Annotated in this window: 65 protein-coding genes and 3 tRNA genes (2 of these 68 cut by a window edge); 26 read left to right on the top strand and 42 right to left on the bottom strand. The window is 39.3% G+C overall.

Annotated elements, in window-relative coordinates; all coding sequences use genetic code 11:
- The 6 genes in view from gmhA to ACYQ3A_RS06725 are tightly spaced (at most 45 nt apart) and all read right to left on the bottom strand, a layout consistent with a single transcriptional unit that may run on beyond the window.
- Window positions 1-436 carry the 5' portion of a D-sedoheptulose 7-phosphate isomerase gene (gene gmhA, locus ACYQ3A_RS06750; RefSeq protein WP_459896415.1) on the bottom strand. Its footprint begins 176 nt before the window's first position, so 436 of the gene's 612 nt are visible here — the first part of the coding sequence; its start codon is at window positions 434-436; its stop codon lies off the left edge, out of view.
- On the bottom strand, window positions 433-1,704 hold the full coding sequence (gene rho / locus ACYQ3A_RS06745; protein WP_459896414.1) for a transcription termination factor Rho: 1,272 nt from the start codon (window positions 1,702-1,704) through the stop codon (window positions 433-435). Before rho ends, gmhA begins: the two co-directional genes overlap by 4 nt.
- 45 nt (window positions 1,705-1,749) lie before the next feature.
- Window positions 1,750-2,481, bottom strand: coding sequence for a twin-arginine translocase subunit TatC (gene tatC, locus ACYQ3A_RS06740; RefSeq protein ID WP_459896413.1), 732 nt, complete (start codon window positions 2,479-2,481; stop codon window positions 1,750-1,752).
- Window positions 2,482-2,491: 10 nt separating this feature from the next.
- Window positions 2,492-2,737 (bottom strand): twin-arginine translocase TatA/TatE family subunit, encoded by a 246-nt coding sequence (tatA, locus tag ACYQ3A_RS06735; protein WP_459896412.1) that lies wholly within the window; start codon window positions 2,735-2,737, stop codon window positions 2,492-2,494.
- 13 nt (window positions 2,738-2,750) lie between these two features.
- On the bottom strand, window positions 2,751-3,539 hold the full coding sequence (trpA, locus tag ACYQ3A_RS06730) for a tryptophan synthase subunit alpha (protein ID WP_459896411.1): 789 nt from the start codon (window positions 3,537-3,539) through the stop codon (window positions 2,751-2,753).
- Window positions 3,514-4,137 (bottom strand): DedA family protein, encoded by a 624-nt coding sequence (locus ACYQ3A_RS06725; protein WP_459896409.1) that lies wholly within the window; start codon window positions 4,135-4,137, stop codon window positions 3,514-3,516. The genes trpA and ACYQ3A_RS06725 overlap by 26 nt, the downstream gene beginning before the upstream one ends.
- Before the next feature lie 74 nt (window positions 4,138-4,211).
- On the opposite strand from ACYQ3A_RS06725, the gene rpmE reads away from it, so the two are divergent.
- Both rpmE and ACYQ3A_RS06715 read left to right on the top strand, forming a co-directional pair.
- Window positions 4,212-4,418 (top strand): 50S ribosomal protein L31, encoded by a 207-nt coding sequence (rpmE, locus tag ACYQ3A_RS06720; RefSeq protein WP_459896408.1) that lies wholly within the window; start codon window positions 4,212-4,214, stop codon window positions 4,416-4,418.
- A complete protein-coding gene (locus tag ACYQ3A_RS06715) occupies window positions 4,418-4,819 on the top strand; it encodes an FAD-dependent thymidylate synthase (RefSeq protein WP_459896407.1) in 402 nt (133 codons plus the stop codon). Before rpmE ends, ACYQ3A_RS06715 begins: the two co-directional genes overlap by 1 nt.
- Before the next feature lie 28 nt (window positions 4,820-4,847).
- On the opposite strand, the gene cysK is transcribed toward ACYQ3A_RS06715, so the two are convergent.
- Together cysK and ACYQ3A_RS06705 are read right to left on the bottom strand one after the other, a co-directional pair.
- A complete protein-coding gene (cysK, locus tag ACYQ3A_RS06710) occupies window positions 4,848-5,759 on the bottom strand; it encodes a cysteine synthase A (RefSeq protein ID WP_459896406.1) in 912 nt (303 codons plus the stop codon).
- The gene (locus ACYQ3A_RS06705; RefSeq protein WP_459896405.1) at window positions 5,731-6,819 is read right to left on the bottom strand and encodes a tRNA (guanine-N1)-methyltransferase; all 1,089 of its coding nucleotides are present in this window, start codon (window positions 6,817-6,819) and stop codon (window positions 5,731-5,733) included. The genes cysK and ACYQ3A_RS06705 overlap by 29 nt, the downstream gene beginning before the upstream one ends.
- Before the next feature lie 124 nt (window positions 6,820-6,943).
- Between ACYQ3A_RS06705 and argJ the strand changes: the two genes are divergently transcribed.
- Together argJ and ACYQ3A_RS06695 are read left to right on the top strand one after the other, a co-directional pair.
- Entirely contained in the window at window positions 6,944-8,119 is a 1,176-nt protein-coding gene (argJ, locus tag ACYQ3A_RS06700) for a bifunctional glutamate N-acetyltransferase/amino-acid acetyltransferase ArgJ (RefSeq protein ID WP_459896404.1), read from the top strand.
- A 1-nt stretch (window position 8,120) separates the two neighbouring features.
- Window positions 8,121-8,831, top strand: a complete 711-nt coding sequence (locus ACYQ3A_RS06695) for a type III pantothenate kinase (RefSeq protein WP_459896403.1) — start codon at window positions 8,121-8,123, stop codon at window positions 8,829-8,831.
- Between the two features lie 49 nt (window positions 8,832-8,880).
- Here the strand turns inward: ACYQ3A_RS06695 and ACYQ3A_RS06690 are convergent, their stop codons facing one another.
- The 10 genes from ACYQ3A_RS06690 to ACYQ3A_RS06645 form a co-directional block, all read right to left on the bottom strand.
- Window positions 8,881-9,135: a c-type cytochrome gene (locus tag ACYQ3A_RS06690; protein WP_459896402.1), complete on the bottom strand. Its 255-nt coding sequence runs from the start codon at window positions 9,133-9,135 to the stop codon at window positions 8,881-8,883.
- Window positions 9,136-9,153: 18 nt separating this feature from the next.
- Window positions 9,154-10,038: a 4Fe-4S binding protein gene (locus ACYQ3A_RS06685; protein WP_459896401.1), complete on the bottom strand. Its 885-nt coding sequence runs from the start codon at window positions 10,036-10,038 to the stop codon at window positions 9,154-9,156.
- 12 nt (window positions 10,039-10,050) lie between these two features.
- On the bottom strand, window positions 10,051-10,728 hold the full coding sequence (locus tag ACYQ3A_RS06680) for a 4Fe-4S dicluster domain-containing protein (RefSeq protein ID WP_459896399.1): 678 nt from the start codon (window positions 10,726-10,728) through the stop codon (window positions 10,051-10,053).
- A complete protein-coding gene (locus ACYQ3A_RS06675; RefSeq protein ID WP_459896398.1) occupies window positions 10,709-11,077 on the bottom strand; it encodes a chaperone NapD in 369 nt (122 codons plus the stop codon). Before ACYQ3A_RS06675 ends, ACYQ3A_RS06680 begins: the two co-directional genes overlap by 20 nt.
- A gap of 95 nt (window positions 11,078-11,172) precedes the next feature.
- Complete coding sequence (locus ACYQ3A_RS06670) at window positions 11,173-13,821, bottom strand: molybdopterin-dependent oxidoreductase (protein ID WP_459896397.1); 2,649 nt, start codon at window positions 13,819-13,821, stop codon at window positions 11,173-11,175.
- A gap of 27 nt (window positions 13,822-13,848) precedes the next feature.
- Window positions 13,849-14,259: a hypothetical protein gene (locus ACYQ3A_RS06665; protein ID WP_459896396.1), complete on the bottom strand. Its 411-nt coding sequence runs from the start codon at window positions 14,257-14,259 to the stop codon at window positions 13,849-13,851.
- A 24-nt stretch (window positions 14,260-14,283) separates the two neighbouring features.
- The gene (locus ACYQ3A_RS06660; RefSeq protein ID WP_459896395.1) at window positions 14,284-14,838 is read right to left on the bottom strand and encodes a cytochrome c3 family protein; all 555 of its coding nucleotides are present in this window, start codon (window positions 14,836-14,838) and stop codon (window positions 14,284-14,286) included.
- A 32-nt stretch (window positions 14,839-14,870) separates the two neighbouring features.
- A complete protein-coding gene (locus ACYQ3A_RS06655; protein ID WP_459896394.1) occupies window positions 14,871-15,359 on the bottom strand; it encodes a tetratricopeptide repeat protein in 489 nt (162 codons plus the stop codon).
- A gap of 4 nt (window positions 15,360-15,363) precedes the next feature.
- Window positions 15,364-16,131 carry a tetratricopeptide repeat protein gene (locus ACYQ3A_RS06650; protein ID WP_459896393.1) on the bottom strand — a complete coding sequence of 256 codons (768 nt, stop codon included), beginning with the start codon at window positions 16,129-16,131 and terminating at the stop codon, window positions 15,364-15,366.
- Window positions 16,132-16,190: 59 nt separating this feature from the next.
- Complete coding sequence (locus ACYQ3A_RS06645) at window positions 16,191-17,624, bottom strand: multiheme c-type cytochrome (protein WP_459896391.1); 1,434 nt, start codon at window positions 17,622-17,624, stop codon at window positions 16,191-16,193.
- A 315-nt stretch (window positions 17,625-17,939) separates the two neighbouring features.
- On the opposite strand from ACYQ3A_RS06645, the gene ACYQ3A_RS06640 reads away from it, so the two are divergent.
- The 7 genes from ACYQ3A_RS06640 (at window position 17,940) to ACYQ3A_RS06610 (ending at window position 23,413) form a co-directional block, all read left to right on the top strand.
- Window positions 17,940-18,872, top strand: coding sequence for a PSP1 domain-containing protein (locus ACYQ3A_RS06640; protein WP_459896390.1), 933 nt, complete (start codon window positions 17,940-17,942; stop codon window positions 18,870-18,872).
- Complete coding sequence (locus tag ACYQ3A_RS06635) at window positions 18,835-19,635, top strand: radical SAM protein (protein ID WP_459897438.1); 801 nt, start codon at window positions 18,835-18,837, stop codon at window positions 19,633-19,635. The genes ACYQ3A_RS06640 and ACYQ3A_RS06635 overlap by 38 nt, the downstream gene beginning before the upstream one ends.
- A 4-nt stretch (window positions 19,636-19,639) precedes the next feature.
- Window positions 19,640-20,245 (top strand): Tll0287-like domain-containing protein, encoded by a 606-nt coding sequence (locus tag ACYQ3A_RS06630; RefSeq protein ID WP_459896389.1) that lies wholly within the window; start codon window positions 19,640-19,642, stop codon window positions 20,243-20,245.
- Window positions 20,246-20,310: 65 nt separating this feature from the next.
- On the top strand, window positions 20,311-20,802 hold the full coding sequence (locus ACYQ3A_RS06625) for a cation:proton antiporter regulatory subunit (RefSeq protein ID WP_459896388.1): 492 nt from the start codon (window positions 20,311-20,313) through the stop codon (window positions 20,800-20,802).
- Window positions 20,803-21,978: a cation:proton antiporter gene (locus ACYQ3A_RS06620; protein ID WP_459896387.1), complete on the top strand. Its 1,176-nt coding sequence runs from the start codon at window positions 20,803-20,805 to the stop codon at window positions 21,976-21,978. It abuts the gene before it with no gap.
- A complete protein-coding gene (gene tmk / locus ACYQ3A_RS06615; protein ID WP_459896386.1) occupies window positions 21,979-22,593 on the top strand; it encodes a dTMP kinase in 615 nt (204 codons plus the stop codon).
- Window positions 22,583-23,413, top strand: a complete 831-nt coding sequence (locus tag ACYQ3A_RS06610; RefSeq protein ID WP_459896385.1) for a DNA polymerase III subunit delta' — start codon at window positions 22,583-22,585, stop codon at window positions 23,411-23,413. The genes tmk and ACYQ3A_RS06610 overlap by 11 nt, the downstream gene beginning before the upstream one ends.
- On the opposite strand, the gene ACYQ3A_RS06605 is transcribed toward ACYQ3A_RS06610, so the two are convergent.
- From ACYQ3A_RS06605 to ACYQ3A_RS06585, 5 genes are all read right to left on the bottom strand, one after another.
- Entirely contained in the window at window positions 23,388-24,029 is a 642-nt protein-coding gene (locus ACYQ3A_RS06605) for a carbonic anhydrase (protein ID WP_459896384.1), read from the bottom strand. The two genes, ACYQ3A_RS06610 and ACYQ3A_RS06605, sit on opposite strands and share 26 nt — an antisense overlap.
- Window positions 24,029-24,511 (bottom strand): metallophosphoesterase, encoded by a 483-nt coding sequence (locus ACYQ3A_RS06600; RefSeq protein WP_459896382.1) that lies wholly within the window; start codon window positions 24,509-24,511, stop codon window positions 24,029-24,031. The genes ACYQ3A_RS06605 and ACYQ3A_RS06600 overlap by 1 nt, the downstream gene beginning before the upstream one ends.
- The gene (topA, locus tag ACYQ3A_RS06595) at window positions 24,508-26,607 is read right to left on the bottom strand and encodes a type I DNA topoisomerase (RefSeq protein WP_459896381.1); all 2,100 of its coding nucleotides are present in this window, start codon (window positions 26,605-26,607) and stop codon (window positions 24,508-24,510) included. Before topA ends, ACYQ3A_RS06600 begins: the two co-directional genes overlap by 4 nt.
- 276 nt (window positions 26,608-26,883) lie before the next feature.
- Window positions 26,884-27,456: a DUF1847 domain-containing protein gene (locus ACYQ3A_RS06590; protein ID WP_459896379.1), complete on the bottom strand. Its 573-nt coding sequence runs from the start codon at window positions 27,454-27,456 to the stop codon at window positions 26,884-26,886.
- Window positions 27,453-27,824, bottom strand: coding sequence for a NifB/NifX family molybdenum-iron cluster-binding protein (locus ACYQ3A_RS06585; protein ID WP_459896378.1), 372 nt, complete (start codon window positions 27,822-27,824; stop codon window positions 27,453-27,455). The genes ACYQ3A_RS06590 and ACYQ3A_RS06585 overlap by 4 nt, the downstream gene beginning before the upstream one ends.
- 143 nt (window positions 27,825-27,967) lie before the next feature.
- Here ACYQ3A_RS06585 and cooS point away from each other — a divergent pair, with 143 nt between their 5' ends.
- Together cooS and ACYQ3A_RS06575 are read left to right on the top strand one after the other, a co-directional pair.
- Entirely contained in the window at window positions 27,968-29,929 is a 1,962-nt protein-coding gene (gene cooS, locus ACYQ3A_RS06580) for an anaerobic carbon-monoxide dehydrogenase catalytic subunit (RefSeq protein WP_459896377.1), read from the top strand.
- 79 nt (window positions 29,930-30,008) lie between these two features.
- A complete protein-coding gene (locus ACYQ3A_RS06575; protein ID WP_459896376.1) occupies window positions 30,009-30,332 on the top strand; it encodes a nitrous oxide-stimulated promoter family protein in 324 nt (107 codons plus the stop codon).
- On the opposite strand, the gene ACYQ3A_RS06570 is transcribed toward ACYQ3A_RS06575, so the two are convergent.
- Window positions 30,321-30,980 carry a Crp/Fnr family transcriptional regulator gene (locus ACYQ3A_RS06570; protein WP_459896375.1) on the bottom strand — a complete coding sequence of 220 codons (660 nt, stop codon included), beginning with the start codon at window positions 30,978-30,980 and terminating at the stop codon, window positions 30,321-30,323. The genes ACYQ3A_RS06575 and ACYQ3A_RS06570 overlap by 12 nt on opposite strands.
- Window positions 30,981-31,187: 207 nt before the next feature.
- Between ACYQ3A_RS06570 and ACYQ3A_RS06565 the strand changes: the two genes are divergently transcribed.
- The 3 genes from ACYQ3A_RS06565 to groL all read left to right on the top strand — a co-directional run bounded on the left by ACYQ3A_RS06565 (window position 31,188) and on the right by groL (window position 34,796).
- Window positions 31,188-32,597 carry a SagB/ThcOx family dehydrogenase gene (locus tag ACYQ3A_RS06565; RefSeq protein ID WP_459896374.1) on the top strand — a complete coding sequence of 470 codons (1,410 nt, stop codon included), beginning with the start codon at window positions 31,188-31,190 and terminating at the stop codon, window positions 32,595-32,597.
- Between the two features lie 236 nt (window positions 32,598-32,833).
- Window positions 32,834-33,124 carry a co-chaperone GroES gene (groES, locus tag ACYQ3A_RS06560; protein WP_459896373.1) on the top strand — a complete coding sequence of 97 codons (291 nt, stop codon included), beginning with the start codon at window positions 32,834-32,836 and terminating at the stop codon, window positions 33,122-33,124.
- Window positions 33,125-33,152: 28 nt separating this feature from the next.
- On the top strand, window positions 33,153-34,796 hold the full coding sequence (gene groL / locus ACYQ3A_RS06555) for a chaperonin GroEL (RefSeq protein WP_459896371.1): 1,644 nt from the start codon (window positions 33,153-33,155) through the stop codon (window positions 34,794-34,796).
- 282 nt (window positions 34,797-35,078) lie between these two features.
- Here groL and ACYQ3A_RS06550 read toward each other — a convergent pair whose 3' ends face one another.
- From ACYQ3A_RS06550 to ACYQ3A_RS06520, 7 genes are all read right to left on the bottom strand, one after another.
- Window positions 35,079-35,210, bottom strand: coding sequence for a hypothetical protein (locus ACYQ3A_RS06550; protein ID WP_459896370.1), 132 nt, complete (start codon window positions 35,208-35,210; stop codon window positions 35,079-35,081).
- A gap of 653 nt (window positions 35,211-35,863) precedes the next feature.
- Complete coding sequence (locus ACYQ3A_RS06545; protein WP_459896369.1) at window positions 35,864-36,181, bottom strand: hypothetical protein; 318 nt, start codon at window positions 36,179-36,181, stop codon at window positions 35,864-35,866.
- Between the two features lie 2,341 nt (window positions 36,182-38,522).
- Window positions 38,523-39,689, bottom strand: a complete 1,167-nt coding sequence (locus tag ACYQ3A_RS06540; protein ID WP_459896368.1) for an IS256 family transposase — start codon at window positions 39,687-39,689, stop codon at window positions 38,523-38,525.
- Entirely contained in the window at window positions 39,673-39,930 is a 258-nt protein-coding gene (locus tag ACYQ3A_RS06535) for a transposase (RefSeq protein ID WP_459896367.1), read from the bottom strand. The genes ACYQ3A_RS06540 and ACYQ3A_RS06535 overlap by 17 nt, the downstream gene beginning before the upstream one ends.
- Window positions 39,903-40,295, bottom strand: coding sequence for a transposase (locus tag ACYQ3A_RS06530; RefSeq protein ID WP_459896365.1), 393 nt, complete (start codon window positions 40,293-40,295; stop codon window positions 39,903-39,905). The genes ACYQ3A_RS06535 and ACYQ3A_RS06530 overlap by 28 nt, the downstream gene beginning before the upstream one ends.
- Window positions 40,296-40,475: 180 nt before the next feature.
- Window positions 40,476-40,724, bottom strand: coding sequence for a helix-turn-helix domain-containing protein (locus ACYQ3A_RS06525; protein ID WP_459896363.1), 249 nt, complete (start codon window positions 40,722-40,724; stop codon window positions 40,476-40,478).
- A 10-nt stretch (window positions 40,725-40,734) separates the two neighbouring features.
- Window positions 40,735-40,932 carry a hypothetical protein gene (locus tag ACYQ3A_RS06520; protein ID WP_459896361.1) on the bottom strand — a complete coding sequence of 66 codons (198 nt, stop codon included), beginning with the start codon at window positions 40,930-40,932 and terminating at the stop codon, window positions 40,735-40,737.
- Window positions 40,933-41,016: 84 nt separating this feature from the next.
- On the opposite strand from ACYQ3A_RS06520, the gene ACYQ3A_RS06515 reads away from it, so the two are divergent.
- Together ACYQ3A_RS06515 and ACYQ3A_RS06510 are read left to right on the top strand one after the other, a co-directional pair.
- Entirely contained in the window at window positions 41,017-42,669 is a 1,653-nt protein-coding gene (locus ACYQ3A_RS06515) for an oxygen-binding di-iron domain-containing protein (RefSeq protein WP_459896360.1), read from the top strand.
- A gap of 41 nt (window positions 42,670-42,710) precedes the next feature.
- Window positions 42,711-42,805: transfer RNA gene (locus tag ACYQ3A_RS06510), tRNA-Sec, on the top strand.
- 318 nt (window positions 42,806-43,123) lie between these two features.
- On the opposite strand, the gene gatA is transcribed toward ACYQ3A_RS06510, so the two are convergent.
- From gatA to ACYQ3A_RS06495, 3 genes are read right to left on the bottom strand one after another with little or no spacing between them, the layout of a single operon-like run.
- A complete protein-coding gene (gene gatA / locus ACYQ3A_RS06505) occupies window positions 43,124-44,587 on the bottom strand; it encodes an Asp-tRNA(Asn)/Glu-tRNA(Gln) amidotransferase subunit GatA (protein WP_459896358.1) in 1,464 nt (487 codons plus the stop codon).
- 10 nt (window positions 44,588-44,597) lie between these two features.
- On the bottom strand, window positions 44,598-44,888 hold the full coding sequence (gene gatC, locus ACYQ3A_RS06500) for an Asp-tRNA(Asn)/Glu-tRNA(Gln) amidotransferase subunit GatC (RefSeq protein WP_459896356.1): 291 nt from the start codon (window positions 44,886-44,888) through the stop codon (window positions 44,598-44,600).
- Window positions 44,885-45,205: a cyclic-phosphate processing receiver domain-containing protein gene (locus ACYQ3A_RS06495; protein ID WP_459896354.1), complete on the bottom strand. Its 321-nt coding sequence runs from the start codon at window positions 45,203-45,205 to the stop codon at window positions 44,885-44,887. The genes gatC and ACYQ3A_RS06495 overlap by 4 nt, the downstream gene beginning before the upstream one ends.
- Before the next feature lie 28 nt (window positions 45,206-45,233).
- Here ACYQ3A_RS06495 and ACYQ3A_RS06490 point away from each other — a divergent pair, with 28 nt between their 5' ends.
- From ACYQ3A_RS06490 to ACYQ3A_RS06455, 8 genes are all read left to right on the top strand, one after another.
- Window positions 45,234-45,440 carry a ubiquitin family protein gene (locus tag ACYQ3A_RS06490; RefSeq protein ID WP_459896353.1) on the top strand — a complete coding sequence of 69 codons (207 nt, stop codon included), beginning with the start codon at window positions 45,234-45,236 and terminating at the stop codon, window positions 45,438-45,440.
- Window positions 45,441-45,442: 2 nt separating this feature from the next.
- Entirely contained in the window at window positions 45,443-45,871 is a 429-nt protein-coding gene (ruvX, locus tag ACYQ3A_RS06485; protein WP_459896351.1) for a Holliday junction resolvase RuvX, read from the top strand.
- 38 nt (window positions 45,872-45,909) lie between these two features.
- A tRNA-Phe gene (locus ACYQ3A_RS06480) sits at window positions 45,910-45,985 on the top strand.
- 50 nt (window positions 45,986-46,035) lie between these two features.
- Window positions 46,036-46,122, top strand: a tRNA-Leu gene (locus ACYQ3A_RS06475).
- A gap of 85 nt (window positions 46,123-46,207) precedes the next feature.
- A complete protein-coding gene (locus ACYQ3A_RS06470) occupies window positions 46,208-46,456 on the top strand; it encodes a hypothetical protein (protein WP_459896350.1) in 249 nt (82 codons plus the stop codon).
- 8 nt (window positions 46,457-46,464) lie between these two features.
- Window positions 46,465-46,998: an ATP-dependent protease subunit HslV gene (gene hslV / locus ACYQ3A_RS06465; RefSeq protein ID WP_459896349.1), complete on the top strand. Its 534-nt coding sequence runs from the start codon at window positions 46,465-46,467 to the stop codon at window positions 46,996-46,998.
- A gap of 63 nt (window positions 46,999-47,061) precedes the next feature.
- On the top strand, window positions 47,062-48,498 hold the full coding sequence (gene hslU, locus ACYQ3A_RS06460) for an ATP-dependent protease ATPase subunit HslU (protein ID WP_459896348.1): 1,437 nt from the start codon (window positions 47,062-47,064) through the stop codon (window positions 48,496-48,498).
- Between the two features lie 66 nt (window positions 48,499-48,564).
- Window positions 48,565-49,599, top strand: a complete 1,035-nt coding sequence (locus tag ACYQ3A_RS06455) for a M24 family metallopeptidase (RefSeq protein ID WP_459896347.1) — start codon at window positions 48,565-48,567, stop codon at window positions 49,597-49,599.
- Window positions 49,600-49,604: 5 nt separating this feature from the next.
- Here ACYQ3A_RS06455 and ACYQ3A_RS06450 read toward each other — a convergent pair whose 3' ends face one another.
- The 8 genes in view from ACYQ3A_RS06450 to ACYQ3A_RS06415 are tightly spaced (at most 59 nt apart) and all read right to left on the bottom strand, a layout consistent with a single transcriptional unit that may run on beyond the window.
- Window positions 49,605-50,048, bottom strand: coding sequence for a hypothetical protein (locus ACYQ3A_RS06450; protein ID WP_459896346.1), 444 nt, complete (start codon window positions 50,046-50,048; stop codon window positions 49,605-49,607).
- The gene (locus ACYQ3A_RS06445) at window positions 50,045-50,314 is read right to left on the bottom strand and encodes a nucleotidyltransferase domain-containing protein (protein WP_459896345.1); all 270 of its coding nucleotides are present in this window, start codon (window positions 50,312-50,314) and stop codon (window positions 50,045-50,047) included. Before ACYQ3A_RS06445 ends, ACYQ3A_RS06450 begins: the two co-directional genes overlap by 4 nt.
- Complete coding sequence (locus ACYQ3A_RS06440; protein ID WP_459896344.1) at window positions 50,307-50,981, bottom strand: histidinol phosphate phosphatase domain-containing protein; 675 nt, start codon at window positions 50,979-50,981, stop codon at window positions 50,307-50,309. The genes ACYQ3A_RS06445 and ACYQ3A_RS06440 overlap by 8 nt, the downstream gene beginning before the upstream one ends.
- A 42-nt stretch (window positions 50,982-51,023) precedes the next feature.
- Window positions 51,024-51,887, bottom strand: a complete 864-nt coding sequence (locus ACYQ3A_RS06435; protein WP_459896343.1) for a hypothetical protein — start codon at window positions 51,885-51,887, stop codon at window positions 51,024-51,026.
- Entirely contained in the window at window positions 51,884-52,684 is an 801-nt protein-coding gene (locus tag ACYQ3A_RS06430) for an ABC transporter permease (RefSeq protein WP_459896342.1), read from the bottom strand. The genes ACYQ3A_RS06435 and ACYQ3A_RS06430 overlap by 4 nt, the downstream gene beginning before the upstream one ends.
- Entirely contained in the window at window positions 52,650-53,543 is an 894-nt protein-coding gene (locus ACYQ3A_RS06425) for an ABC transporter ATP-binding protein (RefSeq protein ID WP_459896341.1), read from the bottom strand. The genes ACYQ3A_RS06430 and ACYQ3A_RS06425 overlap by 35 nt, the downstream gene beginning before the upstream one ends.
- A gap of 47 nt (window positions 53,544-53,590) precedes the next feature.
- Window positions 53,591-54,127, bottom strand: a complete 537-nt coding sequence (locus tag ACYQ3A_RS06420) for a type IV pilin protein (RefSeq protein WP_459896340.1) — start codon at window positions 54,125-54,127, stop codon at window positions 53,591-53,593.
- Window positions 54,128-54,186: 59 nt separating this feature from the next.
- Window positions 54,187-54,278, bottom strand: the 3' portion of a protein-coding gene (locus ACYQ3A_RS06415; RefSeq protein WP_459896339.1) for a type IV pilin protein. 505 nt of this gene lie beyond the right edge of the window; only the last 92 of its 597 coding nucleotides appear in the window; the start codon falls outside the window, past its right edge — the gene reads right to left on this strand; the stop codon is at window positions 54,187-54,189.

The raw sequence follows: 54,278 nt of genomic DNA, 5'->3' as shown, positions 1-54,278 counted from the left end.
CTTTACCAGAAAAACCTACAGTCAGAAGTCCCAACTCTTTTGCTCTCTTTACAGCGTTAATCACGTTTTTTGAATTTCCGCTTGTGCTTATTCCTATAAGCACGTCTCCTTCCTTACTTAGCGCTTCTACTTGTCTTTCGAATATTTTATCAAATGAGTAATCATTTCCAACAGCCGTAAGAATAGAGGTGTCTGTTGTAAGAGCAATGGCAGGAAGAGCTCTCCTCTCCATTCCAAATCTGCCCACAAGTTCAGCAGCTATGTGTTGACAATCAGCAGCAGAACCACCATTACCACAGAGAAGTATCTTTTTCCCTTCTTTTATCCTCTTTGCAACTTCTAAGAAAACAGAGTAGATCTTTTCTCTGTTTTCCTCTACAAAAGCCCTCTTTAGGTCTGCACTTTCAAGGAAAGAGTAATATATGAGCTCCTTCATGCGTTCATCGCCTTCAGGAAGTCTTCATTTGTCTTATACTTTCTGAGTTTTTCAAGGAGAAACTCCATTGCCTCCACAGGGGACATAGATGTAAGAAGTCTCCTGAGTATCCAACTACGGTTAAGTTCCCACTCGGAGAGAAGAAGTTCCTCTTTTCTTGTTCCCGATTTCTGAATATTTATAGCAGGGAATATCCTTCTCTCAACAAGCTGTCTATCAAGGACAATCTCCATGTTACCAGTTCCCTTAAACTCTTCAAATATAACATCGTCCATACGGCTACCAGTTTCAACAAGAGCTGTTGCTATGATTGTAAGACTTCCTCCCTCTTCTATGTTCCTGGCAGCACCAAAGAACCTCTTAGGCTTGTGGAAAGCATGGGCATCAATACCACCTGAAAGAATCTTTCCACTTGGAGGAGTTAGAGTATTGTAAGCCCTTGCAAGCCTTGTCAAGGAGTCAAGGAGAATTACAACATCCTTCTTGTGCTCAACAAGCCTTTTTGCCTTTTCAATTACTATTTCTGCAACTTGGGCGTGCCTTTCTGGTGGCTCATCAAAGGTTGAACTTATAACCTCATCAGCTAAAGTGTTTCTTTTCATATCTGTAACTTCTTCAGGCCTCTCATCAATGAGAAGAATTATCAGATAAGTATCCGGATAATTGGTCTTTATAGCGTTCGCCATCTTCTGAAGGAGAACTGTCTTTCCAGCTCTCGGAGGAGCAACAACCAATCCCCTCTGTCCCTTTCCAACAGGAGTGATCAGATCAACAACCCTTGTAGAAAGCTCTGACGGATCGTGTTCAAGTCTGAACCTCTCGGTCGGATGAAGAGGTGTAAGTTGATCAAATTGAGGTCTTGTCTTTGCTATCTCAGGAGATTCCCAGTTTATTGCATCAACCTTTAGAAGGGCAAAGTACTTCTCACCTTCTTTTGGGAGTCTAACCTCACCTGCAATAGTATCCCCTGTTCTGAGACCAAACCTCCTTATTTGAGAAGGAGACACATAGACATCGTTAGAACTTGGAAGGTAGTTGTTTTCCGGTGAACGAAGAAAACCAAATCCATCCGGAAGAACTTCAAGAACTCCTACTCTGAAAATTGCCCCTCTTCTTTCTGCATCCTTTTCGAGAATTCTTCTTATAAATTCCTGTTTTTTTGCCGTTTTAACTTCAATCCCTAAGGATTTGGCAATCTTTCTCAGATCAAAAATGCTCATTTTCTGGAGTTGGTCAATAGTTAAGCCCTCCAGTGTATTTTCCGCCATTACAGGATTTCCTCCAGATTTGGTTTTCCACTGTTGGATTATTTACTACTCTTCCCTTCCCGTGATTTTTGCTATCCATATACTGAGTTCGTAAAGACCTAAAAGAGGTAAAGCCATCATAACCTGGGAAAATATATCGGGAGGAGTCAAAACTGCTGCTATTACGAATATAACCAGTATAGCATACTTTCTGTTATTTTCTAACATCCTGTAATTTATGACTCCAAGCTTTGAAAGCAACCATACAACAACTGGAAGGAGGAAAACAAAACCAAATGCAAGTATCATCTGGATAACAAAAGAGATATAGCTACCAACAGTAATTTGAGGCGTCAGAAGATCTCCCATAAATCCAAGGAGAAATTTCAAACCAAACGGCAGAATCACAAAGTAAGCGAAAAATGCTCCACCAAAGAAGAACAGCAGCGAGAAAAAGATAAAAGGAAGGATGAATTTCTTTTCATGTTCGTAAAGCCCAGGCTCTATAAACTTCCATGCCTGATAGAGAACAAAAGGAAGGGCAATTAGAATCCCCGCAAAGAAAGAAACCTTTAAAGCTGTAAAAAATGCCTCTGGAGGAGAAAGGAAGATTAGCTTACCTCTTAAATCTTCAGGAAGAGGTTTCTCTAAAAAGAGAAGAATATCTTTCTTAAAGGGCCAGGCAATCAAAAAGCCTACTACAAGTGCTATTACCGATTTAAAAATTCTCTGCCTGAGCTCTTCAATATGTTCAGTTACCGGTAATTCTTCTTCTGGAATGACTGTTCTTTTTGACATGTTCGAGACTTTATTCCTTAACCTTTATTTTTTCCACTTCCTCTTTTTTCTGGGCTTCAGCTACAACTGTCTTTTCCTTCTCTTGTTCTTTCTCCTTCTTTCCTTCTTCTTCATCTAAAAGACCAGAAGAGGCTTTTCTAAACTCGTTAATTGCTTTTCCTGTAGATCTGGCCAGCTCAGGCAATTTCTTTGGACCGAAAATGAGAAGAGCAATCACAAGAATTATAATAAGTTCCTGAGTACCAATACCAAACATTTTTCCTCCAACATTAAGAGAATTTTGTTGCTGCTTTAAGCTCTTCTAATAGAGATTCAAGACCTTTATAATCTTCTTGCTCTATCCTTTTAACTACAGCACTACCAACCACAAACCCATCAGGACTATTATACATTTCTCTTATGTGTTTTCCACGGGAGATACCAAAACCAACTACAGTTCTTTTACCAGTAATCCTTTTTACCCTTTCAATATCTCTTTCTATCTCTCTGTAGGCTAACTCTTCCCTTTCTCCTGTAATCCCTGTAACTGAGACGTAGTAGATAAATTCCCCTGTTACTTCTCCTATCCTTTTTACCCTATCATCTGTACTTGTAGGAGCTGCCAGAAAGATGGGAGAAAGCTTCATAGATTTAACCTTTCTGGCAAAATTCTCTCCTTCCTCTGGAGGAAGATCTGGAACTATGAATCCATCAACACCTGCCTGAAATGCATCCCTAATAAACTTATCCTCACCGTAAACAAATATCGGATTGTAGTAACCCATAAGAATTAAAGGTTTCTCACTCTCAAAATCTCTGATTTTCTTAACAAGCTCAAGGACTTTCTGTGTATTTGTTCCAGCAGCAAGTGCTCTTTCATGGGCTTTCTGGATTGTAGGCCCATCAGCTAAGGGATCTGAGAATGGCATGCCTATCTCTACCATATCTGCATACTTCAGTATCAGCCTGAAAACTTCCAAGGACTTAGAACAGTTTGGATCGCAGGCTGTAGCGTAAACGATTAACGGCTTCTCTCCCTTTGCTTCAAGCCTTTCAAAACAGTTTTTTATTCTTTCCATACTTTCTCCAGGCAAGGTAGAGTAAGAAGAGTACAACAGTTAGGGCAATGCCCGGTATTTTATGAGTAATGATAAATGATATCAGCTCACCAAGCAAGTTCCCCATCAGAACATAAGAAGAGATCCACAAAATAGCACCTAAAAAATTAAACAAGGTAAACTTCTTGAGTGGTGGTCTGAAAGCTCCTATAAGAAGAGGTAACAGCGGTCTAATAACAGGGATAAACCTTCCGAATACAAGAGATATCTCTCCTTTGGTCTCCACAAACTGCTTTGTCTTGATGAAATCCTCTCTGCTAAGCCTTAACCTTTGCAGGTTCTTCTCTAAAACCTCTTCTCCTATGTAGTAACCAATAAAATAGGTTGCTGTATAACCGAGAAAAGTTCCTAAGGTTCCACAGAAAAAGAAACTCAACGGGGAGATAACACCTTTTGAAACAAGAATACCGCCAACTATGAGTATTTTCTCAGCAGGCAAAATTAACCCTATGAGCAATCCTGTTTCTAAGAATGCCCATAGAAAGAGTGAAAAACAGGCAAGTTCCGGATGAGACTTTATGAATTGAATCGACACATCAAGAAGGTTAGCAAGTTCCACTTGACACCCTTGGCTCTCTAAACTAAACTTCACTAACGCAAAGCCGATTGGAATTATATCAGGAGGTTGTTCATATGAAAAAGGGAATTCATCCAGAATACAGAGAGACAAGAGTTATCTGCGCATGTGGTAACACATGGGTAACAAGATCAACAAGGTTTCCTGAAATCAAGGTCGAAGTTTGCAACCAGTGCCATCCTTTCTTCACAGGTAGCCAGAAGCAAAAGGTTGTAAGAGGTAGAGTAGAGAAGTTTATGGCTAAGTACGGAGACAAGTATTAATGGGAATAACCCTCCTATCCCATACAGAAAACATGCTTAAAACGGTTGCTACTGCAGCTCGGGTTTGCTATTCCGGGCTGCCTTTAGATGAGCTCCTCTGTAGGTATTCAGAAGAGGATGACAGAAGCTTGATCGAGCGTGTTGTCGGAATGGGTCATCTCTCTGTGGTTGAACATGGAGTAATGACTTTTAAGATTGGCAGCTCCTACAGAGAAGAGCTTTTTAAAATAATGGTAGACAAGCCGTTCCTCAAGATATCTGAAACAGACGATGGTTTCATTGTTTCACTGAACTTGAGAACAATGGTTGAGCTGATGGCAGAAAAGCCTGACCTGAAGTTTACTCAGGAGATATCAAGGTTTCTTCCAGACTTCCTCGCTAAGCTGAAAAGTCAACAATAGTTTCTAATCTTCCAACCTGCTAACCTTCTCAATCAAAAAGATCAGTACTAAGGTACCTCTCTCCCGTATCAGGAAGAACCGTAACTATCCTTCTCTTCTTTCCAGTCTCCTTTGCAACTCTCAGAGCCCCGGCAACGTTTGCTCCTGCCGATATACCTGAAAGAATTCCAAACTGTGATGCAAGAAGCTTTGAATATTTCTTCGCCTCTTCAAAGGAAATAGTTTCTACTCTGTCTATAAGCTCAACATCTAGGATCTTAGGTATAAATCCAGCTCCTATTCCCTGAATCTTGTGAGCTCCAGGAGGCTTCCCGGAAATAACGGCAGAAGTATCTGGCTCAACTGCGACAACAAGACATTCAGGATTTACCTCTTTAAATCTTTTACCAATTCCTGTGAGAGTTCCTCCTGTCCCAACCCCTGCAACAAAGACCTCTGGAAAAACTCCCATCTGCTCCAAGATTTCAGATGCAGTTGTTTCGTAGTGAACCTGTGGATTCACAGGATTTTCAAACTGTCTCGCTGGAAAGTACCTGTCAGGTTCTTTTTCAAGGAGCTCTTTAACCTTCCTGACAGCACCTGGTATTCCTTCCTCTGCTGGCGTGAGAATAAGCTCTGCACCGTAAGCCTTCAGTATTTTCTTTCTCTCATCACTCATATTCTCAGGCATGGCAATAATGCACCTGTAACCCTTTGCAGCACACACCAAAGCAAGCCCTATACCTGTATTTCCACTGGTTGCCTCAATAACTGCCTTTTCTGGAGTCAGTTTCCCTCTTTTCTCTCCATCCTCAATAATTGCAAGGGCAACTCTATCCTTAATCGAACCGCCAGGATTAAACATCTCAAGCTTCAGAAAGAGCTCCACACCTTCAATTTCCACCTTCAAAAGAGGTGTATTCCCTATGGTTTCAAGAATAGATCTTGACAACGTCCTCATCTCTTAACTCCCCTAAAAGAAATATCTCTTTTCCTCTCCTCTTTTCCTTACCTGTTACCCTATCAAAAATCGAATCTCTAAAAACCAAAAATCCTCCAATATGTTTGGCTCCTTTCTTAAAGTGAAAATCAGTCAGGTCAAACTCTTCTATCCACTGGTTGTAAAGTTTTTCAGAAATTCCCCTCAAGGTCTTCCCATCCACCACAAACCTAACAACAGACTCTTCAAGTGCTTTCCTGAGCCACTTCAGTTTTGCAGTTCTTGTAATGTTTTGTTTTACAACCTCAGATAGGGAAACATCCTCCGTCAGGTACTGGCAGATAATCTTAACGATATCATTTATCCTATCCGGAACAAGCTCTGTACTCCCTCTGTATGAAATCCTTCTGTGCTTTGCATCTGGAAATATCTCACCGGTAGACCCAGCCATTCTCTCACCACTATCAACAATACCCCCTACAACAATCAACGTATCCGGTGTAACCTCCTCGTGGGTAAACTCCTTATCCCCATGAGGATCAAGAACAATAATGTTTTTCTTCCCAGGCTTATTAAGGAGAAGAAAAGGCACATAAGGGGTGAAAAACTTTTCAAGATCCTTTCTTGCATCATCACCAACGGAAGTGATAACAAAGTTTTCAGGAGTAAAGAAGTCCTTTACCACACCATACGTTATCTCAATCTGATTCAAAAGGCTCTTCTTCTCTCTTGGCAGAAGCCTTTCGTAGAGAGAAAGGTCAACTGCGAAGGTAGGATACTCAAATCTAATATCGCTAAAGTCAACAACACCCTTTCTTCCCCTGACTATCGCCGAGTCAGGCTTTTCTTTTCCCATAAGAGCCAAAAGCTCTATTCCGCAACACTCATCTATCTTATGTCCTGGAAGTATCTTCTCTCCTATTTCTTTTTCGGTGAAAATTCCAAAGTTTCCTTTCACCAAACCATAAGCAATACGGTTAAAAATATCTCCTCTCTTTGGATGAAAAAGCAACTTCGGTTTTCTAAAACCTGCTTTCTTAAGCCTTTCAGCAACTAACTCTTCCGGTTTCTTAAATCGCATGCCTCTTAGTTCCTTAACCAATTTCACCAAATTGTGTTATATTGTACCCCAAGCAACAACTCTTTTTTACACTAACACCATCACTAACACTTTTTTATGCTAACACTTTTCACAGGAGAAGAGTATGAAGAAAGGAATAGCAGAGGTTCCGGGAATAACCTGTGGAACAGGCTTTGGAGGAATCAAAAAGACAGAAAAGAAGATCGATAGACCAGATACGCTTGTCATAGTTACAGATGAACCTTCAAACTTTGCCGCTGTGTTTACAACAAACGACATTCAGGCAGCTCCAATAAAGTTCTCAAAGTCCATAAAAGGCATGGTTTTCGGCATTGTAGCAAACAGCGGCAATGCCAACGCTTGTACCGGAGAACAGGGATTAAAAGATGCAGAAGAGATGGCAAAAATAGTATCTCAGCTCATAGGAAAAGAAGGACAGTTTCTGGTAGCATCTACTGGAGTAATCGGTGAACCACTTCCAATGGACAGAGTCAAAAAAGGAATAGAAGAGGCAGTTAAAAACCTTGGGAAAGCAAAGGAAGAAGAACCGGCAAGGGCAATAATGACTACAGACACATTTCCGAAGGTCTCTTTTAGAGAGGGTAACGGTTTTGTTGTAGGTGGAATTGCAAAAGGCGCGGGGATGATAGACCCTGCAATGGCAACAATGCTCTCATTTGTTGCAACAGATGCAAAAGTGGACAGTGAAACGCTTCAGAGAGCTCTAAAAGAAGCAGTTGACGTTTCCTTTAACGCAATTACAGTTGATGGAGATATGAGTACAAACGACTGCGTATTTCTCTTATCAACCGGAAAGTCCAAAAAAGTAATCGATGACTCAAATTACGAAGAGTTTAAAAAACTCCTGACAGAAGTCCTCAAAGAGCTCGCCTACCAGATAGTTAAAGACGGTGAAGGAGCAACAAAGACTATCAGAATAAATGTAACCGGTGCAAAGTCTAAGGAACAGGCAAGAAAGATTGCAAGGAAAATAGCTCTTTCTCCTCTTGTTAAAACCGCAATCTTTGGCTGCGACCCCAATTGGGGAAGGATAATTGCCGCAGCCGGAGCAGCATCAACGGGAATAGAAGAAGAAAAAGTTGAACTTTACATAGGAAACTATCTCCTGTTCAAAGGAAAAAGAACAGATTTCATTGAGGAAGAGGTCTTCAAATACCTGAAAGAAAATGACGAAATTGTTATCAAGCTCAACTTAAACCTTGGGAACGAAACATTTGAATATCTGACATGCGATTTGACATACGACTATGTGAAAATAAACGCAGAATATAGAACTTAACATGGCAGATTTACTGATAGATGTTGGAAATACGCTTACTAAGGTTGCCATTTGGGAGGGGGAAAAAGCTTGGCAACTTTTCAAACTTCCCACGCTAAGGTTTTTGAGCTATCCAGAAGTTCTAACTGAAAAACTAAAAAGTTTCGTCTGGAAAAGAGTAGGAATATCCTCTGTAGTTAGAGAGGCAACTGATACTTTGCGGAAAATTTTTCCCGATGCAACCTTTGTCTCGGCCGACTTAGATCTTCCGATAAAGATTGACTACAAAACACCAGAAACCTTAGGAGCAGACAGGATAGCCAATGCCTGTGGTGGTTTAGAGTTTGGAGAATCTTTTGCCGTTATAAGCGCTGGAACAGCAGTAGTTGTAGATCTTGTCAGAGATAGTGTTTTTCAGGGAGGAGTTATTTTTCCAGGACTGAAAACAATGGCAAAAGCTTTAAACCTTGAAACCTCTCAACTACCAGAAATAGAAATTTTGCAAAGATTTCAAATTCCCGGCAAATCCACAACAGAGTGTATAGAAAGCGGAATATTAGTAGCACTTATTGGAGGAATAAAAGAAACTCTGAAAACTTACAACATTAATACAATTTTGCTAACAGGAGGGGATTCAAAAATCTTGAGAAAATTCCTACGGGAGACTATTCTTGTTCCTGATTTAACATTAAGAGGCATTAGACAAATTTTGAATTACGTATCTTCCCTTTAACCCATCTTAATCCCCCCTTACCAAGGGGGGATAATCAAATCGAAAAAATTTACTTTCCGTAGATTTCTTTAGCAGCATCTTTGAGAGCTTGAACGTTGCTTTTGAATGCAGCCATCATTGGATTTGTTGATTCTTTTCCTGCTTTAACAAAAGCAGCTGGTGTCTTGTATTTAGCTTTAAGCTGCTGGACAGAAGGAGCCATTGCACCGTTGTGGCAACCTGCACACTGAGACTCCCACACACCAGCTACAGCAGGAGCTGACATAGCCGCAGCAACAACAAGAGCTACAAACATTTTCCTCATCGTTTTCACCTCCTCAATTTATTTTGTAGGTGTCAATTTATCAACAGTTCTCAAGTTTGTCAAATCATTATGAAGTTTTAATCTAATAATACCATCATCTCTCCAGACAAATTTCAAAGCTCCTGTCGGACAGGCATCAACGCACTCAGCACAGTTCCAACAGTAAACAGATTGACTTTCTCCCACACTTGGTTTGATTCCCATCGGACACTTTGTATCACAAACCTTACAACCAACGCACTTATCCGGTATGTACTTAATGACAAGCTGCCTCTTCTTTCCAATCAAGGAAAGTAAAGCTCCCAACGGACAGATATATCTGCAGAAAAACCGCCTTGTCATCAAGTTAAGCAGTAGAACAGCTACAATTATCCAGACTTCAACTGTTATGACCTTGTAAAAGGCATAAAACATTGTTTCTCTTCCAACAAGTCCCGGAGGAGACCACCAGACAAACATAGGATAACCAATAACCATAGTCAAGAGAAGTTCCGTCAGAAGAGAAAACCAAATAATATACTTAGGGATTCTCAACAAATCCTTTCTATATCTTAGTTTCTTAGAGAAAATACCGAGAATCCTATCTGTCAGGTTGGAGAGAAATTCTATTGGACACATCCAGCTACAGAAAACCCTTCCCATAAGCAACGCGAGGGTCACAGGTACTACCATACCGACAAGTGACGGCATGTAGAAGAACTTTGCAGTTAGAATAGACTCAAGACCTTCTAATGGAGAAACCACCCAGAGATTACCAACCCCAAGGGACTGGAACCATCCTTGGATAAAGTTTATATCCCACTTGTAGTTGACAAAAGGGTTACCAACTACAACGATGAAACAGACCATCAAAAAGAGAAAACGCCATGTATTTATCTTTTTGAACAGGCTTTTCTTTTTCACGGCAGGTACCTCTTAACTTTTCTTGATGTCTTCAAGCTTAATCTTTTTAATCTTTTTCCACTTAATTGGAGCAATAGTAATAGCTTTTTTACCGTTATTTTCTGGATACTGGTCAGCAATACAGGAGTAAGCACATATTCCACAACCTGTACAGTACTCCTCAACAATATAAGGTCTAAAATCATGATCAATTTTAATAGCTACACCTGAGAAGGGACAAACATTGAAACAGGTTTTACACATAAGCCCGGTTTTTTCCTGCTGCCAGGTAACGCAAATCTGTCTGTTTATAACAGCAACGCCCATTCTTACTTCTTCCTTCTCACAAGGAACAAGAGAACCGGTAGGACAGACATGGACACATTTCATACAGAGATAACAGGGAATTTCCATTACGTCAATATAAGGAGTACCTGAAAAGACCCCACCATTTTTAACATCGAAGTATTTTATACAGTGATAAGGACAAACTTCGCCACACCTTCCACACCTTATACATTTCTGGGCAAAATATTCCTCAGAAACTGCCCCGGGTGGACGGAGAATATTTGTTTTAATTGGTGATTTGACCATTGTTTTTGGATTCTTAAGATCAGAAAGACTACAGGCAGAAAAAAGTGTTCCACCCATAAAAGCACCAAGGGTAACTTTGAGAAATTCTCTTCTCGTTTTAATGCTCTTTCTCTCCATTTTCATCTTCTCCAAGCCACATCTTTTCAGCAACTTTCTCCGCTTTCTTAAGACCGTGGAAAGGATTCTTTGGAATAAGCTCGCCCTTTTCAATTTTTTCAAATTCATCGAGGAAGTATGCTTCTACCACTGCAACCTGTAAAACTCCATCGATTCTTCTTATCTTAGCTTCCATTTCTTCTAATTCTTCATACCTTTCAGCGTCAAGGACAACAATTATATAGTGAATATTGTCCTCTTCTTTCAACTCTCCACCGTAAACTTCAACACCAGGAATATCCAAAAGAGCTTTTTCAACTGCAAATCCTTTTTCCGGTTCTGCTGAAACAATGCAGCTCACAATCGGCATATTAACCTCTCCTTATTTGTTTTCATTATAAAAAACGAATCAAAGAGACCTAAGAAAAAGGGGGGGCTACTGCCCCCCTCCTAATTATTACGGAATTAAACTGGATCTTTCTGGCTCTTGTCAATTTCAGAGTTGTGCTTGTATCCACCTGCCACCTTCTCCATTTTGACGAGGAAGGACTTGAGAGGTTGAGCAGGTGCATACTTCTTAATGCGGCATGCACAAATCTTGAACTCTGGCTGCTTGGAGCCTGGGTCAAAGGCATCAATTGTACAGAAGTTAATCATCCTATCCTTAGCCTGATCGTACCAGTAGACGAATACCATTCCTTCCATTGGACCTTCTTCTGTGGAAATCCTTGCAGGAAGGATGTTCTTACCACGGCGTGTCTCTACAAGGACAAGATCTCCTGGGTTGATTCCAAGTCTCTGAGCATCCTTTGGATGAACCTCAATCCATGCGTATGGGAAGTCCATCATAAGTTCAGGAATACGTCCTGTCATTGAAGCTGTATGCCAGTGGTCAATAACCCTTCCTGTTGAGAGGTAGAATGGATATTCAGCATCTGGTGGCTCAGCAGGTCCCTTGTAAGGTCTGAGCCAAATCCAGAACTTGTGATCCTTGTGGAGGTGTCCGTAATCGATGACCTTCCAGTCTTTAAGACCATGTTTTTCGGCAAATTCTGTGGCAAGAGGGTCTTTTCCAACAACGAATCTTCTTCTTGTTCCACCCTTCTTAGCAATTTCAACTGTTGGTGCAGGCCACTGAACACCATCTGGTCTCTCAAGAAGAACTTCGTAAGTCGCACCTGCAAGTGTGCTGTCCTGTCCTTTTGTAACTTTTCCAGCATACTCTTCCCATACTTTCTTCGGAAGCTCCCACCATGGATCTCTCTTCGCAGCTTCAATAAATGGAGCCACACACTGGTAAACAGCGACAGCTCTCTCCCTGAGTCTCTTATCTCTTTCTTTCTTGAGCTTCTTAGCAAGTACCTGTCCAAGCTGAACAAGCATCCATACTTCAGGCATTGCTTGTCCTGGAGCTTTTACAGCCTTAGGTGTAAGCTGGGAACGTCTCTCCGTACATCCGTAAACACCTGTTTTCTCAAAATGGAATGCACATGGAAGGATCATGTTAGCAAGTTCAGATGTTCTTGTTGGGAAGATATCTGTTACTACTACAAAAACATCATCCCTTGCGAATCCTTCACGGAATCTCCTCATGTTTGGAAGAGACTGAAGTGGGCTTGTTTCGTTAACCCAGATAAAGTAGATAGGCTTAAGACCTGGGAATCTCCTCTTGTCCTCTTCTGTGTAGGAAATAGCTGAGAACATCTTAACTGTATGGTATCCAGGTTTTGGAGGAATTGTTCCTTTTGGAACTCCCCAGATCTTTTCAAGCTGTGCTCTGTGCTTTGGATTCTTGACAACTCTGTGTCCTGGAAGGATATGACAGAGTCCTCCACCTTCCCTAACACCACCACAAGCGTTTGGCTGTCCTGTAAGGGAAAGGGCATCGGCACCATTCTTACAAATGTTACCTGTTAACAGGTGAACGTTTGTAACGAGGTTGTTAATCCAGACACCTCTTGTCCTCTGGTTGAGACCCATTGTCCAGATGGAGACAGTCTTTGTCTTTGCAAATCTTCTTGCAACAGTCTTAATCATTTCCGGAGTAATGTTTCCACCACAGATTTCAGCAGCATACTCTGGAGTATATTTTGATATAAACTTCTTGTATTCCTCAAAAGACACCTGGTGTCCTATAAGAGGCACTTTATCCTTTCCTTTGGAGAAGATGTGGAATGCACAGTACTTCTCTACAAACTCCTTATCATAAAGACCCTCATTGATAATTACGTTTGCTATCGCATTCATAAGAGCAAGGTCTGTTCCAGGCTTAAACTGCATGTGGATATCTGCAATCTTGGATGTTGGAGAAACCCTTGGATCTACGTTAATTACCATTACTTCCTGAGGATTTGAAAGCTTACGCTTCATAATACGTCTGTAGACAATTGGGTGAGCCTCTGCAGTGTTTGAACCAATGATGAAGATTGTGTCAGCCTCATCAATATCTGAAAATCCACCAGCCGGTTCATCTGTTCCAAAGGACGTTAGATATCCACCAACTGCAGAAGCCATACAGAGCCTTGGGTTACCCTCTACGTGGTTGGAACCGAGACATCTCCAGAACTTCTGGAAGAAGTATGTTTCTTCTGTAAGAGCCTGTCCTGAACCATAGTAGGCAATACCGGTCCATCCCATTGGACCCCATTCGCCCTTCTTGATGGCCTTAATCATTTCATCAGCGATGATGTCAAAAGCCTTCTCCCAGGAAATTGGCTTGAAGGGCTCTTTCTTGCTCTTTCTGTAGAGAGGTTGTGTGAGCCTGTCTGGATGTCTGAAGAGTTTGTAAAAGAGCATTCCTTTCATACAAAGGAAACCAAAGTTGATGGCAGAATTTTTCTCACCTCTGATAATCGCAGGCTTTCCATTCTTAAGACCAAGCCATACTTTACATCCCGTCCCACAAAAACGGCAAACACCTCTTATCCACTCGTAACCACCTTCTACTTTATAGGCAGGTGAGTTCTTAACCTCAGCAGGTATCTGAGCAAGGTTTCCAGCTTTTGCATCTTCTACGCCAATACCGTCAGCTTTTATTTTCAGGTTAACTCCTACAAGAGATGCTGCTGTTAAAGCTGCACTCTTTTTAAGGAAGTCCCTTCTTCCAATTCCCATCGTACCCTCCGTACTTTGATTAAGTTTTTACTTAGCTCCAAAATCTTTTGCAGTCTTAATCTTTTTCACACCTTCACCGTGGAACTGGAATACATGAGCAGTGTGGCATGTCCAACACTTAAATCCTGGTGCTTTCTTCTGCATTGTTTCAACTTCATGGTAATGACAAGCTGCACACTTTTCGATAGGTGGAGTCTTGTGGAAATCTTCAAGTGTTCCGTGACACTGGAAACATCTTACGTTTGCAACTGCGTGTTTTGACTTTGCCCACTCCTTGTAAACCTGTGGAGTCGTTTGCTGGTGACAAACTCTACACTGTTGCTGTTGAGGTGGTAAGTTTTGAATAACATTTGGTGGTACTGGATGCTGATCTGCCAGTGCCAATCCACTACCGGCTACTATGAAGCCTGTCAGCAGTGCTAACGTTTTCGCTTTCACTTTACACCTCCCCAAAAGGTTGTTTTAACTCTCGCCGTGTTTCTCTTCTTTCTTTTCAAAGAATTCTTTTAGTTTAGCTTCAAAGTCAAATCCATGTCCTACGTACCAGTGACAGGTAAGACAGTTTCCTTCTATCTCCCCGGATTTTAACTTCTGGTGCATAATGTTATCTGGAAGAGCCTCATGGCAATGTTCACAGTTTGAGACAAAAACATAGTGGTTCCTTTCTTTCCTCTTTTCAATCCAATGTTCAGGATTATCCGCGTATCCACCATGGAAGATGTGACCAATGAAATCTCTTGTTCCAGAAATCCCTTTGGTCACAAGGTATGTTACTACATTGTCATGTGGTAGATGGCAGCTTGTACAAGATGCCCTAATCGCTCCTCTCTCGTTTCCAAGAGGTCCATGGGGTCCCTTTTCCCATGTTTCAAACATCGGTTCCATCTCATGACAGGAACCACAAAACGATGGTTGCCCTGTGGACTCAACTATTTGGGCAGAAATAAGAGCAACTACAGCAGCTACTATAAAACCTACTACTCCCCCTGTCAGAAGGGTCTTTTTTTTCTCCTCCATCGATACCTCCACTTTGGTATTTTAAGATTATACTAAATTTCTTCTTCCCTCAATTTATCTTCTAACTTCTGAATCTCTGGAGAATCCGGTTTTAAAGTCCTCATCCAACCAAGCAGTTCCCAAGCTTTGTTTAAGTCACCCTTTTTATAAAAAATCCACGCAGCTCTCTTTAAGTATTCAAAAGCTTTCTCACTATCACCCATCCCTTCATATATCTTTCCTTTCAACTCATAGAAAACAGGATCCTCATCCTTTCTGTATTTATTCGCAATTTCAACTTCCTTTAAGGCTTCAGGATAATCTCCCTCTTCCAGATAACGCTCTGCAAATACAAGATGCTTATAATATTCATCAAGTTTTTCAACTTCAGGCATTGGCCTTGGAGGAGGATTTTGAAGATTTAAAGGATTGGATTCCAAACCTGGTTGTTGAGAAACAGGGACGTAAACCACCTTTTCCTGAGTCCCGCACCCTGAAAAAACTCCCCACATCAAGAGAAGCAGTACAGATAATCTTTTCATTCCTCTATCCGTTGTTCTTTTTCAGCTTTTCAAGCTTCTTTATAAAAGCTGTATCAGCACCAGCCTGTTTTACAAAATCTATCAGAGACTCTAAGGCTTTATAGTCTCTCCACTTTGAAAAGATTTTCGCTGTTTCCAAAAGCTCCTTTTCAGCAAGTTCTTTCTCACCAGCAGTCAAGTAAAATTTAGCAAGCTGATAGTGAGGATAAGGATTTTCTGGATAGACTTCTACTGCTTTTTTAAAGTGTTCAACAGCTAAATCTGCATATTTTTTAGCTTCAACTTCCATAACTCTATTTTGTTCTTCAGCCATCTTAGCAAGTTTTTCTATGTCCTCATCTGTAAGTTTCTTTTTCTCTTTCAATATTTTCTTGAGATACTCTGATTCTTTCTTCTTGGTTTCAGCGGCAACGTCAAGTGATTTCCTGAAGTAAAGCATCCCAAGAAGGGTGTGAAGCGTTGATTTAATTTGATAAGCCTTTTTCCATCTTAGTGCAGGATCATTCAATTCTGTTTCTGGATTTTTCCTGTAGATTTCGTCTATTATCTTTAATGCATTTTCTGCCTTCTTTATTCCTTCATCTGTTTTATAAAAGTGATAATCGTTATAAATCTCTCCCAGATACTTTGCTGGTTCTTTCCTAAAGTCAAGTTTTTCTTTTTCAACAGTTATTTGGCTATTTTTAGCTTCTGCCGTTTGTAACGGTGAAGTAGAAATTAACAAGATTGGAAGTAAAACTGTAGACGCTTTAACAATAAGAGATTTTTTCATTTAACCTCCAGGAAGTAGAGAATAAAAGGCGGGTACCTGAGGTACCCGCCAGATATCTATTAGTGAGTAGCACTCTGTCCATATCTGTTCTTGTAGTATGCAGCAATCTTCCTAAGCTCCTCTTTTGGAAGACCCTTAACCCACTTGTGGTCAACAGAATTGAGGATGCTGCTCTTGAGTTTCTTCCACTCTTTAACAACTTTCTTGCTGATTTTGCCTTTCTTGTATGCATCCTGAACAGCTTTGTCAGCGTGTGGAAGGAGGTGGAAGTAGAAGTTGAGAGCAACTTCGTACATACCATGCCAGTGGGACCAGTCTGGAGCGTTCATAGCAGCACCATGTCTTCCTCTACGTCCTTCGTGGTGCCAGAGGTGCCAGAAGTCAATCTCTGTAATTTCGTTGAATGGAGTCTTATCAAGAACTCCATTCTTGTGGAGGAATCCAAGGATTTTCTTGGCTGGAAGTGCAAACTTCTCGTTGTAGAGTCTTACGTATTCGTCAAGTTGTGTATAGAATCCTTCAACCCAAGGTCTCTGGTGACAGTTGAGACATACTTTCTGCATTTCAGCTCTTCTCTTCTTCCAGAGTCCAGGTCTCTTATCCTTAAGCTTGTCGTAGTCTCCACCGAAGAGGAAGGATACTGGAGCTCTGAGATTCCAAGAGATTCTTGCACCAACGTCGTGTGTTCCCTTCACTCCGTTAGCAGTAGCACCCATGTGACATGTTACACAGTTTGGAGCCTGGTAGTAGTCCTCTCCAAGAACCCACTTAGCGTTATCAAGAGTTGGCTCGATTTCAGATTCGTGAGCTTTCCAAGCAATACCGTGCTTGGAGAGTTCATAAATCTCGATTTGTGGATGGTCAGGACCTTGGTGACACTTACCACACATCTCAGGCTGTCTTGCTTGCTTCAGGCTGAATGTGTGTCTGGAGTGACATGCTGAACAAGCACCAAGTGTTCCGTCTGGGTTTGCTCTACCGATACCCATATTAGGCCATGGACCTACCTTAAGCTTTCCACCTTTTCCAACCTCTACGTTTGAACCGTGACATTGAGCACAACCGAGGTTGAAGTTAGCCTCTCCTGTAACAACCCTTCCAAGAACGTTGTCAAGAGAACCAACAAATCTGTTGGCCTTAGCATGGTGAGATTCTGTCATTTCTTTCATTTCTTGTGGGTGACACTTACCACAGTCCTTTGGAGAAACGATTACGGCAATTGTGAATCCAAAGTGTTGCATGGCATCCTTGTCAGTCTTCTGAGCCTGGTGACATTCGTAACAACCAACTCCAGCTCCAGCGTGCTTGCTGACTCCCCACTGCTGTACGAGAGCAGGGTTCATACCCTTGTGACAACCGAGACATGCCTGGGACTGTGGTGAAACCTTTGTCAGGGCTGCTTCTGCGCTGGTAGTATTAAGACCAAAAGACATCGCAGCTGCTAATGTAGCTGCAAGCAGCCCTGTGCGAAGCTTGCTGAGCTTCCCCTTCATGCTTCCCTCCTTTTCGCATTTTAGTTTCCTTAGTGCTATAGATTATACTTGGATTTTCCAAAATGTCAAACATTGATATTAATCAACTAATCTATTGTATAAGAACTTCTTAATTATAGACTTTTTAAACATATCCTTCCATTCCTCTTCAAAAACCGCTAAAACGTTTCCTATGTCTTAGTGAAGAGTGAGTAGTGAATAGCGAACCGTTCACTGATCCCTATCCCCTTGTATTTCCCTTAAAAAGAGGAAATCTTTATAAGTGGCAAATTGGATTAATAGTTTAATAAATCCAAAATAATTCAGGAGAGCAGTATGACAATCGTTAAGTTCAAATACCCTGACACAGAAAAAAGCGGCTTAGCCCGAGCTGTTGAGTTTGAAACTCTGAGGTATGGAGACAGAGTAGTTGTAAAAACAGACAGAGGTGAAGAACTTGTTAAAGTCCTGGATCTGTATTCCTTAGAAGAAAGCAGTCTTGAGAAGTTTGAAATTGATGAAGGATCTCTTTATGAAGTTGTAAGAAAATCTACCGAAGAAGACTTTAACCGATTTACAGAAAATCAGCTATTTGCAGTCGAAGCTCTGGAAGTTTGCAAGGAAAAGGTTAAAAAACACGGACTCCCGATGAAACTTGTAAAAGCTTATACCACTCTGAATCGGGAAAGAATAGTTTTCTACTTCACGGCAGAATCAAGAGTTGACTTCAGACAACTTGTCAGAGACCTTGCAGCTCACTTTAAAACCAGAATAGAACTGAGACAGATCGGAGTTAGAGATGAAGTCAAGATGATCGGCGCTGTCGGTATGTGTGGAAGGATCTGTTGCTGTAAGGATTTTCTTGAATGCTTTGATTCTGTTTCCCTCAATCTTGCAAGACTTCAGGGACTTCCACCAAATCCAGGAAAGCTCTCAGGAACGTGTGGAAGACTCATGTGCTGTTTGAAATTTGAAGAGGCAAATTACTACATAAGGAACTTCTTGCCTGATGTTGGAGAAGTAGTTGAAACACCGGAAGGAAAAGGAACAGTTGTTGATATTAATGTTCCTCTGGAAATGTTAACAGTTGAACTTGAAACAGGAGGTAGAAAACAATTCTCAATAAGGTACTTTGTTACTAAGGAACAGTGGAACGAATACATTGAAAAATTAAAAGAGAAACACGAAGATAGATTCAAGTGCTTTTCAAAATCAGGAGTTATAAGTGGCAATGAGGATAGTGAAGGAACTCCAGAGCCCACTGAATAAGCTTTTTATATATGAAACGGAAGACAACCATAGGGTAGAGTCTGTATTCTATAAAGGAGAAAGACTCTGTATTTCCACTCAGGTCGGTTGCCCGATAGGGTGTATCTTCTGTGCATCGGGAAGTAAAGGTTTTTTCAGGAATTTAACGTTTGATGAAATAGTGACTCAGTACGAACTTTTAAAGGATTCTTTACCTATCAAAGGAATAGCAATTGCAGGAATTGGAGAACCGGCGCTTAACGTTGATAATGTAGGGAAAGCTGTCGACTACTTCAGAAAAAAGGGATTGAAGGTAACTATAAGTACAACTGGATATCCTATTGAAAATTTTAAAAAGCTTATAAAGCTCAATCATAATGGACTTACCCTCTCTGTCCATGGAATTCTCCACGAAACGAGGGAAGAGATATTCAAAAAGAAGGAAAAACTGGAAGAACTTATAGATGCAATTGAAGAACATCTTTCTAAATCCTCTTCTTCCCGCAGAAAGAAGTTTCAACTGGGATATCTGCTGATAAAGAATCTCAACGATGATCTGGAAAACTTGAAACTTCTTGGTGAGCTTGCAAAAAAACACAGGTTCACTGTAATGCTCATGATGTACAACAAAGTTGATGGGTTTGACCTTGAGCCTGTAACTAAAGAAGAGTATGAAAAAGCTTTCCTTTTCCTGAGAGAAATGGGAATAAGGATTACTTTAAGCAATAGGTTTAGAACAGATAAACTGGGCGGATGCGGAACTTTAACAATTGGAAGGAGGTAGCAGAATGAAAAGGCTTGTACTTTTACTCTCAGTTTCTGCTTTTTCCCTTGTTCTTACTTCTTGTGTTCATAAAAAAGAGGTAAAAGTCCCACAGGAAAAGGTTGAAGAAATCAAAGCCATAGGACAGAAAGCTACAAAAGAACTCATGATGGAGCTCAAGTCTAACCTTGTAAAAGCCATAAATGGAGAAGGTATAGTTGGAGCAATCTCCTTCTGTGCAGACAAAGCTGAAGAGATAACAAAAGAGGTCAATAACAAACTCATCAATGTAAAGGTCAGCCGTGTTTCAGAAAAGTACAGAAATCCTGCGAACAAACCTGACGAGATTGACAAAAAGGTACTTAAATATTTTGAGGAAAAACTAAAGGAAGGGAAACTTCCTCCTTACTACATAACAGCAGTCAAAGAAAACGGTAAAGTTTCCTACATTTTCTACAAACCACTTAGAATTAATCAATTCTGCCTCAACTGCCACGGTTCGGTAAATGAAATGAAGCCAGAGATTGTGAAAATCATCAGGGAAAAGTATCCGGAAGATAAAGCAATTAACTATAAACCTGGGGATCTAAGAGGAGCAGTGAAAGTGGTTATACCAGCAGACGAACTGTAGAATTCCCCCAATCCCTTTTGCAAGAGGGAACCAAAGGGAGTTAAAACGAACTATCGGGGGTAACTATGTTTGTAAAAGAAGGCGAGCTGCCAGGTATTGGCAAAAAATACTCTATGAAGACAGAAAACGGCGACACTATAGTTGTAGTAATTCATCACACAGGAAAGAGAGAGATCTACTATTTTGAGGATGAAAACGAAGAACCAACAGCAGTTATTGAACTTACAGACGAGGAAGCAAGGACACTTGGAACTATTTTAGTCGGGGCTCTCTTCCAGCCAACCTCAGACGAAGAAAAAATCGGTTTCCTGATGAAACACCTCGCTTTTGAGTGGGTAAAGATATCAGAGGGTTCATTCCTCGCCGGGAAGAACATAAAAGAACTGGAAATTCGTAAAAAGTACGGAGTGATAATCGTAGCAATCATCAGGGATGAGAACGTTATCGTTTCACCTTCACCCCTTTTCCAGTTTCAGCCTGGTGACACAATTGTAGTCGTTGGAACTCTCGATAACGTTAAGAAGTTCGTAAAACTGGTTGAGGGTAAGGAAGAGTAAATGGAACACTTTATTTCTATTTTCGCTGCATTTGTTACAACTTTAACGGTATCCTACGCCATTTCGGTAAAGCTGAATTTTCCGGTTATTCCCCTATACATAATTGCTGGAATTCTTATTTCCCTCATTTTTCATGTTCAAGATATCCACATATTCGAAGTTCTTGGCGTTATCCTCCTCCTATTCTATATTGGACTTGAGTTCTCAATTGCGGAGCTCCAGAAAAATTTTAAATCGATTATCTCAGTTGGTCTTGTTGATCTTATTCTCAACATGGTTCCGGTTTTCTTCATTGCAAAACTTTTAGGATTTAATTCATTTACAGCCTTTGTTATCTCTGTTATTCTCTATCCCAGCAGTTCTGCCATAGTTTCAAAGCTCCTTATTGACTTACGGAAACTTGCAAACCCGGAAGTTGACACAGTCCTTGCCATTCTGGTCTTTGAGGACATTGCTGCAGCTACACTCCTTGCGTTCCTTGTCAACTTCTCAAGCGAAACAGTTACACCAACTGAAACTCTACGGATATTTGTAAAGATTGCCCTGTTTATCTCCATAGCCCTTATTGTCATCATGAACGCCGGAAAACTTGTTGATCTTGTCTTCCAGAAAATAGGTACCTCAACAGAATTTCTCGTTCTATTTGTTGCGACTATCCTCTTCCTAATCGTTGAGACTACATTTGGTTTTGGACTATCTGAATCAATTGGAGCATTCATAGCAGGCATGCTCTTTGCTGAAAGTAGTTACAAGGAAAATATTGAATCTGTTGTTATTCCCTACAGAGATTTATTTGGAGCTCTTTTCTTCCTGACATTTGGTCTCTCAATAGATCTCGGGAGTTTCTCATCCTCAATTATCCTTCCTCTGATAGCTCTTCTGATAGTATCTTTCATCACAAAAATTTTGACAGGACTTGTATCCGTTAAGTTTTACGGCCTTGGGGCAAAGAGAGGACTTTCTGCCGGACTGATGCTACTGCCAAGAGGTGAATTTTCTATTCTTGTGGCTGCAACAACGCCAAAAATTGTACCACTTACGGCTGCTTACGTTCTGTTGTCGTCCATTCTGGGATCAATAGCAGTCAAAGAGTCTTCCAGAGTTCTCAACCTCATCTTCAAGAAGAAACCAAAAAAGAAAAGCAAACTTACCAGATCTCAGCTTCTGGGGGATTAAATGTTTATAACTTTTGAGGGCATTGAAGGATGTGGAAAGAGCACTCAAGCAAAACTCCTATATGAGTGGCTCCTTGATAACGGAAAAGAGGTCATCCTAACCAGAGAACCGGGAGGCACTCCTGCTGCTGAGGAGATAAGGAATTTCATTTTAGAGCCAAGAGAAGAATCTTTTCCGCCATTCTCCGAGCTTTGCCTTTACATGGCTGCAAGGGGATTTCACGTTGAAAATCTGATAAAACCCTCCATAAGGAAAGGCGTCTGGGTTATTTGCGACAGGTTTGTAGATTCAACTGTTGCATATCAGGGGTATGGAAGAGGTATTGATATTAAACTCATAGAGAATTTGAACAAAGAGGCAACAGGAGGACTCGAACCTGATCTTACATTTCTGATAGATGTTCCGGTTGAAATAGGCTTCTCGAGGATTGAGAAGAGGAGACAGGACAGAATGGAAAAGGAAGAGATAAACTTTCATAAAAGAGTAAGAGAGGGATTTCTTAAAATTGCCAGAGCTAATCCTGAAAGGGTTGTGGTAGTGGATGGAAGAGGCAGTACTGAAGAAGTTTTTAAAAATATCTTGGAGATTTTGAGGCAAAGAACAGATGCCTTTTAGCAGTGTTGTTGGACACTCAAAACAGATTTCAATTCTGAAATCTCTGATATCTTCAAAGAGATTTCCATCCAGTTCTCTTTTTGTTGGTCCAGAAGGAATCGGGAAAAAATTGATAGCCACAGAATCCCTAAAACTGCTCACGGAGAATCCACTCAACGTCAGAATTCTGGGAGAGGAAAAACCCAGTACTATAGAAGAAATAAGAGAAGCTTCGGCCTGGCTCTTTACAAAACCTCCATCTGGAAAAGGAAAAGGGCTGATAATAGACAATGCCGATGAGATGAGAAGTGAAGCTGCAAATGCTCTTCTTAAAACCCTTGAGGAACCTCCAGATTATGGATTCATAGTATTAATAGCAAAAAACGAAGAAGCTGTTTTACCAACCCTCAGATCAAGATGTAGAGTATTCAGGTTCGGAAAACTCAGCGATTCTAACATTGAATATCTACTTGAAAAACTTGGACTAAAACCTGATAAAAGAGTAGTGAAACTATCAAATGGAAGCGTAGGAATGGCTGTAAGGCTTTCAGAAAGCCAGGTTCCAGAGCTTATAAAAGAGTTTATAAACCTTATGAAGTCAAGAGATAAGTTAAAGGGAATCATTTCATTCTCTTCAAACTTCTCAAAACTATCGAGGGAAGAAACCCTCCTCTTTTTAAATGCTCTTGAAAACCTTCTATCGCAGAAGGACATAGTTTTAAGGTGGTTTGAAGCTATACAGAAGGGAAGAGAGTTTTTAAAGTTCTATGGAAAGCCCCAATCTGTTGTTGAATGGATTCTGTTGGAAGTTCTACTCAAAACTGAACGTGAATCCTTTTAACCTTTTGTTTTCTTATAGCCTCAGGAATATCCTCAAGGAGTTCGTGATTCCTAATTTCATCAGGATCTTTTAATCCATTGAAATTAATTAAATAAAAGTTCGCCCTGTCCCCATAAATTCCAGACTCATCAAGAACAAGTCCACAAATGTAGAGCTTTCCTTTCGAAACAAGGTTCTCAAACTCTGGAATGGAAAGAAGATTATCTATCTGCGCATCTATGTTTATCTCCATCAGGGCAGCATTCAACTGCTTCTCATTTCCCTCGTAGAGGGGAAGGAGAATATCTATGTTGTTTTCGTAAACTTTTCTGAGAAGTTTAAATTCAACCTCTGCTGCCTGAAAACCAAGCTTTATAAACTCCTCAAGGTTTACTGCTGTTGTCCCTGTAATCGCTATAAGTGGAACCTTCAACGTCTTTACTGAATAGTAAATAGAAGCAAGGTTTGGAAGAATCTGAGAAGCCGTATTTGAAACTATGTAGCTCTCCGGAAAGAGTTGGGAAATTCTCCAGACCATAGATGAAGCACAAACTATACAGGAATCATACCTTTCGGGCTTTTCACGGGATATACAATCCCTTATTAAGAGTTTCTCTATTACCTTTACAGCTTCCATCAAACTACTCTTATCTCAACCAGATTTTGAGAGGTGTCAAGTATAGCAAAAGTGGATTTTCCTGTAAGGTATCCGCAGAGCTCCCCAGGGTTTACAATCTGACAACCATTTAAAACTCTTGTATCGATCTCATGGGTATGACCGTAGAGAACGTAATCAAAGTCACCAGATTTTGCTAAGGAATCAACAAAGAGAGGTTCGTGCATGATTACGAATTTTTCTCCATCAATTTCTTTGTAGATAGGCTGTTTAGCTATTAATCCTCCTGAAATCCTCAACAATCCCCCAACTTCTCCGTCGTTGTTTCCAAAAACTCCAATAAAGTCACATTTTAGCTTTGAAAGGAGCAGCTTTATAGAAAATGGAGAAACAAAATCTCCACAGTGAATAACAAGTTCTATATCCTCAGAGTTAACCATTTCTACAAATTTCTCTATTTTCTCAAGGTTATCATGGGAATCAGAAACCACTGCAATTCTCATTTCCTGTCTCCAGATGGCGGTTTATTTGAAATAAAATCGCATTCAGGATACCTGCTGCAACCGTAGAACTTTTTTCCTTTCTTGCTTCTCCTTTCAACAACATCACCCTCACCACACTTGGGACACTTTCCGTAGGTAATTGGAGCAGTGTACTTACATTCCGGATAGTTTGCACAAGCTATAAATCTACCATATCTACCACTCTTTATTACCAGATCTCCACCACACTCTGGACACTTCTCTCCGGTTTTTTCAGGTTCCTCCTTGAGGCTTTCCTTATACTTGCATTCAGGATAGTTAGAACAGGCTATAAAGGTTCCGTATCTGCCGTGAATTTTAAGAAGAGGAGCTCCACATTCAGGACACTCTCTACCAATCTCCTCTCCCTTGAGATTCTTCAACTCCTTTTCAGCCTTTTCAAGCAGTCCTTTAAACTCTCCAAAGTAGAACTCTTTTAGTACTTCTCTCCACTCCTTTTTGCCTTCTTCTATCTTGTCCAGCTCTTCTTCCACGTTAGCCGTAAACTTCACATCAACAATCTTAGGAAAAAGCTTCTTCAGTATATCGTTAATAAACTCTCCAAGCTCTGTGGGCTTTAGTTTTTGCTTATCCTTCTCTACGTATCCTCTCTGAATGATGTTTGAAATTATCGTTGCGTAGGTCGATGGTCTTCCGACTCCCTCTTCTTCAAGTGCTTTAACAAGGGTTCCCTCGGTATATCTTGGAGGAGGCTCTGTAAAGTGCTGAACTCCCTTTATCTTTTCCGGTTCTACCTTATCTCCTTCGTTCAAATCGGGAAGGAGCTTTTCCTCAACTTCTACAGGATAAACTTTTAAAAATCCTTCTTTTTTTAAAGTGCTTCCAGTAGCCCTAAATTTTAATCCGTTTCCTTCAATATCTGCAGAAACTGTATTAAATACTGCATCTTCCATTTGAGAGGCAACAAACCGTCTCCAAATGAGGTCATAGAGCTTGTACTGTTCAGGAGTCAGGTATTCCTTAACGCTCTCCGGAGTTCTGTAAACAGAAGTGGGTCTTATCGCTTCATGGGCATCCTGAGCAGACTTTGGAGTTCTTGCTTCATAACTTCTCTTCGTCTTTGGTAAACACTCTGAACCTATCTCTTCCTTTATAAACTTTCTGACCTCTTTAACCGCCTCATCAGAAATTCTTGTGGAATCTGTCCTCATGTAGGTGATAAGACCTACCCTCTCGCTTCCAAGGTCAATACCCTCGTAGAGCTGCTGGGCAATCTGCATGGTTAACTTTGCAGGAAAACCAAACCGCTTTGATGCTTCTTGCTGAAGAGTTGATGTAATAAATGGTGGATAAGGCTTTCTCTTTCTTTCCTTCCTTTCAACTCTTGTAACTGTGAAGGGCGCCCCTTTTGCCCTTTCAACCAACCCCTTGGCACTTTTTTCGTCAGGTATGTCAAACTTATCAAGTTTTTTTCCATCAACTGCAAAAAGCTTTGCAGGAAACTTAGAAGTTTCTTTTCTGAAAATCCCCTCAATGGTCCAGTACTCTTTTGGAACAAACTTCCTTATCTCCTCTTCTCTGTCACAGATGAGCCTTAGAGCAACAGACTGAACTCTACCAGCAGAGAGAGCTTTCTTAAATCTCTTTGAGAGCAACGGAGAAATTGTATAACCGACGATTCTGTCAAGAATTCTCCTTGCCTGCTGGGCATTGACCTTATTTTCATCGATTTGGTCAGGATTTTTAATTGCTTCTTCTATAGCTTTTTTCGTAATTTCGTGGAATCTTACCCTGTAGATACCATCTTTTTTTATCCTTTTCAGGGCATTTGCAATGTGCCAACTGATTGCTTCACCTTCACGGTCGGGGTCTGTTGCAAGAAGAACCTCATCACTTTCTTTTGCAGCTTTTTTGATTTCTCTGAGAATTTTGTCTTTCCCTTTTATCGTTACGTACTTTGGCTTGAAATTTTTCTCTATATCTACTCCAAACTCTTTCTCAGGAAGATCTATAACATGTCCCATAGAAGCTTTTACAATAAAGTCTTTCCCGAGATACCTCTGGATTGTCTTGGCTTTTGCTGGCGATTCAACTATGAGAAGTTTCTTCTTTCCCATCCAGACCTCTAAAGTTATTTCAAATTTAGCGAATAGAGAGTGTAATGAAGGAAAGGAAAGAAGTCAAATGAGAAAAGGAGACTGTTTGAAAAAAATAACAAGGGACCTGAAGAGCTCCTTCGGGCTTCGCCCTCAGGATGACATTCTTGGTCATTCTGAGGCTGCTTTGCAGCTGAAGAATCTTAATATCTTGTAGAGCCCATAGGAATTTTAAATACCCTCAACGAAAAAGGAAAAGAAGAGAAATTCAGAAGATGCAAATATTCCAAGAGACAGCTACTTAATTAATCTTCTCCTGTAATAGTTACTGTAAAGAGCCCCAGCTGGGTTGTGGGCTAAAACTCTATCTTTAACAATCAGCGTGGTTACAGGTGCTCTTGAGTGAATCTGGAAAAGCATGTCGTGTCCAACACAAAGACCAACAATTATATTCATATCGGTTTCAACTTCATTCAGAACTTCTGCCTGACCAACAGGGTTACAGGAAGCCTCTAAGAGCTCTGGTTTCATCTTTTCTATGTTTAGCTCTGCTTTATCTACAGCTCCTACCTTGCAAGCCACTGAGAAAACCTCAAACTCATTGGATTCAAAGATTTTTGCAAGAATTCTTGTCTCTTCAAAAAGACCAACGCAGAAAGCTATACCAATTCTCTTAAATCCCATTCTCCTTGCAAACTCAAGAAGCTCTTCAACCCGTGTCAGCTTGCAGTAGAACTCCCTCTCGATGTCTGAGGAAACCTCTAATAGCTTTCTCTCAAATTCTGGCAGACCTTTCAAAAGCTCCCCTACATCCTTACACTCTTTTCCTTCTCTGTAGCAACCAGGTGAGTAGCATCTGTGACACTTCAATGGTGCTCCTCCTCGTTGGGCTCAAGGAGCTCCTCAAGCTCTCCCTTCTTAAACTTCTCAACTGCATCATCGAGAAATTTCACCTCAGGTGGAACTAAGTAAACCTTCATTCCCAAAACGTTCCTTATCTTATCGAAAGAACCGGGACCCATCTCCTTTACAAGGACAGCTTTAACCCCTTTCTCCTCAAACATTTCAGCGATGAGAATCCCTCTTCCTCTTTCAAGATGAAGGCCGGGATTTTTCACAACTTCAACTTCTCCTGTATCGGTATCGACAATAGCAAAGTGGTTTGACTTCCCAAAATGGGCATTAACCAGCTTTCTTCCCTGAACCTCAGTATCAAGTACTGGAACCGCAACTTTCACTTTCACCTCCATACTTACATTTAATTGTTAAATTCCAATCAGCTTTGTATTCAAATATTGTCTTCAGTTTGATTTAAGTCAAGGTAATTCCAGAAAACTGTCTGTATCCTTAAAACAGAATAAACTCAATCAGGAGGAACAGGATGTTCGGATTCTTCAAAAAAGGGAATGAAAAAGAAAACCAACAACAGGAGAACTTCTGTGTGGAATCTGACCTCTCCACAGGTGTTGGTCTCAAAGTACCAAGTTTCCACGAGAGTGTTAACTACATGTACCAAAAAGTAAAGGAAGCCCAGCTCTCAAATGTTGCCGACAGATTCGAAGCAATGGAAAAAGTCAGATGTAAGTTCTGTAAAGAGGGCGTTTCCTGTCAGCTCTGTTCAATGGGTCCATGTAGAATCACACCTCAAACTCCAAGAGGCGTTTGTGGTATTGATGCCCACGGTATCGTAATGAGAAACCTCCTCATCAAGGCAAACATGGGACTTTCAGCATACACATACCACTGTAGAGAAGCTGCTCTAACACTCCTTGAAACTGCAAAAGGAAACACAATCTATGAAATCAAAGACCCTTCAAAGATTGACCTCCTTGCAGAAGTTTTGGATATAGATACTTCTCTCCCTCTCAACGAAAAAGCAAAGCTCGTTGCAGAAGGCGTCCTTAACAGCCTTGCACAGAATGATGTTTCAATATTCGTTGAGAAACTTGCTCCTGAGAGCAGAAAAGAGGTTTTCAGAAAGCTTGGAATAATGCCAAAAGGTCCAATGAACGAGCTCGTTGATTCTGTTACAAGATCAATGACAAATATCGACGGCGACTACATATCTCTTGCCCTTGCAGCCCTCAGGAACGGTGTAGCTTCAGCATTTGGAGCCCTCGTTCCTCTTGAAATCATTCAGGATGCTCTCTACGGAACACCTACCCCACACGAGTGTGAAGTTGACTTTGGAATTCTCGATCCAGACTACGTAAACATCCTTCCAAACGGTCACGAGCCATTTGTTGGAATGGCACTTGTTGAACTGGCTAAAGACCCTGAAATTCAGAAGATGGCAAGAGAAGCCGGTGCAAAAGGAGTAAAGATTGTAGGTTCTATTGAAACCGGTCAGGAAATGATGGCAAGACTTGAATGTGACGATGTTTTTGCAGGTCTTACATCAAACTGGATCTCAATTGAGTACTTCCTCTCTACAGGTGCAGTTGATGTTTTTGCAATGGATATGAACTGTTCACTTGCAAACCTCAAGGAGTATGCAGACAAGTACAACTTCAAGCTGGTTGCCGTTTCTAACATCATTGGCGTTCCAGGAGCAATGAGACTTGAGTACAAGCCTGGAAAAGAAAGAGAAATTGCCAAAGAGATAATCAAAATAGCAATTGAGAACTTCAAGGAGAGAAAGAATAAGCCTACAGCAGATGTGGCAAAATTCAAACAGAAGGCTATCGTTGGATTCTCTGCTGAAGCTATTATTAACGCTCTTGGTGGAAGCCTCAATCCTCTCCTTGATGTTATCAAGAGTGGGGACATCAAAGGAGTTGTAGCCCTTGTTAACTGTACTTCCTTAGCTAACGGTCCACAGGACAGCATGACTGTTCAGATTGCAAAGGAACTCATAAAGAGAGATATCCTCGTAATCGGCGCTGGTTGTGGAAACGCAGGTCTCCAGAAAGCCGGACTTGAAACACTCGAAGCTGTAGATAAATATGCAGGTCCAAAGCTTGCAGGAGTATGTAAAGCCCTTGGAATCCCACCAGTCCTTTCTTTCGGTACCTGTACAGATACAGGAAGAATAATCATGACAGTTATAGCTATTGCAAATGCTCTTGGTGTTGACCCATCACAACTTCCTGTGGCTGTTACTGCTCCCGAGTACATGGAGCAAAAAGCTGTAATTGATGGATTCTCAGCAGTTGCAATGGGACTTTACACCCATGTTTCTCCAGTCCCACCTGTCACAGGATCCGATAAAGTTGTCAAACTTCTCACAGAAGAGGTGGAAGGACTCACAGGTGGTAAGATTGCAGTTGGAGATGATCCAGTAGAAGCTGCAAATGGAATCGAGGAACATATCATGAAAAAGAGAGAGGCACTTGGAATATAATTTTCCACCCCCAAAGCTTCTTCATCTCCTCCCTCCCACCCCTCCCTTTCGGGAGGGGATTTTTAATATGGAGTACACGATGTCTATCGAAAGAGAAAAACGAACAATAGAAAAGATGATCAAAATATACTGCCGGGCAAAGCACGGTTCTCCAAAAGGAGCTCTCTGTCCTGAATGCCAGGAACTTCTCAACTATGCCTTCAAAAGATTAGATCTCTGCCCCTTCAAAGAAGAGAAACCCAGCTGTAAGAAGTGTACAGTTCACTGCTATCAACCGGAAAAGAGAAAAAAAATAAAAGAAGTAATGAGGTTTAGCGGTCCAAGATTGCTTCTTTATGACCCTTTTGGCTGGCTCATCCACGAAATAAGAGAGAAATTCGTAAGGCTTCAATCATTCAGATAACTCTAAAAGAGCATTTTTGTTTCTTATCCTGATTAGATTGCCGTTTTTTTCGATAATTCCCATAGATTTAAGCTTTGAAAGCATTCGTGAAACGGTCTCTTTCGTCAGTCCAAGTTCCATCGCTGCAATGTTCGTGCTGAATTTAAATTCATTGTTACCCACTTCCTTACTGTTCCTTAGAATATAGGAAGAGACTTTTGAAAGTGCATCTTTAAGAGAAAGACTCTCTATCAAACCTGTCAAATAGATCAGCCTTTGCGCCATTACAGCAAGAAGTCTCGTTCCTATCTCAGGATCCTTCTTCATAAGTTCCAGAAATTCTGTCCTTGGAATAAAAAGGATTTCACTGTCTTCTATGGTCTCTGCCCAGGCAGGAAAATTTCCTCCTGTAAAGCTTGCAGCTTCCCCAAAGAAAGTAGGTCTGGAGAAAATCCTGATTATCTGCTCTTTTCCCCTACTGGATTTGTAAATCTTTACTTTACCTTTTTTCAAAATGTAAAAACCCTCAGCTTTCTGAGAGGGATTGAAAATTACCGTCCCTTTGGTGTAACTCCTGACAATCGATATCTCTTTTATTCTGGTGAGTTGTTCTTCAGAAAGCCCTGAAAGAAGAGGTATCTGTCTCAAGAACTTAACCAAATCTCCCATCCTTTAACCCCCTTTACCATCGAATTATACAGAAAACTACTTGCAATCAAAGAAATTGCTGATGGTCTGTCCATTTACAGAGACAATGACAAGTAACGAGTAACTGTTTTTTACCACCAATTATCTTTTACCTGTCACTCGTTTCTCGTTACCAGTTACTTACAACTCATTTGAAAGTGATAAAATCCAGACGGAGGAGGATGTGCCATGGGTAACTGTTTCAATTACCACGTTAAGACGGCTCACACCTTTGAGAGCGTAAGGAGACCCCACTACCTTGACTGGTCAAACTATCCCAATCCATTTAAGGTTTATAAAGGAGTCAAAAAGTTTCCCCTCCTTCCTTTTGATGGACACACTCAGGAGACACTTGATGTTCTTTACAGGATTTGTAGTGAAGGAGCTGAGGATACCCTTTCCCTTCAGGAGCTTTCAAACCTCACCTTCTCCATGAACGGGATAACAAAGGTTGAGAACTTCCACGGGGAGGAATTTGCCTTTAGAGCCACTCCTTCTGCTGGGGCTCTCTACCCATTTGAGCTTTATCTCTTTGTTAAAGATCTTTCAGAACTTCCTGATGGTCTTTACCACTACCAGCCCACCGACCACTCCTTAGAGCTTCTAATTGAGAAAAACCTTTTTGAGCACCTTCAGGCAGCCCTCTGCGCAGAGATTCCAGGGAACATCGTTGCAGTTATAACTTCCATCTATGCTCGCAGTGCATGGAAGTATAGAACAAGGGCTTACCGCTACTGCCTTCTTGATACAGGGCATATGGCTGCTAACGGTGTGGCTTATCTGAGGTCAATAGGATTGGGAGGAAATGTTGTCTCTAAATTCATAGACGATAAACTCAACCAGCTTCTTGGTATTGACGGTGAAAACGAGTTTGTCCTTGCAACTATTCTGATAGATAAACCAGCTCTATACTGGGGAGAAGAGTTTATATTCACAGCCCGTTTCCCTGACTACCAGCCAATTCTGAAAAAGTCCATATACAACAGCGAAGTTGTCAACACCCACCTTTCTGGTAATCTAACTTCGTGTGAGTTTTACAGAAACTACCCGGAATCCCCTGAAGTCTATCCCGAGGTTAAGTCACTGTCTTTAAAGGATACACTTCTAAAAAGGCGCTCAAGGAGAGAGTTTACCGGAAAAAAGTTGGACTTTAAAAGGTTCAAACACCTCCTCGAGTCTTCTCTCTCCTGCTTCCCGGCAGACTGGAACTTTCCTCAGACAAACTTCTATGTTCAAGTGAAAAACGTTGAAGGAATACTGGATGGTATTTACGCCGTCGGAGAAGAAAAACTTTACCCGATTATGAAAGGTGATTTCAGCACGAAGCTTGCCTACCTCTGCTTAGGGCAGAGCTTTGTTTCCCGGGCTAACGTGAATGTCATCTTCACCCACGACTTTAAGGAAAAGAATTGCAGGGATTACAGGGGAGCCCTGATGGAGGCGGGAGCTCTCGGCGAGTTCATATACCTCTCTGCTGAATCCATGGAGATAGGAGCCTGCGGCATTGGAGCCTTTTACGACTTCGACCTCCAGCGTTTTCTGGGACTGCCTAAAACAGAACTTCCTGTATACATCGTTTCTGCTGGCACTCTTGATTGAGAGGTTGTTCAAAAATAGCTAAAAAACTTAAGAAATCCTTAGGACTTAGCCTTCAGGATGAAAAAATCAATTTGAGCAAAGCGAAAAATCTCAATACTTTTCAGAACCAAGACCAGAAATTTCCAAATACCTTCCTGATCTCCCTTGACAATCAACAGGCGTTTTTTAAATTTATAGGTGAACATTAGCACTCACCTTGAGTGAGTGCTAAAAACCAGATAAAGGAGGGTGACGGGATGAAACTCAAACCACTCTACGACAGAATTGTGGTCAAGAAAGTAGAAATGGAACAAAAAACTGCAGGAGGAATCATCCTTCCAGATACTGCAAAGGAAGAATCCCAAATTGGAGATGTTGTTGCTGTAGGAGAAGGAAAACTCCTTGAAAACGGCGAAATCAGACCTCTCAAAGTTAAAGTTGGAGACAAGGTTCTTTACAGCAAGTATGCTGGAAATGAAGTTGAAATCGATGGGGAAAAGCTCCTCATAATCAGAGAAGAAGACATTCTTGCAATCGTAGAAGAGTAATTAAAAAATCCTATGAGGGAGGTGAAAAATGGCAGGAAAGGAAATTTTCTTTGCAGATGAAGCAAGACAAAAAATAAAGGCTGGTATAGATAAGCTTGCAAACGCTGTTAAAGCTACAATGGGTCCTGGCGGTAGAAACGTTGTTCTTGAAAGAAAGTTCGGTTCTCCAGTTGTTACAAAGGACGGTGTTACTGTTGCAAAGGAAATCGAGCTTCCAGATCCAGTTGAAAACATTGGAGCTCAGCTTGTAAAAGAAGTTGCTCAAAAAACTGCTGACAAGGCTGGTGACGGTACAACAACAGCTACAGTTCTTGCTCAGGCAATCTTCAACGATGGTCTCAAGTTCATCACAGCTGGTGACAATGCTATCGAAGTTAAGAGAGGAATTGACGAAGCCGTTAAAGTTATCGTTGATGAACTCAAAAACATCTCCAAGCCTGTAGAAACAAAAGAACAAATCGCTCAAGTAGCTACAATCTCTGCTAACTACGACAGGGAAATCGGTGAGCTCATCGCCGAAGCTATGGATAAAGTTGGTAAAGAAGGAGTTATCACAGTAGAAGAAGCCAAGGGTCTTGAAACAACCCTTGAAGTTGTAGAAGGTATGCAATTTGACAGAGGATACCTCTCTCCATACTTCGTAACAGATCCAGACAAAATGGAGTGCGTACTTGAAAATCCATACATCCTCATCTACGGTAAGAAAATCTCCAACATCAGAGAGCTCCTTCCAGTTCTTGAAGGTGTAGCAAGGGAAGGAAGACCACTCCTCATCATTGCTGAAGATGTAGAAGGTGAAGCTCTTGCTACACTCGTAGTTAACAAGCTCCGTGGAACACTCCAAGTATGTGCTGTTAAGGCTCCTGGATTTGGTGAAAGAAGAAAAGCAATGCTTCAGGATATTGCTATCCTTACAGGTGGAACTGCAATCCTCGAAGACCTTGGAATCAAGCTTGAAAACGTTACACTCGACATGCTCGGTCAGGCTGACAAGGTTGTTGTTGACAAAGAACACACAACAATCATCGGCGGTAAAGGTAAAGCAGAAGATATCGAAGCAAGAATCAAACAAATTAAGGCTGAGCTCGAAAAAGCTACATCCGAATACGACAAGGAGAAGCTTCAAGAGAGACTTGCTAAGCTTGCTGGTGGCGTAGCTATCATAAAAGTTGGTGCTGCTACAGAAGCTGAACTCAAAGAGAAGAAGGCAAGGGTTGAAGACGCTCTCCATGCTACAAGAGCTGCAGTAGAAGAAGGTATCGTTCCTGGTGGTGGAACAGCACTCATTGCAGCAGCTCAAAAGCTCAACGACCTCATCAAAAAGTTTGATGAAAACGGCGAAGTTGATAAGAAACATGGTGTTGAAATCGTCAAGAAGGCTGTTGAGTCTCCACTAAGACAAATTGCTGACAACGCAGGTTATTCTGGACAGGTAATCGTTGAGAAGGTTAAAGAGCTCATCAAGGAGAAAGGCCACGAATACGGATTCAACGCAAGGAAAGGTGAATTTGAAAACCTCGTTGAAGCTGGAATCATCGACCCAACTAAGGTTGAAAGGGTGGCTCTCCAGAATGCTGCATCTGCAGCTGGACTCCTCCTCACAACAGAAGCTACAGTAACTGAGATTCCCGAAAAAGAAGACAAGAGCATGCCATCAATGCCTGAGTATTAATCCGAGAAGGGGCTAAAGAGCCCCTTCTCACAATTTTCTATCCTTAAAACATCTATATGTATATCTTTAATTTTCTAGGTCAGTTAGTGCATGTAAGAAGATGCTTAATTTCCCCAAAAACTTCTTTTTCTGAAAGTTCCTTTTTAAAATAGAGAAAGTCATGTCTACCGGAATATACAAATAACTCTAAATCTTCTTTTTTTCTCTCTCTTTGTGATCCTGATAGTTGCATGAATAGCGGATTCTTTCTCTGTATTTATAGAAGATTCAGGAGAAAATAGCTCAATTTTGGTCAAAAAGATCTACTCTCAACTTAAAAATATCTTTTAAGGTTCCTTCTTTTACAAAAACTAAATCTTCCCACCCATTAGAAAATCCAAAGAAATCCTTTTCGAAATCTACAAAATTGTTCAACAGCTCTCTTCTCTTCGTTCCATAAGTCGGCCAGTCTAACAAGTATAATGCCTCGCCAAATAGATTCTTGAGAATTAAGTTTTTTATGTTTCAACCTTAATAAAGAGTACCGGTCTGCATAGCAGAATGTATCGTGAAACAGGCTATATAACTCTTCTTCCTTAGATGAATCTTTGGCAGTTTCGTGTGCTAACATTGTAGCCTCACTCAGGAAAAACAAGAAATCAAAACTTCCCAACGAATAAAACGGATGTGAACCTAATTTTTTTTCTAAATTTTTCATATAAACTGTAAATACTTTCAATATCCTTTCCTTCATAAACGTACTTTGTCTTTACTTGAACAAGTTCATCCAAAGAGAAAAAACAATTTTTTATCAGAATATGATTTTATCACTGGTGAATAAGGAATGATCATACAATATGCTTTAAATATTCTTCCCTCCCACAAATTAAGCTTTTTAAGAAAAATTCGATTGTTTCATCCTTAATTGCGGTCTTTATTTGACTTATATTAATCAACTAAATAGCTTTGTAAATGTTAATCCTTTTATCTTCTTTCATTCCTTTATCTTCATCATCGTAAGTTCTTTTCTACTGTTATCGTAAAACTATCATTTTCTTTTTCAAAAATAGCATTGTAAGATTCTTGGTTTATAGGAGCAGAAATAGATAAATTAATTTTTTGCTATCTACTTCGGCAATTCTGACATTAGCAATTCCTTCCTCATTGAAAATAGGTTTCAGTTTTAGTTTTAATTCATAAAAAACAATATTAGAAAACTCATTCACTAAAAATTCCATTAAAGAAGCTTTAAACTTAAAAGTTAACTCCTTTTCCAATGTTAAGTAAAAATAAGCAATACCATCTTCCTTATTTACAGGATAAAGGTCATTTACAGCTTGTAAACATTCGCTTATAAGTTCATCTATCTTTTCATCTTTTCCATTTAAATATCTTTTTCTAAGCATGGAAAGTACACGAATTCTAATTATAGCCTTTTCTACTTTGTGAAAACTTCTGAGATCTGTTAAATTGGTAGGAATGAAGCCATAATTTCTGAGGAATAACCTTTCACTTTCTCCAAATCTATAATTCCGATTTATGAATTCATAATATCCAAGGTTCCATAATCCTCAAAAAGCATACTGAAAAATATGCATCTCCGTATATGCAATAACCAATAGCATTAGCAAGTACATCTTCCAATAAAGCAAGAAAAATGTCTTTATTAGGTTCTATAACTGGTGAAATTGTACAGAAGAATACGTCATTTAGTTTTTCTTTTAGTCTTTTTTCCGTTGACTTGCTAATGTCTCTTATCACTCTATGGGCAATTTCATGTAGAAGGATAGGAAGAAATCTACTCTATTCTCTCCAGAAGAACAAGCCCCTTATTAAAGCAGTTGCTGACTTAGATACAACTACGTCTCCAATATCATAATCAGAAGAAATGAGAAAATTGGGAGCTTTATTATCTTTCTCATTTTTAAACAGATTTATATTATTCTCAACGAAAATTTCCACTGCACTTTTAAACTGTATGTTCATAAAAAGATGCAAATTATAAAGTCTGTAACGCCTGTGAAGAAGAGGAACGAGAACATAACTCTGATAAGCATTCTCTCTTTAAACTTTAGTATCTTTACTATTACGTTGAGAGACTTTAAATATTATCTGTCTCTTTAAAATATAAAGAAAAAAGAGTGAGTAATTCTATAGGCAAAAGAGAGTCTTCTGAAAGACTTAATTCAAGATGCCTTTTCAAGAGTTTGAAGTGGATCCCTAACTTTGCACCACTATTCTATCATTCATAGTTAATACCTCTCTCCCGTAATAAACCTCATCAGGTGTTCGATAACCAAATGCTATAAAAATGTTAAAAAGTTCCTCCTTTGTGTTCTCTATTGCCTTTTCCACTATTGAGAAGTCGAGCTACTTTTTTAGGATACTTTCTTTTACACTCTTATCAAGTAACTTTTCAAATTTGCCAGTTTTCTTCTTGAAAATATCTATTACTCTTTTTTATTTAGAAAAAATAAGCAAACACTTAGAAGGTTATTTGTTTCATTTTCAAGAATAGAAAACTGTTCATAAACTACCTTTGCCTGAATTGTAGATGCTTGCTTAGGAAAAAGACAAATCACTTCTTCCCCCTACTTGGGATTTAATTTTCCCAGATGTTACTGGTAAGTATAAGTTGAAGTATAAAGCTTACTAAATAAAATTATAAAGATTTCTTTAACATATCTACGCTCTCTATCGTATACTTCTGATTGAAACGCCCCACCGAATAGTCCTCTATTTATGGAATACTCCTGAAACATTTGTCCTCTTGGAAGTTGATAAAAAGAAGATATAGAAATTATTAAATCCCGCAATATCGGTACTGGAAAATAGCTACGAAGTCGATTAAAAAGACTTTCCGGCGGAAAAAGCCTAACTACAAAATAAAATCAAAGAATGAAAAGAAAGACATGTATTATCTTCAATATCGATTCAGATTTCAGGAATTCAAGAATTTTATGTAACTTTTTAATTATATACTGATCAGCTATGCAAAAAAGCGAAAATAAATAGAAAGTAGAAACCATAAAGCTCAGGTTTCGAAAACTTAAAAAATCTCTAAAATGGAAGAAATTTGGAATTTGAAACGGAAGAGATATTGCTACATAAGCTAAAAAGCTTTCTAAATTTAATAGATAGAAAGTTATTAAACGGTCTCCATGTAAGCTACGAATAATTTCAGGAGAAAAACCAAAATCCGAGGTCTGAACGAAGGATTTCTTGCAGCAAGTTGATTTATATAGTTTCTATACTCCGTTCTATCCGAATACTCTATGACTCGTACATTTGGAAGAAAAAATAAGTCATGTAACCAAATCAAAAAAACATAGAAGATAGGAGAAGAAAAGAAGATTAAGTACAAATTAGAGAACAGCAATGGAGACTCTAGATACTTATCAAAAGTAACTCCTAGAAATATAGTTAGAAAAATTAATCTTGTAAATAAGGATAGATGGCAGTAAAAAAGTTCCATGCGGTTCCAATTTTTTACTTCACTTATCACAAAGGAATAAATAAAAATGGAAGTAAACTTTGAGGAGGAAAGAGCATAAATTTCTAAAATAATTAGAACTAACAGAAAAAATATGGTACGGTTGCTGGGAGTGTCCATAGAGCTGTGTAAATTCTATCATGCCTCTAACCTCTCTTCGAAAATCACTGATGGGAGTGTCCATAGAACTGTGTAAATTCTATCATGCCTCTAACCTCTCCTCGGGGAGTGTCCATAGAACTGTGTAAATTCTATCATGCCTCTAACCTCTCCTCGAAAATTATTGACAGCTGCCCGTAAATAATACCCCAATCCTTGATAACACTTCTGTTCCATTTTTTCGCAAGTTCCAAAGCAGCTAAATAGAGGTTCTTAAGAACTGACATATCACTCGGAAATACCCTCTTTCCATCTGTTACCTTCCTGAACTTACTATTAATACTCTCTATGATGTTCGTCGTGTACATAAGTTTCCTGAGTTCAAGCGGATACTTAAAGTAAGCCATAAGCTCTTCCCAATTAGCTCTCCAACTCCTTACTACGTGTGGGTATTTACTTCCCCATTTCTCTTCAAACTCGTTCATCCTAAGTTCTGCTTCCTCAAGTGTAGCTGCTCCATAAACCCTCTTGAGATCCGATGATAATTCTTTTTTGTCTTTCCACGATACATATCTTAATGAGTTCCTTATCTGGTGAACTACACATTTTTGTATTTCTGCTTGAGGATATACTCCTTTTATGGCTTTCCCTATTCCTGACAGATTATCCACGCTAAATATCAGAACGTCTTTGACTCCTCTACTTTTTAGGTCATTTAGTACCTTGAACCAGAAGCTGGCACTTTCGCTCTCATTTATCCAAAAACCAAGGAGTTCCTTTCGTCCCTCTTTATTTACCCCTATGACCACGTAAACTGCTTTATCTACTACCTTGCCATCTTGTCGTACTTTGTAAAAGATGCAGTCTATATAAAGGATAACGTAAATTCTTTCAAGTGGTCTTGACTGCCATTCTTCTATTCTCGGAGTTAGTCTGTCGGTAATCTTTGAAATCAAAGAAGGACTTATGTCCATTCCATACATGTCGGAGAGTAATTCCTGAATGTCTCTTACTGTCATTCCCTTTGAATATAGGGCTATTATCTTGTTCTCCAGGTCTTCAAGGACTGTCTGGCGTTTTTTGACTATTTTGGGTTCAAAATCTCCCTTTCTATCTCTTGGAGTTTCAATCTCTACTTCTCCAGCTGCGGTTTTAACAGTCTTGGAGATATAGCCGTTTCTGGAGTTGTTAGAATTAGTACGCTCATACTTTGAATAGCCAAGGAACTCTTCAAGCTCTGCTTCTAAGGCTTCTTTTAATGTTTGTTGGATGAGCTTTTTAAGATCATCCTTAATGAGTTCTGGATCATATTTCTTTTTCATGTGTCCACCCTCCTTTAGGTTTAATTTTTACACACTTGGGTGGACACTCCCTAAGCTTTTTTAACCTTTGGTGAGTAAATGACTTCACTATCTCACATACAGTATCTTCCAATTCTTCTATTACATTAAAAACTTTGTTCTTCAAGTGCTTCTTTATATCCTGAAACACCCTCTCTACTGGATTAAGTTCCGGTGAATATGGTGGCAAATACACTATCTGTATGTTTGTAGGTACTTCCAACTTTTTATCCTATGAGAAGATGCATTGTCCATAACTACTATCGCTTCCCTTTTTCCTAAGTATTTACTGAATTCCTTTAAAAACAGATTCAAGCTTTCTGTTGTCATATCGGGCATTACAAATGAAAAGCTGTCTCCTGTTATAGGAGATACGGCTTTATATAAATACCTGTACTCAAATTTCATTATTGTCGGAATTATCGGTTTTATCCCTCTTCCTCTCCATTCTCTGCCTACTTGGGACATCAATCCAAATCTGGATTCGTCATAAAAAAAAATTCCTTTATCTGGATTTTCTTTTGTTATTTCTCTAAATATCTTTTCTTTGAATTCTTTCTCTTGGTTCTCATCCTTCCTAATGTTCACCGGTCGTCCTACTTTCTTCTTCGCTCATATTCTCTTTAACAAGTCTGATATTCCCTGCTGGGAATATTTGATTCCAAACTTTCGATATATCTACTCTATCATTTCTCTCTGGTTACTAAAACCCTTATTGTTAAGTTCCTTTATAAATTCTTGAAGCTGATCCCATCTCATTCTTCCCCTTTATCCAGTTACTTTCCAATCAAGTAATTCTTCTAAACCTCCTTTCTCGTATTTTTTCCACCATCCTTTTAAAGTTACGTAACTAAAATGTAATAAGTTTGTCATTTCTTTTAATGTCATCCTTGGATTTTCCTTTAAAAGGATGAGCATTTGGATACGGGGAATAAATCTCCGCTGAGTTACTCGCTTTAGTAGCCTTTTTAAATCTTCTGAATCCTCTTTTATCTTTGTTCCGTCTATCGTTCTCATAAATCTAATTCTACACTAGTTTTGGTATTAGGATGATTTCATCTGGATATTTCTTTGGTCTTCCCCTACTTTTGGGTTTTGAGCGTAAATTTATTAGTGCCTGTCCTCTCTCCTTAAGGTATGCTTTGACTATTTTGAATATCTTCTTGGGGTTTAGTTTTTTTGCTCTCATAGGAAAAGAGATAGGCTTTTTTATTTCTTTTGGCAATTTTCAAACAGCCTCATCTATTTATATTTCAAAAAACATATTTTTTTGTTAGAATCGCCCCTCGAATCTTATTAGGGGAACTTGATGAATAATCTAGATTTAACCAAACCAGTTGAAATTGCAGAAAACGTTTTCTGGGTAGGAAGTTATATAAAAGATGACATTTTTCAGTGTCATCCTTACCTTATAAGAGATGGTAAAGAATCTGTTCTAATTGATCCAGGTTCTCTAATAACCTTTGAAGAAACGCTAAGGAAAATCAAGTATCTGATAGATCTGAAAAACATAAAGTACATTATCTGCCATCACCAAGATCCTGATTTAGCAGCTTCCCTTCCAGAAATAGAAAAGGTCTTTCCAGAAAGAGAAAGGTACATTGTCACCCATTGGAAAACATACTTCCTTCTTAAACATTACAACTTACTAACGCCCTTTTATCTTGTGGATCAGCACGAATTCAAGCTTGAATTGGAAAGTGGTAGAAAGTTGCAGTTTCTTTTTACTCCTTATATGCACTACCCGGGCAATATTGTAACCTATGATCCTGAAACAAAAATACTCTTCTCAAGCGACATCTTTGGTGGATGGGTTGAAAAAAACTGGTCCCTATTTGCAGAAAAAGAAGAGTACATAAAATCTATCAGGGCTTTCCATGAAATATACATGCCCTGTAAAGAAGTTGTCATCTACAATATAGAAAGATTAAAAAAACTGGACATAGAAATAATTGCACCTCAGCACGGTTCAATAATTAAAGGAAAAGACTTTGTGAAAAAAGTAATGTCTGCTGTAGAAGATTTCGAATATGGAAAAATGGTTGAAGCTAAAAACCTTGAAATTTTTAAAATCCGAGAACAAAGAAGACATATTTTCTCATTAATTAAAGATTTAACAATCAAGAAACTATTTATGTCTGAAATCCTTAGAGTTGTCGAAAAACAGCTTTCTTCTGTTCTACCGTTAAGAAATATTATTGTCATCCTAAAAGTTAGAAATCATCTTTACGTCTACTCTAAGGAGTCAGGATACGCTCCAAGAAATCTGGACGAATTAAATGAATTGAAACTTCCACAGGGGAACTTTTTTGTCTATGGAAGTGGTGATATAAAGATATTCATAGAATTTGAAAACTCTTACTCCTTGAACAATGAAGACAGAGAGTTTCTGGAATCCATTGCTTCTCTTCTTATTCATGTGGCTAAAAGAGAAAAGTGGCTTTTATCTCTACAAGAAAGAAGGGAATTGCTTAAAGATAAAGCTTACAAAGACATACTTACAGGACTCTATAGAAGAGAGATACTCTATGACCTAATTGAAAAAGAATTCCATCGTTCAAAAAGATACGGTTACCATTTCTCTATCCTGATGATCGATATTGATAACTTCAAGAAAATAAACGATACTTATGGTCACCTTTTTGGAGATAAAGTCTTAAAGGAAGTAGCAGAAACAATCAGAAAAACGCTTAGAAGTAGTGACATAGCAATAAGATATGGAGGTGAGGAATTCCTCGTAATCTTGCCTCATACTGATCTTGAGTCTGCAAAGATAGTAGGTGAGAGATTAAGGAAGACTATAGAAAAACTTGATATTGACGGAATCAAAATAACTATTAGCATAGGTATCGCAGATAATAGTTTATCTCCCAAGTTAGAAGATTTAATCAGGAAAGCAGACCAGGCTCTTTATATAGCAAAGAGAACAGGAAAGAATAGGGTAATCGCTGCTACCTCTTGACAATTAACAATTGGTAAAAAAATTTATTTATCACTATTTCTGGAGGCGGACGGAGGCTGGTGTCTCCCCCGGACTTCAAATCCGGTGGCCCCATCAGGGATGGGGTGGTAGGTTCGATTCCTATCCGCCTCCGCCAAACTAAGAAATAGGCGTGAGCCAAGTTATCTTTATAAAAACCGACAATATTTGAGGGTGTTTGAAAGTTCTTGTTTTGGATTCTAAAAGATATTGAGATTCTTCGGCTGCAAAGCAGCCTTAGAATAACAAAGAATGTCATCCTGAGGGCGAAGCCCGAAGAATCATGCTGTTTGAAGAAAGTTCCTCCTGTTCCCTTTTAAGAACTTAGTCCTTAATAGTTTTAAGTTAACTAATGAAATAAACAGCTCCCCCTACTACTTTAGAAAAGGAAGAATTTAAATTCCCCCCTTTGCAAGGGGGGATTGAGTAGATTCTATTACACAGGCGGTATGGTATTCAGATTCAATTCTTTCTCAATGACATTTGCCACGTTGAGAATTGTCACCTCATCAAAAGCCTTTCCAATTATCTGAAGTCCTACAGGGAGGTTCTTACTGTCAAATCCGCAAGGAATTGAAATTGCTGGAAGTCCTGCAAGGTTAACTGCAATTGTGAAGATATCGGAGAGGTACATCTTAATTGGATCATTGGTTCTTTCACCAATCTTAAAAGCAGTCGTAGGAGAAACTGGAGTAACGATAAAGTCCACTTTCTCAAAAGCGTTCTGGAATCCTTGATAGATAAGGGTTCTAACCTTTTGAGCTTTCAAATAGTAGGCATCGTAGTAACCAGCACTCAAAGTGTAAGTTCCTATCATTATTCTCCTTTTGACCTCATCACCGAAGCCTTCAGCCCTTGTCTTACAGTACATGTCGATTAAATCTTTGTAGTCTTTTGCTCTATAGGTATATCTTACACCGTCAAACCTTCCAAGGTTTGAAGAGGCTTCGGCAGGAGCAATAATGTAGTAAGTCTCAACAGCATATTTTGTGTTTGGAAGAGAAATTTCTTCAATTTCAACACCAAGAGATTCAAGTTTCTTAACTGCTTCTAATACTTTTTCCTTCACCTCAGGTTCAATTCCCTCAACAAAGTACTCCTTTGGCAGTCCAGCCTTTAAGCCTTTTATTTCATTGTTCAGGTTTTCTAAAAAGTTAGGAACTGGAATCCTTGCACTCGTGGCATCTTTTGAATCCTGTCCTGAAATGATGTTTAGAAGATAAGCAGCATCTTCCACCGTCTTTGTTATAGGTCCAATCTGGTCAAGGGAAGAAGCAAATGCTGTCAGACCATATCTTGAAACTCTACCGTAGGTTGGTTTTAGTCCTACAACTCCACAAAGGGCCGCTGGCTGTCTGATTGAACCACCTGTATCTGAACCAAGAGAGGCAATTGCAGACCTTGCTGAAACAGCCGCCGCAGAACCTCCAGATGAACCTCCTGGAACTCTCTCCAGATCCCAAGGGTTTCTGGTTGGACCAAAGTAAGAGGTTTCAGTTGAAGAACCCATTGCAAATTCGTCAAGGTTGTTTTTACCAACAAAGATGGCTCCCCTTTCTCTGAGCCTCTTTATTACAGTTGCATCATAAGGTGAAATAAAGTTCTCGAGAATTTTTGAAGCACAGGTCATCCTTACATTTTCAACGTTTATGTTATCCTTTATAGAAAGAGGAATCCCAAAGAGCTCTGGAATCTCATCTTCACTAAGTTTTTCAAGTTCCTTATCTGCAATTTCAGCCTTTTTCCTCGCTTTTTCCTCCGTAACTGTTATGTAGGCATTGAGTTTCGGTTCAGTTTCTTTTATTCTGTTGAGAAGTTCCTCTAAGATTTCTGTTGGTTTAACCTCTCTTCTTTTTATCAACTCGTTAAGTTCTCTTAAAGATTTATTAAGAAGCTCCATCTTCTTCCTCCTACTTTTTAACAACCTTTGGAACAATGAAGTATTCTCCATCTGTTTCCGGTGCATTCATAAAAGTCTTTTCCCTTGAAAGACTAACTCCAGGGGCATCCTCTCTCAGAACATTCTGAGGCGGAATGATCTGGAACTTCGGATCAATCCCTTCAGTATCCAGCTCGTTAAGCTTCTCTACAAAGTCAAGAATTTCGCTGAGCTGAGTTTGAAACTTTTCAACCTCCTCTTCTTTTAACTCTAACCTTGAGAGCATTGCAATGTGTTTTACCTCTTCCTTTGATAGTTTCATCTCCTACTCCTCAAATAGGCTTTTATTGACTTTCCAATTTCCTCAATTTCCCTTGCTGCATACCTGTCAGAAGAGTGCGAAACAATTTTAACATTAGGGTTGAGCTCTACTTTTCCCAGATAAACTGCTTCTTCAAGCCACTTGATAAAATCAATTCCATTTCCACCAAAAGGGTAGTACTCCTCCATGTAATTATCAAGGTCAAGAATTTCTATCTCCTTTCCGTGCTTTTTCACAAGCTCTTTAAGCTCGTTCACAGTCCTCACAAGTATGTATCCAGGAGGTGCTTCTCTCCAATCATCGAGGTATACTTTCATTGAAAACTCCCTTCTAAGGAGGTTAGCTTTGGGCAAAATTTTAGTAGAAATCAACGGAAAAGAGAAAGAGGTTGAAATAAAAGGAAAAAGTATAAGAGTAGATAGGTTACTTGAGGTTCTAAGCATCTATCCAGAAACTGCTGTGGTGGTAAAAGGTGAAGAACTCCTCTGTGACGATGATAGGATAAACGATGGCGAGAAAGTAAAAGTTGTAGTTGCCACTTCAAAGGGTTAAGAATGAAAAGGGTGATGGCACTTGATGTCGGCTTTAAAAAGATTGGAGTTGCAGTGTCTGATCCACTTCTCTTTACATCAAGACCTTATACAATCATCCACAGAAAGAGCAATAGAGAGACATTTGAAGACCTCCTTAAACTGATAAACAATTTGAACGTGGAAAAGATAATAGTTGGGATACCAATAAACACTGAAGGAGATGAGACAAAAATCGCAGAAAAGATAAGAAAGTTTATCTCAAAATTTGAATCCTTTTTGAAAGAACAAGGAAGAGAGATTGAACTTGAATTTGTCGATGAATCCTATTCAACAATGGAAGCTGAGGAGCTCTGCAGACTCCTTGGAAAGAAAGAAAGAAAGGAAGTTGATGATATAGCCGCTGCTCTGATTCTCAAGGATTGGCTCGAAAATAGGAACAATCCATCTTGACAGAGAGAGTCTAAGCATCTATATTTTCCCATGCAGTTGCCGAGGTAGCTCAGTTGGTAGAGCAGAGGACTGAAAATCCTCGTGTCGGCGGTTCGATTCCGCCCCTCGGCACCACTTCTCAAAAAATAAAATCTCAAAATTCCCATAAATCCCCCACCTCTTACGCCCGGGTGGCGGAATTGGCAGACGCATGGGACTTAAAATCCCAGGGACGCAAGTCCGTGCGGGTTCGATTCCCGCCCCGGGCACCACGGAATCAGGTAAATCCTCTTTGCAGAAGATAAAAATACCTAATAAATTATCATTACGTTACATTTTCCTACCTGGAGGCTTTAGATGGAATCTCTCATTTTCGCTATGGTCATTACCTTTCTTATGAACACTCCATTTGGCTGGCTTAGAGAAGGCGCTAAAAAATTCTCTCTTCCATGGTTTCTTTATGTTCATTTCCCAATTCCGTTTATCATTGCCCTTAGATTAAGACTTGGAATCCCCTGGAAATTTGCTCCTCTCCTCATCCTGATTGCAGTTCTTGGACAGTATGCGGGAGCAAGGTTTAGAAGAAGACAAATGGCTACAGCATAGGAGGAAGCATGGAATTTCACGCAACTACTATTTGTGCCGTCTTAAAAGATGGTAAAGTAGCAATGGCTGGTGATGGTCAGGTCACCATTGGAAATACAATTTTCAAAAATGGTGCAAGAAAGGTAAGGAAAATCTACAGCGGGCGGGTACTTGCAGGATTTGCAGGCTCAGTTGCCGACGCTTTTGCTCTCCTTGAAAGGTTTGAGGACAAACTTCAAACTTACAGCGGGAACCTTTTAAAGTCAGCTGTCGAACTTGCAAAAGACTGGAGGACAGATAGAGTTCTGAGAAGACTTGAGGCAATGCTATTAGTCGCAGATAAAACAAAAATTCTCCTCATTTCAGGTAACGGAGACGTAATAGAACCAGATATCCCTGTAATGGCAATAGGTTCCGGAGGAGCTTATGCACAAGCTGCCGCAACGGCCCTCTATGAAAACACAGATCTGTCCGCAAGAGAAATTGCAGAAAAAGCCCTCGAGATAGCAGGAAACATCTGTGTCTATACAAACACAAACATAATTGTAGAAGAGCTTGGTTAAATACACTTATAACTCCCTCCCCATTGATTGGGAAAGGTTAGGTTAAGGGTAAAAGGAGGAAACATGTTTAAAAAATTTTTTGGTGGAAATGGCGAAGATAAAGAAGTGAAAAAAGATCAGGAAAAATTTCTGACTCCAAAAGAAATAGTTAAAGAGCTTGACAAATACATTGTTGGTCAGCACGAAGCAAAAAAAGCAGTTGCAATAGCTCTGAGAAACAGATGGAGAAGACAAAGACTCCCTGAAGAAATGAGAGATGAAGTAGCTCCGAAAAACATCATAATGATTGGTCCAACAGGTGTTGGTAAAACGGAAATTGCAAGAAGACTGGCAAAGCTTGTCAGAGCTCCATTTATAAAAGTCGAAGCTACAAAGTTCACTGAAGTTGGATACGTGGGAAGAGACGTTGAATCGATAATCAGAGACCTTGTCGAAATTGCTGTAACAATGGTTAAAGAAGAAAAAATGGAAGCTGTTATGGAAAGGGCAAGGGAGCTTGCCTACGATAGGCTTGCCGAAATAATGGTTCCAGAGCCAAAGCCTTCCCAGCAATCAATACAGAGCCTTTTTGACGTATTCCTCTCTCCCCAAAAAGCACAAACCCCCGATTTTGAAAAGGAACAGAGCAGGCTAAGAGACGAAAGAAATAGAATCAAAAAGCTTCTGAAGGAAGGAAAACTCGACGATGAAATTGTTGAAATTGCTGTCACTGTAGAAACTCCAGGAGTAAACGTTATAGGAATCGGTGGAGATCTGGCAAACATTCAGGACATGCTCTCTTCCCTCTTTCCAAAGCCAAAGAAAATGAGAAAGATGAAAGTAAAAGAGGCTCTCCGTTATCTTACTCAGGAGGAAGCTCAGAAGCTTATTGATATGGATGAAGTGATACGGGAAGCGATAGACAGAGTGGAAAATCAGGGAATTGTCTTTATAGACGAGATAGACAAAGTAGCAGCGAAGAATGGCGGAAGAGGTCCAGACGTTTCAAGAGAAGGTGTACAGAGAGACCTTTTACCAATAGTTGAAGGCAGTAAAATCTCAACAAAATATGGTCTTGTAAGAACAGACCATATCCTTTTCATAGCAGCAGGAGCTTTTCATATTGCAAAACCTTCAGATCTTCTTCCCGAACTCCAAGGTAGATTCCCCATAAGGGTTGAACTGAAACCTCTAACAAAAGAGGACTTTATGAGAATCCTCACAGAACCAAAAAATGCCCTCACAAAGCAGTACAAAGCACTCCTTGAAACTGAAGGAGTTGAAATAGAGTTCACCTCAGATGGAATAGAAGAAATCGCCCGTATTGCTGAAGAGGCTAACACAAAAGCTGAAAATATTGGAGCCAGAAGGCTTCACACAGTTATAGAAAAGCTACTGGAGGAGATTTCGTTCAATGCTCCTGAAATGAAGGGAGAGAAAATCGTCATCGACAGAGAATATGTAAGAAGCAAGCTGGAAGACATAATCGAAAACGAAGACTTAACCAAGTACATCCTCTAACTATTCTTTCCCCCTTTTCTAAAGGGGGATTTAAACATTTATAGAATAGAGTCCAATGGAGAAAAGATGGGCTTCGAAAAGATTATCTCAAAAGTTAGCTCTTCAAACGTTGATGCCTATTTGACTGTAGACAAAGCTGAAAACTTCTACCTAACTAAGTTCAAATCAACTTTTGGTATATCTCTGATTACTTCAACAGGAAAACTGCTATTTTTCACCGACGGCAGATACTTAGAGAAAGCAAAGAAAGAAATAAAAGCTTTTGAAATCTTAGAATGGAAAAGCTGGGAGAAATTTTTTGAAGCACTTAAATCTGAGAAGATAGAAAGTATTGCTGTTGATCCAAACAGATTAAAACTCTCTATCTATCGGAAGCTATCAGAAAATCTACAAATAAAAGAAGAAAACAAATTCCTTGACGAATTCAGAGCGATAAAAAGCGTAGAGGAGATTTCTCTCATTACAAGAGCCATAAACATTGCAGAACTTGCCATCAAAAGTGTTCTTCACCTTCTAAAACCTGGAATAACGGAAAAGGAATTCCGAAAAGAACTAATAACTGCCTTTTTCAAGTATGGAGGAGAAGGAGAAGCTTTCACGAGCATAGTTGCATCCGGTAGAGGTTCGGCAATTCCCCACTGGGAAACCTCAGATAAAGAGATAAAAGATGGGGATGCTGTAATCGTTGATTTTGGAACTATTTATAAAGGTTATGTTTCAGATATAACAAGGACTTTTTTAATCGGGAATGTTCCCGATGAAATTAAACGAATCTATGAAGTTGTTAGAGAGGCTCAAGAAATTGGAATTAAATCTCTAAAAGCAGGAAAAAGCTGTAAAGAGATTGACCTTGCAGTTAGAAACTACATAGAGAAAAAAGGATATGGTGAATACTTTGTCCACTCTACTGGACACGGTATAGGAGTCGAAGTTCATGAATTACCTACTCTTTCAAAGCGATCTGACGAAATTTTAAAGTCCGGAATGGTTGTAACTGTTGAACCCGGAATTTACATTCCTGAGCTCGGCGGAGTGAGAATAGAAGATGACTGCCTAATTACTGAAGAGGGCACATTTGTACTCTCTGATCTGCCCAAGTAAGTGATTTAAATGTATTTACTTATAAACTCTTTTAACCTTTTACTTATTTCAAAAATTTTCGGTGTTTGATTTAGAACTTCTTTAAAGAGTTCATTTACATTTTCCAGAACATATTCGTGAGCTATTAGATTCCTGGTATCTCTAAGCAACAGCAACTCATCAGCATTCTCAATTATTTCCAATTTTTCAAGATAATTTGCCACATCGATTAATGTATTCTTCTCTTCCCTCAAAAACCTCAAAAGAGATCTTATTGCTCTTGCAGTCAATATATCAACAGTTCGGGCAAATCTCGATGTTAAAGCTTCAAACTCTATCAGCTCCTGAGAATTATAGTTATCTTTTATTCCTATTTTCTTACACTTCTCGTAGGATTCTATAAGGTACGACAGACTCTTTTCAAGCATTTCCAGACTTTCTTGGAGTAATTCTCTTTTTTCATCCTTCAAAGTTTCACCCCTTCTTTTAAAGCCAATTCTTTAAAAGCCGATTCTTCATCTCTTGAGAACGAAACAATATCAAGTTTTTGTTCTCCAAAACGCTTAAAAAACTCAATACGGATCTTTCTCTTTTCAGAAAGAGTTAACTTTCTGTTTCCAATAACCAGGATGTCTATATCTCCACCTCTCTTATAATGATAAGCCCTTGAACCAAATAGATAAACTTCTGCATCTGGCAGAAGCTTTTCTATTTCATCTCTCAAGAAATCAGCCATTTCCTTTTTTAAACGCATTGACTTTAAACCTTTCAACAAGTTTTTCACTGTTGATAAAACACTCCTCAACTTCACCAATGGTCAATCCCGCTCCAACTCCAACTTTTATCGCAAAACTTCTCGGTATCAAATCACCAGGAGAGTGGGCATCGGTATTAATAACAAGTCTTGCTCCTATTTCTTTTGCCAGTTTAACTACATGACCATTTGTTATGTTGTGTCCTTTTCTTGCTGTTATCTCCAGATAAATATCATTTTCTACTGCAAGTTCAACTTCTTCTTTTGTTATCAATCCCGGATGAGCAAGAATATCTGCTTTTCCCTCAATTGCAGCTTTGTTTGTCCCTGGAGCCACAGGCTCAACGACAGTCTCTCCATGAACAACTACAATCTTAGCTCCTACTTCCCTGCACTTTTGAATCAATTCAGGAATCTTAACAGGTGGCACATGGGTAATCTCAACTCCAGGAATAACTGTTAAAGATGTGTTTTCATTTAAAATATCCACTGTTTCATAAAGTCTTTCAAGGACAAACTTGTAGTTTGAGTAGTCAACGTGGTCTGTTATTGCTATTGCTCTATATCCGATGCTTTCAGCTCTCCTTACAAGCTCGCTCGGAATGAGCTCTCCATCACTAAAAATTGTATGGGTGTGAAGGTCTATCATTTTATATCTCCTTGGTGTGATGGTTTTAATTATAATCTAAGTTTAATGTTTGTCTCTCAAATTACTGGTTGTCCAAACGCTACAATCCTTCCTCAAGTAAAACTTTCCACCAAACGGATCTTCAGGAATTTTTTTAAGAACCCTCCTCGCGATAAGCTCTTCCAAGTTATCTGGACATCTACCGAATTTACTCTTAAAGACTGCTATTGCTTTATAAAGGAGTTTCATTGATTCCAAAGCCTTAAGCCTCTTTTCAAGTTTCCCTTTAAGATTTTCGTTTTGTGTATTTTTTAACTCTTCCTTTATCACAGCAATTGCAAAGTTTATTCTTCCGCTTTCAGCGTAAAGTCTTGACGTAAGAAGCTTCAAGTAGGACGGTGCTCCTTTCATTTGAGAAGCTATCTCAAGATACTTTGCCCCATTTTCCTTGTCCCTAAGAAAGTAAAAATAATTAAATCCCAGGAAAAAAGGAATTCTCCAGTCTTTACAGAATTCAAGACCGTATTTGAGATTTTGATTTACTCTTTCTATAAGCTCAGGATTTCCCTTTACCATCCAGCTAATAAAAGCTGCTTCTAAATAGTACGGATCAAAGTAGTATGGATCAAGCCTATGAATGGTATAGAGATTTTCAACCAGCCTCTTCCAATCTTCAGAAGAAAACTCTTTCTTTCTCTCTTTCTTTTCAAATCCCCCAGTTCCCGTCAAAAGACAGGTTTTCATATAAAAGAAATCAGCTAAAGCTTCTCTTAGAGCAGGAAAGAGAAAAACTATTGAGCTGTAGTTATAAACTGGTATTGTTTCTTCTTCTTCAAGAACTGGTTTTAACTTTTCAACTTTTACCATTAAAACAGAAGAAACTCCAAGTAAAAGAAAAGATAAAAGAGCAATAATGCCCCTTTTCAAAGTTCTTTCCTCTCAAACACTAAAAGTGAAATAAGAATAAGGAACATAGAATAGATAAAAGAATAAGCAATAACTCCTAAAACAAAAAAAGGAGAAAACTTTAAAAAATGGTGAACAACTATCGTTTTTACATCGAAAAGAGAAAAGTTTGGAAATACGTAGTAAACAACCTTAACTATTATCTTGTTAAACTCAGAAACCAGTTTTGAAGCAGTAACGAGCTCTTTTACTGGAGAAAGTTCAAGACCAATAATGAAAACAAGAAACGAAACCAACATAGCTAAGGTAGAACTTGAAAAAGAAACAGAGAAAAGAGTAACAACTGATATCAGCAAAAGTCCCATAAATGTGAGTAACAGAGAAAAAATAAATGCTCTTTCTGTAAGGATAATGTGGGGAACATAGAGATTTGAAATTTTATTTATTATCAAAATCGCAGAAGTATTTATAAGAAAAAGGATAAAAGATAAAAGTGTCAAGACAGAAAAAAATCCAACCACTTTCCCTGTAAGATATTCTACCTTTGTTATAGGTTTTGAGTAGAGCAGATAAATTACTTTATCATTTAGGTCTTTGTGAAAAGAGCCTGAAACCATAAAAATAGTAAAAACAGCAGTTATAAAAAATTGAAAAGAGAGAATAAAATCCATCGCTATTTTGACGTTATTTCCCGCAGAAATGTTTGAAAGGTAATAACTCAAAACACAGAATATAGCACTAAATATAATTACACCTACAAATGACTTTTCTTTCAATACTTCCTTAGCTGTTAGCTTTGCTACCGGAAGAATTTTCAATTTCTTCCCCTTTCACAAGTTTTACAAATATGTCCTCAAGAGAAAGTCTTAAAGGTTCAACAGAAATAATCTCACACTTCATCGACTTCAAGTTTTCCAGCTCTATCCACAAATGCTCTTTTTTCACTTCCTTAGTTTTTAACTGCATATTTTCCTTAAAAGTTATCAGGTAGCCTTTTAAGTATTTTGAAACTATTGAAGAAACCGTATCACAGAGTTTGATTTCACCATCTATTATTACTGCAACTCTATCAGAAAATCTTTCAACATCCTGGATAATATGAGAACTGTAAAAAACAGTTCGCCCTTGAGACTTTAAGTCCTTTATAACGTTTGCAATAATACTCCTACCGATAGGATCAAGCCCACTCATAGGCTCATCAAGAATTAAAAGGTCTGGATCATTCATAAGGGTTGATGCAAAAAGAAGTCTTTGAACCATTCCCTTTGAGTAGGAAGAAATGGGCTTTTCTTCAGCTCCCACAAGATCAACAAGTTCAAGAAGTTTGGAAATTTTCTTTTTTCTCTCGTAGTAAGAAACTCCATACATATCACAACAAAATTGAAGGTATTCTATACCTTTTATTGAAGAGTAAATAAAAGGTCTCTCTGGAAGAAAACCAACTTTTTCTTTAACTTCATTTATGTTCCTTCCAAAAATCTTGACCTCTCCAGAGGTTGGTTTTATAAAGTCCATTATTATCTTTATAGTTGTAGTCTTTCCTGCACCGTTTGGACCAATAAATCCAAAAATCTCCTTATCAACTTTAAAACTTATACCTTTTAAAACATTAATTTTTTCTTTCCTGAGAAATTTTTCTTTCTCAAATGTTTTTTTAAGATTCATTACTTCTATCATTCCTTCTCACCACTTACTTTTCATTCTCACTTTTCACTATTCACTAATTAAAACTCTGAAAAGTTAACATATATAACTTTTTTACCAATCTCATCGTGGGAAAAGATTTTTCCAGTCTCATTATTATCATCAAGGTCGCCTTCAGCTTTTATAAGTATGTCAATATAAGAAGTGACATTAGCAAAACCGTTTGAAGGTTCTGGAGCGTCATCCCAACAACCTTGTGGATTTGACTCACACTCCGTATGAGTCTTATTAAGACCGTTCATTTTGCAGGCTCCATATCTGTAAAAAACCCCTCCATTTGGCCTAAATCCAATTTCAGAAAAGTAAGAATTTGAATTCCAGTTGTTTGACTTTGAGCTTCCAGGAACATTAGAGGGAGACCATTCAGCTGTAACATATTTATCGTTAACTGCGCGGTAGGACTCTTCCATTGAGCGGATAGAAAGAAGGTTGTGAATAGCTTCCACCCTTTTGGATGTAAGAACATACCTTTGGTACTGAGGAATTGCTATAGAAGTTAGAATAGCAAGAATTGCTAAAGTGATAAGAATTTCTACTAATGAAAAAGCCTCTCTCATTGATTTTAATCCTAATCGAAATTAAGAAAATGCCCTCTTGCGAGGGCAGGAAACACAAACTAGAAATGTCCAGGATTTTTATCAATGATTTTAGGATCTTCATCTGTTGACATGAATGCACTATTATTACCTAAACTACTGACATCAGTAG

The sequence above is a fragment of the Desulfurobacterium crinifex genome (assembly GCF_054656775.1).
This window is presented reverse-complemented; position numbering and strand designations above follow the sequence as displayed.

Excerpts from the sequence above, each read along its gene's own strand:
- rho (WP_459896414.1), bottom strand. The coding sequence starts at position 1,704 with ATGGCGGAAAATACACTGGAGGGCTTAACTATTGACCAACTCCAGAAA.
- tatC (WP_459896413.1), bottom strand. The coding sequence starts at position 2,481 with ATGTCAAAAAGAACAGTCATTCCAGAAGAAGAATTACCGGTAACTGAA.
- tatA (WP_459896412.1), bottom strand. The coding sequence starts at position 2,737 with ATGTTTGGTATTGGTACTCAGGAACTTATTATAATTCTTGTGATTGCT.
- trpA (WP_459896411.1), bottom strand. The coding sequence starts at position 3,539 with ATGGAAAGAATAAAAAACTGTTTTGAAAGGCTTGAAGCAAAGGGAGAG.
- rpmE (WP_459896408.1), top strand. The coding sequence starts at position 4,212 with ATGAAAAAGGGAATTCATCCAGAATACAGAGAGACAAGAGTTATCTGC.
- ACYQ3A_RS06715 (WP_459896407.1), top strand. The coding sequence starts at position 4,418 with ATGGGAATAACCCTCCTATCCCATACAGAAAACATGCTTAAAACGGTT.
- cysK (WP_459896406.1), bottom strand. The coding sequence starts at position 5,759 with ATGAGGACGTTGTCAAGATCTATTCTTGAAACCATAGGGAATACACCT.
- ACYQ3A_RS06705 (WP_459896405.1), bottom strand. The coding sequence starts at position 6,819 with ATGCGATTTAAGAAACCGGAAGAGTTAGTTGCTGAAAGGCTTAAGAAA.
- argJ (WP_459896404.1), top strand. The coding sequence starts at position 6,944 with ATGAAGAAAGGAATAGCAGAGGTTCCGGGAATAACCTGTGGAACAGGC.
- ACYQ3A_RS06695 (WP_459896403.1), top strand. The coding sequence starts at position 8,121 with ATGGCAGATTTACTGATAGATGTTGGAAATACGCTTACTAAGGTTGCC.
- ACYQ3A_RS06690 (WP_459896402.1), bottom strand. The coding sequence starts at position 9,135 with ATGAGGAAAATGTTTGTAGCTCTTGTTGTTGCTGCGGCTATGTCAGCT.
- ACYQ3A_RS06680 (WP_459896399.1), bottom strand. The coding sequence starts at position 10,728 with ATGGAGAGAAAGAGCATTAAAACGAGAAGAGAATTTCTCAAAGTTACC.
- ACYQ3A_RS06675 (WP_459896398.1), bottom strand. The coding sequence starts at position 11,077 with ATGCCGATTGTGAGCTGCATTGTTTCAGCAGAACCGGAAAAAGGATTT.
- ACYQ3A_RS06670 (WP_459896397.1), bottom strand. The coding sequence starts at position 13,821 with ATGGGAATTGGAAGAAGGGACTTCCTTAAAAAGAGTGCAGCTTTAACA.
- ACYQ3A_RS06660 (WP_459896395.1), bottom strand. The coding sequence starts at position 14,838 with ATGGAGGAGAAAAAAAAGACCCTTCTGACAGGGGGAGTAGTAGGTTTT.
- ACYQ3A_RS06655 (WP_459896394.1), bottom strand. The coding sequence starts at position 15,359 with ATGAAAAGATTATCTGTACTGCTTCTCTTGATGTGGGGAGTTTTTTCA.
- ACYQ3A_RS06650 (WP_459896393.1), bottom strand. The coding sequence starts at position 16,131 with ATGAAAAAATCTCTTATTGTTAAAGCGTCTACAGTTTTACTTCCAATC.
- ACYQ3A_RS06645 (WP_459896391.1), bottom strand. The coding sequence starts at position 17,624 with ATGAAGGGGAAGCTCAGCAAGCTTCGCACAGGGCTGCTTGCAGCTACA.
- ACYQ3A_RS06640 (WP_459896390.1), top strand. The coding sequence starts at position 17,940 with ATGACAATCGTTAAGTTCAAATACCCTGACACAGAAAAAAGCGGCTTA.
- ACYQ3A_RS06635 (WP_459897438.1), top strand. The coding sequence starts at position 18,835 with ATGAGGATAGTGAAGGAACTCCAGAGCCCACTGAATAAGCTTTTTATA.
- ACYQ3A_RS06630 (WP_459896389.1), top strand. The coding sequence starts at position 19,640 with ATGAAAAGGCTTGTACTTTTACTCTCAGTTTCTGCTTTTTCCCTTGTT.
- ACYQ3A_RS06625 (WP_459896388.1), top strand. The coding sequence starts at position 20,311 with ATGTTTGTAAAAGAAGGCGAGCTGCCAGGTATTGGCAAAAAATACTCT.
- ACYQ3A_RS06620 (WP_459896387.1), top strand. The coding sequence starts at position 20,803 with ATGGAACACTTTATTTCTATTTTCGCTGCATTTGTTACAACTTTAACG.
- tmk (WP_459896386.1), top strand. The coding sequence starts at position 21,979 with ATGTTTATAACTTTTGAGGGCATTGAAGGATGTGGAAAGAGCACTCAA.
- ACYQ3A_RS06610 (WP_459896385.1), top strand. The coding sequence starts at position 22,583 with ATGCCTTTTAGCAGTGTTGTTGGACACTCAAAACAGATTTCAATTCTG.
- ACYQ3A_RS06605 (WP_459896384.1), bottom strand. The coding sequence starts at position 24,029 with ATGGAAGCTGTAAAGGTAATAGAGAAACTCTTAATAAGGGATTGTATA.
- ACYQ3A_RS06600 (WP_459896382.1), bottom strand. The coding sequence starts at position 24,511 with ATGAGAATTGCAGTGGTTTCTGATTCCCATGATAACCTTGAGAAAATA.
- topA (WP_459896381.1), bottom strand. The coding sequence starts at position 26,607 with ATGGGAAAGAAGAAACTTCTCATAGTTGAATCGCCAGCAAAAGCCAAG.
- cooS (WP_459896377.1), top strand. The coding sequence starts at position 27,968 with ATGTTCGGATTCTTCAAAAAAGGGAATGAAAAAGAAAACCAACAACAG.
- ACYQ3A_RS06575 (WP_459896376.1), top strand. The coding sequence starts at position 30,009 with ATGTCTATCGAAAGAGAAAAACGAACAATAGAAAAGATGATCAAAATA.
- ACYQ3A_RS06570 (WP_459896375.1), bottom strand. The coding sequence starts at position 30,980 with ATGGGAGATTTGGTTAAGTTCTTGAGACAGATACCTCTTCTTTCAGGG.
- ACYQ3A_RS06565 (WP_459896374.1), top strand. The coding sequence starts at position 31,188 with ATGGGTAACTGTTTCAATTACCACGTTAAGACGGCTCACACCTTTGAG.
- groES (WP_459896373.1), top strand. The coding sequence starts at position 32,834 with ATGAAACTCAAACCACTCTACGACAGAATTGTGGTCAAGAAAGTAGAA.
- groL (WP_459896371.1), top strand. The coding sequence starts at position 33,153 with ATGGCAGGAAAGGAAATTTTCTTTGCAGATGAAGCAAGACAAAAAATA.
- ACYQ3A_RS06545 (WP_459896369.1), bottom strand. The coding sequence starts at position 36,181 with ATGCTTAGAAAAAGATATTTAAATGGAAAAGATGAAAAGATAGATGAA.
- ACYQ3A_RS06540 (WP_459896368.1), bottom strand. The coding sequence starts at position 39,689 with ATGAAAAAGAAATATGATCCAGAACTCATTAAGGATGATCTTAAAAAG.
- ACYQ3A_RS06525 (WP_459896363.1), bottom strand. The coding sequence starts at position 40,724 with ATGAGAACGATAGACGGAACAAAGATAAAAGAGGATTCAGAAGATTTA.
- ACYQ3A_RS06515 (WP_459896360.1), top strand. The coding sequence starts at position 41,017 with ATGAATAATCTAGATTTAACCAAACCAGTTGAAATTGCAGAAAACGTT.
- gatA (WP_459896358.1), bottom strand. The coding sequence starts at position 44,587 with ATGGAGCTTCTTAATAAATCTTTAAGAGAACTTAACGAGTTGATAAAA.
- gatC (WP_459896356.1), bottom strand. The coding sequence starts at position 44,888 with ATGAAACTATCAAAGGAAGAGGTAAAACACATTGCAATGCTCTCAAGG.
- ACYQ3A_RS06495 (WP_459896354.1), bottom strand. The coding sequence starts at position 45,205 with ATGAAAGTATACCTCGATGATTGGAGAGAAGCACCTCCTGGATACATA.
- ruvX (WP_459896351.1), top strand. The coding sequence starts at position 45,443 with ATGAAAAGGGTGATGGCACTTGATGTCGGCTTTAAAAAGATTGGAGTT.
- ACYQ3A_RS06470 (WP_459896350.1), top strand. The coding sequence starts at position 46,208 with ATGGAATCTCTCATTTTCGCTATGGTCATTACCTTTCTTATGAACACT.
- hslV (WP_459896349.1), top strand. The coding sequence starts at position 46,465 with ATGGAATTTCACGCAACTACTATTTGTGCCGTCTTAAAAGATGGTAAA.
- hslU (WP_459896348.1), top strand. The coding sequence starts at position 47,062 with ATGTTTAAAAAATTTTTTGGTGGAAATGGCGAAGATAAAGAAGTGAAA.
- ACYQ3A_RS06455 (WP_459896347.1), top strand. The coding sequence starts at position 48,565 with ATGGGCTTCGAAAAGATTATCTCAAAAGTTAGCTCTTCAAACGTTGAT.
- ACYQ3A_RS06445 (WP_459896345.1), bottom strand. The coding sequence starts at position 50,314 with ATGGCTGATTTCTTGAGAGATGAAATAGAAAAGCTTCTGCCAGATGCA.
- ACYQ3A_RS06440 (WP_459896344.1), bottom strand. The coding sequence starts at position 50,981 with ATGATAGACCTTCACACCCATACAATTTTTAGTGATGGAGAGCTCATT.
- ACYQ3A_RS06425 (WP_459896341.1), bottom strand. The coding sequence starts at position 53,543 with ATGATAGAAGTAATGAATCTTAAAAAAACATTTGAGAAAGAAAAATTT.
- ACYQ3A_RS06420 (WP_459896340.1), bottom strand. The coding sequence starts at position 54,127 with ATGAGAGAGGCTTTTTCATTAGTAGAAATTCTTATCACTTTAGCAATT.